The following is a 55,125-nucleotide window of genomic DNA, read 5'->3' as shown; positions in this document are numbered from 1 at the left end:
CTGCACCACCACCGTGCCGACGGTGTCGAACCCCGCGCGCCCGGCCCGACCCGCGATCTGGTGGAACTCACGAGCCTTGAGCAGCCGTACGCGCTGACCATCGTATTTGGACAGTCCCGTGAAAAGGACCGTCCGGATGGGCACGTTGATGCCGACCCCGAGCGTGTCCGTGCCACAGATGACTTTCAGCAGCCCGGCCTGGGCCAGCGTCTCGACCAGCCGCCGATATCTGGGCAGCATGCCGGCGTGGTGCACGCCGATCCCGTGGCGCACCAACCGCGACAGCGTGCGCCCGAACCCGGCCGAGAACCGGAAGTTGCCGATGGCGGCGGCGATCGCGTCCTTCTCGGCCCGGGTGGCCACGTTCACGGACATCAGCGCCTGCGCCCGCTCCAGCGCGGCGACCTGCGTGAAGTGCACGACGTACACGGGTGCCTGCCGGGTGTCCAGCAGTTCCTGCAACGTCTCGTGCATCGGCGTGACCGCGTAGGTGTACATCAGCGGCACCGGCCGGTCGACCGACTTGACCACCGCCGTCGGCCGACCGGTGCGCCGGGTCAGGTCCGTCTCGAACCGCGACACGTCGCCGAGCGTGGCCGACATCAGCAGGAACTGCGTGTGCGGAAGCTCGATCAGCGGCACCTGCCAGGCCCAGCCCCGGTCCGGCTCCGCGTAGAAGTGGAACTCGTCCATCACGACCTGACCGACATCCGCGTACGTGCCGTCGCGCAGCGCGATGTTGGCCAGGATCTCCGCCGTGCAGCAGATGATCGGCGCGGTCTCGTTGACCGCGGCGTCACCGGTCAGCATGCCGACGTTCTCGGCGCCGAAGATCCGGCAGAGGTCGAAGAACTTCTCGGAGACCAGGGCCTTGATGGGGGCGGTGTAGAAGGTGCGTCGCCCGTACGCCAGCGCCGCGAAGTGCGCACCGGTCGCGACCAGGCTCTTTCCCGAGCCCGTCGGGGTGTTCAGGATGACGTTGGCGTCCGAGACGAGCTCGATCAACGCCTCTTCCTGGTGCGGATAGAGGGTGAGGCCGCGCTCGCTCGCCCAGCCCGCGAACGCGTCGAAGAGCGAGTCCGGCGTGACGTCAGCCGGGATCCGGTCGGCGAGGTTCACGCGGCGCGCCGGCGGAAGACCAGGTCGAACACGTCGCGCCCCTGCCGGGCCGCACGCCGTTCGAAGTGCGTGACCGCGCGGTACGCGGGCCGGGGCGCGTACCCGTCGGCGGTGTTCACCAGTTCGGGGTCGGCCGACAGGGTTGACAGCATCGACGCAGCGTACGGGGCCCAGTCGGTGGCGCAGTGCAGCACACCCGTGCCGGGCTGCAGCCGCGAGCGCAGCAGCGCCACGTGCGCGGGCTGGATGATGCGCCGCTTGTGGTGCTTGAGCTTGGGCCACGGGTCAGGGAAGAACACATGCACCGCGTCGAGCCGGTCCGGGGGCAGCATGTGCGTCATGAGCTCGATGGCGTCGCCACGGGCGATCCGCAGGTTGCTCAGCCCACGCGTCTCGATGTGGCTGAGCAGGGAAGCGATGCCCGGGACGTGCACCTCGACGGCCAGGTAGTCGCGGTCCGGGTCGGCCGCCGCCATCGCCGCCGTCGCGTCTCCCATCCCGGAGCCGATCTCCACGACCAGCGGCGCGGACCGGCCGAACAGGGCGGGGGCGTCGAGCGGGTCGGACGAGACGGAGAGCCCGTAAAGCGGCCACAGCCGTTCCAGGGCATCGTGATGCCGGTCACCCATCCGCCCTCCACGGTTATGGAAGGTGCGGATATGCGACACAGCGATAGCACTCACCGACCGATTTTGACAGGTGTCGCGTGGGCGCTCCAAATGCGACAATCGACGCACGGGCGGCAGGGAGGTCGCGATGTCCGGTCGTCGAGTGCTGGCCACGGCCGCGGTTGCGGCCCTGATGATCGTCATGTCGGGTGCGCCGGCGTTCGCCGCGCCCGCGCCGACACCCACCCCGACGGTGGCCGACGTCCCCGACGGCCTGTTCCTCGAGCTCACGCCGAGCACGGTCGAGGCCGGCTACATCGTGGGCATCCGGGCCAGCTGCACCGAGGCCGACGACGACCCGCCGGAGGACAACGACACCGCGACCGTCGAGTCGACCGCGTTCGACGACGTGGTCGTCGAGCCGCAGTTCGGCCACCTGACCGGCGCGGTGACCATCCCGGCCGACACCCGCGCCCGGTCCTACCGGGTCGTGCTCGACTGCCCGGGCTTCCTGGCCGGCAGCGCCGAGGCCACGCTCAACGTGCTCAACGACAGCCGGCCCAGCCGCGGCCCCGCGACCGGCTTCGGCGGCACGGCCGGCGACGACGACAGCACCGTGGTGCTGACCGGTGGCGTGGCCGCGCTGGCGGCCGGCCTGGTTCTGGCCATGGTCACGCTGCGCCGGCGGCGCACCGCCTAGGCGCCTGTCTCGTGGACCATAGCGGCGCTTCGACCGCCCTCGACGTCCGCGCTGCCGTCGCCGAGCGCCTGCCGACCGACGCCGACCTCGAGGGCGCGGCACCCCCGGGCGCCTACGCCGCCCGTACCTCGCGGCACCGCCATCCGCGAGAAAGGCCTTAGCGACATGGCCAAGGGGAAGCTGTCCGGACCGCTGGCAGTGGTGCTGATCGCCGTCGGGGCCATCGCGACGTTCTCCGGCATCGTGCAGAAGGGCGCGTTCGGGCCTGACGACGTGCCGCCGCCGGGGACGTTCCCCGTGCTGGAGCCGAGCCGTCCCGTGGAGCTCCGGATCCCGTCGTTGAAGGTCGACGCGCCGGTGCACGACGTGGGTCTGGCCGACGACGGCTCGATCGAGGTGCCGGCGCTGGAAAAGCACAACCAGGCGGGCTGGTTCGAGAACAGCCCGACGCCGGGACAATACGGCCCCGCGGTGCTGGTCGGGCACGCCGACACCCGCGACGGGCCGTCGATCTTCCACGACCTGTCCAAGGTCAAGCCGGGCGCGCGCATCGAGGTGGAACGGCGCGACGACTCGGTGGCGATCTTCGAGGTCAACTCGGTCGAGAAGTTCAAGAAGTCCGACCAGCCGATCGACCGGATCTACGGCGACTTCACGCGGCCGGCGTTGCGCCTGATCACGTGCGGCGGCGAGTTCAAGGGCGGCAGCATCGGCTACGTCGACAACATCATCGTCTTCGCCTCGCTGGTCGAAGCTAGAAGTCCACGATGATCGGCGCGTGGTCGGACGGGCCTTTGCCCTTGCGCGCCTCCCGGTCGACCACGGCCGACGAGACCCGGTCGGCCACCGCCGGGGTCGCGTACACCAGGTCGATCCGCATGCCCTTGTTCTGGTGGAACATCCCGGCGCGGTAGTCCCAGTAGGTGAAGGGGAACGGTCCCTTCATCGGGGTGGGCACCACGTCGCGCAGGCCGGTGTCCAGCAGAGAGGTCAGCGCCGCCCGTTCCGGCGCGGTCACGTGGGTCGAGTTGACGAAGACCGCCGGGTCCCACACGTCCGCGTCGGTCGGCGCCACGTTGAAGTCGCCGCAGACCGCCAGCTCGGCGTGGCCGGCCAGGTCGGCGGCGACCGCGTCGCGGAGGGCCGCCAGCCAGGTCAGCTTGTACTGGTAGTGCGGGTCGTCCGGAGTGCGCCCGTTCGGGACGTAGATCGACCAGATGCGCAGACCGCCGCAGGTCGCCGAGATCGCCCGGGTTTCCGGGTCCGGGAACCCCGGCTCGCCGGGGAAACCGCGCACCACGTCGTCGAGGCCGACCCGGGACAGGAGAGCGACCCCGTTCCAGCGACCGTCGACGTGCGTGGCGGCGGTGTAACCCAGCTCACCGACCTGCTCGGTGGGGAACAGCTCGGTGGTCGACTTCACCTCCTGGAGACAGACCACGTCGGGCTTCTTCTCGTCGAGCCAGGCCAGCAGCCTGGGCTCACGAGCCTTGACCGAGTTGACGTTCCAGGTGGCGATGCGCATCAGGACCCCGGGTTGTTGTCGCCCGGGCGGGGCTGGGAGGCCAGGAAGCGCTCCAGCTCGGCTCCGAGCTCGTCAGCGGTGGGCAGGGGACCGGTCTGCGGGCCGAGCATGTTGCTGGCCCGGCCGCGGTTGAAGGCGTCGTACTGCTCCTCCAGCGCGTGGACCACGCCGGCGGCGTCGTTGGTCTCCTCCACCTGGCGGTCGATGTCGACCCGGACCGCGTCGGCCGCCGTGCGCAGGCCCTCGGTGGGCAGCAGGAGGCCGGTGGTGCGGGAGACGGAGGAGAGCAGCACTTCCGCCGCTGCCGGGTATTCGGCCTGGGAGACGTAGTGCGGCACGTGTGCGGCGAAGCCGATCGCGTCCTTCCCGGCCTGCCCGAGTCGGAACTCCAGCAGGTGGCCGGCGCTGCCCGGCACCTGGACCCGCTGGAGCCAGGGCTCGTAGCCGCTGATCAGGTCGCGCCGGGTGGCGTGCGCGGTGACGCCGGCCGGCCTGGTGTGCGGCACGGCCATCGGGATCGAGTTGAGGCCGATGGTCACGCTGACCCGGAACCGGTCGATCAGGCTCATCACGGCCTTGGTGAACCGTTCCCAATGCAGATCGGGCTCGTGGCCACCGAGCATGAGATAAGCAGTGCCGGCGTCGTCGCGGAGCATGCGGAGCTCGAGAACCGGGTCGGCGTACTCCTCCCAGTGGTCCTCCATGAAGACCATCGGGGGGCGCCGGGACCGGTAGTCGAGCAGCTGGTCGATGTCGAAGGTCGCGACGACGCGGCTCTCGCTCGTGGCCAGGAGATGTTCGCGGGCGAGCCGGGTGGCGTTGCCGGCGTCGACGAAGCCGGACAGCGTCTGGATCAGCACCGGCTCGCCCATATCGGGCAGGTCGCCGGAAAGCTCGTAGAGCGCATGCGGATCGAGCACCGCGGTCCTACCTCCCTGAGTTGTGGTGGGTTACCGGTATGGGCAACCACGCGTCCATCTTCCTGCATTCCACCGGCGGCTGACGGAAGGCGGGCCTGACCCCCGGTTTGTCGGTCATTTCTATACGCAGAGTAGTCGTGCGACCCCTCAGCGAAGGGTCGCTCGGATACCCCCCAAGGGTGTCTGAGGGCCGATCCGACGGCGTCATCGAATGTCACCGTACGTAGAGTCAAAATAGGGCGGAACCTCGGATGAGTGCTGGTATTTGGCTATTTTCCGAGTTGCCGGTTACGCGAGGCTATGTGCATACCGTGAGCGCCCGATATCGACTGACCGATTAGATATTCGGCTTTTGTGGCAACTGCCACTAAATAACAGTGGGTAATCGGCTGGCCGTCTGCCTAGCCTCGTCCAATGCGTGACGACCACACCCTCGAGCCCGAGAACGGCGCCGCTACCCCCGCGGACCGTTCCCCCGAAACCAACGACTCGATCGAACGGCCGACCGGCGCCCGCCGCCTCCAGGAGCGACTGGTCTTCCGGACCTCGCAGATGAGCAACTCGACCCGGAACCGGTTGAACCGGACGGCCGACTCGATCAAGGCCAACCCGTACGCCGAGCGTGCCGCCGGCATGTGGACCGCTTCTCGCGACCGCGTGACCGCCCTGCCCGCGTACGACAAGATGCGCAGCGTCCTCGGCGAGCGCGGCCCCGCGCGGATCGCGATCGCGGGCGGCATGCTGGCCGCGGTCGGCGTGGCCACCGCCGGTGGCGTGGCCGCTGCCACCCAGAACCACACCGACACCAAGGCCACCACCGCCGCGGTCGCCGCGGTCGAGTCGGCCAAGAAGGCCGAGATCAGCCAGTTCCCGACCGCGCCGCCCACCTCGGGCGGGCACGGCGAGGAGCGCGGCCACAGTGGCGGCGGCAGCAAGGGCGCCGACAAGCCGACCCCGTCGGTCGAGCGTCCGAAGGCCGAGCACAAGGCCGAGAAGCGGGCTGAGCAGAAGGCCACCAAGAAGGCCAACTCCGCCAAGTCCGTGCGGCCGGTGCAGCCGAAGCCGGTCATGGGCCTGAGCCAGACCCAGATGAACAACGCTCTGCAGATCGTCAAGGCCGCCGAGAAGCGTGGCATGGGCGAGCGCGGCGCGGTCATCGCGGTCGCGACGGCCATGCAGGAGAGCCAGCTGCTCAACCTGGCCAGCACCGCGGTGCCGGAGTCGGAGAACTACCACCACGAGGGCAGTGGCTCCGACCACGACTCGGTGGGTCTGTTCCAGCAGCGCTCGACGTCCGGCTGGGGCGCCGTCAAGGACCTGATGACCCCGTCGTACTCGGCGGGTGCCTTCCTCGACGCGCTCGAGCGGGTGCCGAACTGGAAGAACATGCCGCTGACGGCGGCGGCCCAGGCCGTGCAGGTCTCCGCGTTCCCCGACGCGTACGCCCAGCACGAGTACCGCGCCACGGCCGTCGTGGACGCGCTGATGAAGTAAGTCAGCTTGTGGTGGTGAGGGCGATCCGGTCGAAGTCCGGCGCCCAGCCATCCGAGTTGGAGAGCTCGACGGTGTTCGGTCCGGCTGCCAGTGGCAGCCGGACCGTCATTGTCTTCACCGTCTGCCAACTGCCCGTCGACGGGAAGTCGAACCGGCCGACGGACTGACCGTTGACCTCGATCGAGGCCCGGCGGCTGTCGTCGGCCACATAGGAGAGGACCAGGTCGTACTGGCCGCCACGCGGGGCGTTCACCCCGCTGAAGGTCAGCTCGCCGCGGCGGTAGCCGATCCCCGTGACGACCTGGCCGCCGGACGCGGAGTCGAGCCGGCGCGTCCGGGCCCAGCCGTCGAGATCGGCGGCCTCGGCCTCGAGCACCTGCGTCGTCGGCTTCGCGGCGGTGTCCTGCCGCGTCGCAGTCGTCCTGGCCGGCGAGGTCGGGGCGTGCGCCGGCGGCCGGACCGCACCCCGGCTGGCTGGCGGCTTGGTCGGCCGGCTGGTCGGCAGGTCGCTCGGCGTGACGTCCGGCCCGGCCGAAGCGCTCGGGGCGGGCAGCACGAGCTGGTTCGGCGGATCGGGCTGGTCCATGGCCGAGATCAGCAGGGGTACGCCGGCCGCCACCGCGACCGTGGTGACCGATGCCACGACGGCGAGCAGCACGCGCCGGCCGGGCCGGCGAGCGCCGCTGAGCGGCGTCCCACCGTCGTCGCCGATCACGGATCCGCTCCGCGGTTGCGTGGGCACGGCCGGGATCAGCTGGGTGACCTGGTCGTCGTCAGCGTCGGCGGAGAGCTCCGCCGGTGGCAGCCAGCCGCCGATCCGCAGCTCGCCGGGTTCTTCGCCGGCCGTGGACATGCGCGCCCTCACGGTTCTTGATCACGGTCAGTCAGGCGGGCACGCTACCGCACTTCAGGTCAACGGGTGAAGTACGGAACGGGTATCCGACTCTGCCGGCCGCTCCAGTCCGGGCGTGACAGTGGTGCGGCTGGGGTACAAAGAGTGCCTTCCCGAATCCCCCCGGAGGACGCAGTGACCCACCCAGAGACGGGTGCCGACACCCCGCCCCCCATGCCACCGTCCGGATCGGAGGCCACCGAGCCCGCGCCCGAGGCCGTCGCTCCACCGGCAGGCCTGTGGGAGAAGATGAAGGCCGATCCGCAGTACGCGCCGGAGCACCTCGCGCTGGAGGCGGTGCGCCGGCTCGGCCCCGAGGCCCACGAGTGGCAGGAGCGCACCCGCGCGCAGCGGCCGGGCATCCCGCCCGACGCGCTGGCCGACCTCGCCGTGCGCCGGTTCGTCAACCTGGCCCGGCTCTCGGGCGCCGTCTCGGGCGCGACCGGCATCGCGGGTGCCGTGCTGGACGTCGGCGTGCTCGCCTGGAACCAGGCGCGGATGGTGCTGCACGTGGCAGCGGCGTACGGCGTCGACCCGCGCGAGCCCGAGCGGGCCACCGACCTGCTGGTGCTCCAGAAGGTCCACAAGGTCGCCGAGACCGCCCGGCTGGCGCTGGGCGTGGCGGCCGGCCGGGAGAAGGCGGGCGTGCTGCTGCGCGGCGGCGGCACGCCGATGCACCGCGTGCTGGTCAAGCTCGGCGTCAAGCTGGCCCAGATGGCCGGCATCCGGGCGGCCAAGCGCATCTTCGCGAAGATCGTGCCGGGCGCGGCGATCATCCTCGGCACCTGGGCCAACTCGTCGGCCACCACCGACCTGGCCCGCCGGACCACCGAGCTCTACCGGCCGCGCGCCGCGTACTGGTCCAACCCGCCCCAGCTGCCGGGACCCCGCCAGCCCTAGTCCGTCCACGATGGCCGGACCAGGCCGGCCTCGTAGGCGTAGACCACGAGCTGGGCACGGTCGCGGGCCGACAGCTTGACCATCGCCCGGCTGACGTGGGTCTTCGCCGTCGCCGGGCTGACCACCAGACGGGCCGCGATCTCGTCGTTGGACAGCCCGGCGCCGACCAGCGCGACCACCTCGCGCTCCCGGTCGGTCAGCTGGTCAGGCGGAGGCAGCGGCGGCACGGCCCGGCGGTCCCGGGACGCGAACTCGGCGATCAGCCGCCGGGTGACGCCGGGGGAGAGCAGCGCGTCGCCGGCCGCCACCGCCCGCACGCCGCGGATCAGCTCGACGGGCTCGGTGTCTTTGACCAGGAAGCCGGAGGCGCCGACCCGGAGGGCCTCGAACAGGTACTCGTCGAGCTCGAACGTGGTCAGGATGACGATCCGGGTGGCCGTCAGCGCGGGGTCGGTGGTGATCCGCCGGGTCGCCTCCAGCCCGTCGACGCCCGGCATCCGGATGTCCATCAGCACCACGTCGGGCCGGCTGGCCGCCGCCGCCCGCACCGCCGCGAGGCCGTCGCCGGCCTCGGCGACCACGGTGATGTCGGGCTCCGCGTCGAGCAGGGCACGGAAGCCGGCGCGTACGAGCGCCTGGTCGTCCGCCAGCAGCACGCTGATCATCGGTCGGATTCTTCCCTGTCCGGCAGGACCGCCTCGACCCGCCAACCGCCGCCGTCAGGATCCGGGCCGGCCGTGACCGTGCCACCCAGGGCGACCGCCCGCGCGCGCATCCCGGCGATCCCGTTGCCGGCCTCACCGGCACCCGCGGACGCCGCCGACGACCCAGCGCCCGGCGGCGGTCCGTCGTCGACGACGCGCAGCATGACCCGGTCAGGCCCGTAGGAAACCGACACCGTCGCCGAAACCGCCGGACCGGCGTGCCGGCGCACGTTGGTCAGCGCCTCCTGCACGATCCGGAACGCCGCCCGGTCGACCTCGGCCGGCAGCGGCCGGGCGACCCCGGTCACCGTCGTCTCGACCGGGAACCCCGCACCGGAGGTCAGCTCGGCCAGCCGGTCCAGCCCCGGCGCCGGGGTCCGCGGCGCCGCCTCCTCGGCCGGACGCAGCGCGGCGAGCACCGACCGCACCTCCCGCAGCGCCTCCGCGCTCGCCGACTTGATCACCGTGAGCGCCTCCCGCGCCTGCTCTGGCCGCTGGTCTATCAGGTGCAACCCGACCCCGGCCTGCACGTTGATCAGAGAAAGATGGTGGCCGAGCACGTCGTGGAGCTCGCGGGCGATCCGCAGCCGCTCCTCGCTGGCCTGCCGCCTTTCCTGTTCCTCCTGTATGCGCCGCTGTTCGGCCCGCATCCGGGCGAGCGCGGCGCGCTGGGCGCGGTGCCCCCGGCTGAACTCGCCGGCCGCGAGCACCGCGACGAGCCAGGCACCGGCCAGCACGGCCTGCCGGGGGGTCACGGCGGACCCGTCCGGCACACCAACCGCATCCGGGAACCACCAGCCACACGAGAGGTACGCCGTCACGGCCGCCGCCGACAGCACCAGCGACGATGTCCGGCGACCCTGCGCGACGGCGGAGAAGTAGGCGGCGGTGGCGGCCAGGAAGAAGGGGCCGTACGGGTGACCGGAGAAGGCGTAGGCCAGGGTGGCCGTGAGCACGACCGCGAGCACCGGCAGGGGTGCGCGGCGTCGCCAGGCCAGCGCGACCGAGCCGACGAGCAGCAGCGCCGCCCGGGGATAGCCGAGTTCGGTGCCCACGTCGCGGGCCGCCGCCTGGGCGCCGATCACCTGCACCAGAGAGAGCAGCGTGGCCAGGCCCGCGCCGTGCCGCCCGTACCGTCGCGGCTCTCCGGGTCTGACCCAGGGCGCGCGAGGCCAGGCGTCCTCCGGCGCGTGCATGGCACCGACGCTAGGGCACGCCGCACACCCGGGTCATCCGCCGACAGACCCGGCCGGCGTACCGCGTGGGGAGTATTGCCGCCACATGCGCCACATCCGTCTACTCCCTGCGTAGTAGCGGGATAGCCGTCACAGGCCGCAGGCAATCGGTCGCGGAAAGGAGCAGTCTTGTAGAAGGTCGACATGAGCGGAGGGAGCCATGACCACGCCAACAGGCCCGCGGCTACGAGCCTCGGACGCCGAACGCGAACAGATCGCGACCATCCTGCGCGCCGCCATGACCGAGGGGCGGCTCAACCTCGACGAGGGCGAGAAGCGGCTGGCCGCGGCATATGGCGCGACGTACCGCGACGAGCTCGGCCCGCTGACCGCGGACCTGCCCGACGGTGGCCGCGCGGCCCTCGCGCGTACGCCCGAGGCGCAGGAACAGGCGAAGGCCGAGATGAAGATGTTCGTGCGTCGCCGGGCGGGCATCCTCGCCGCCATCGGGGTGCTCTTCGCCGCGTTGTTCATCGCCAACGGCGCGCTGTTCTTCCCCGTCTTCCCGTTGATCGTCCTGCTGTTCTTCCTGCACTGGGCCAGTTGGGGGAGGCGTGCGTACTACGCGCGCTCGAACCGTGGTGACTGGTACTCGCGGGGCGACGTGCAGGGTCGTGGCGACTGGCGGGGGCGGCGCGACTGGTACGGGCACGGCAGATACGGGCATTGACCGGCATCGGGGTCCGGCCGGGTAGGTTGCAACCATGCGCCCGGCCGGACCCCTAGCCCTGCTCGCACTGCTGGCCACCCTGGTGGCCGGCTGCACCCAGGACCCGGCGCCGCCAGAGGTGGCGCCGACCGGCACCGTCTCGCCCGGCACGGGGTTGGCCCCGGTGCCGATCGCCGGCACCGAGCACTCGGTGAACCTGCCCGAGGGCTGGACCGCGTCCGTGTACGCGCGGGTGCCCAAGGCCCGCTTCCTGCTCGCGCTGCCTGACGGCGCGGTGCTCGTCTCCCGCCCCGACGCCGGTCGGGTGATGCGCATCCCGCCGGGTGGTGGCGAGCCGACCACCTTCCTCTCCGGCCTCGACCGCCCGCACGACCTGGTGCTCGCCACCGTCGGCGGGCGGCAGTGGATCTACGTGGCCGCGGTCGACCGGGTGGTCCGTTATCCGCTGGCGGCCACGGCCGGTGCCCCCGAGGTGATCGTCGACGGCCTGCCCGACGAGAGCCTTCCGGAGCTCGGCGGCAAGTACGGGCACGTCCTCAAGAACATCGCGCTGGACGGCGACACCCTCTACGTCTCGATCGCGTCGACCTGCAACGCCTGCGCCTCCGACACGGTCAGCGACCCGATCCGCGGCTCGGTCTACCGCTGGGACGCCGCCGGCCACAACACCGGGAAAGCCTTGGTGGCAAAGGGTTTGCGCAACGCCGAGGGGCTGGCCATCGCGCCCGGCACGCACGACCTCTGGGTCGTGGTCAACAACCGCGACAACATCATCGACCCGGCCACCGGCCGCAAGGACACCGCGTACGTCGACAACCACCCGCCGGAGGAGTTCATCAAGATCAAGCAGGGTGGCTTCTACGGTTGGCCGTTCTGCAACCCGGACCCGTCGGGCGGGCTGCGCGACATGCCCTTCCAACGCGACTACGAGCTCAACCGCGGCGGCGAGGCCGCGGACTGCGGGGCAGCGACCCCGGTCGACGTCGGCATCCAGGCCCACTCGGCGCCGCTCGGGCTGACCTTCGTGCCGTCGTTGGGTGCGGTGATCGCCCTGCACGGTTCCTGGAACCGCAGCCAGCCGACCGGCTACAAGGTGATCAACTTTCCGTGGGTCGACGGCCGCCCGGGCGACCAGCACGACCTGGCCACCGGCTTCCTCGGCGCCGAGTCGCCGTGGGCGCGGCCGGTCGACATCGCCCTCCTCGCCGACGGCTCGCTGCTGGTCAGCGACGACTTCGGTGGCAACGTGTTCCGCTTTACGCCGCCACCGGGTTAGCCGGGTCAGGGACGGGTAGTCGTCCCGTATGACCGGAAACCGTCCCGGAGGTCAGCCGCGCGGCGCGCGGGGCACTGTCGGGCACCCGTACTCGGCGTTGAACCTCCGCTTGGTCCTCGCCGTCTTCGGTCTGGTCGTCTTCGCCGTGCTGACCTGGCTCGCCGCCCGGGCCGACCTGCTGGTGCTCTCCGTGCTCTGCGGCGTGGTCGTGCTGACCGCGGCCGTCGACCTGGTGGTCATCCAGCGCCGCCGCCGGGCGCGCCACCGCGCCGAGCCGGGAGTGCACCACTCGCTCTTCGAATAGGAGACGCCATGCCCATCGCCACGACCAACCCCGCGACCGGCGAGATGCTCAAGACGTTCGAGCCGATGGGTGAGAAGCAGATCGAGCAGATCCTCGCCAACGCCGCGGAGGCGGTCGCGGCGCTGCGGGCCGCCACCTTCGACCAGCGGGCCGCCTGGATGCGCGAAGCCGCGCTGCTGCTGGAGAACGAGCAGATCGAGGTCGCCCGGCTCGTCACCCTCGAGATGGGCAAGCCGGTGCTGGAGGCCAAGGCCGAGGTCGCGAAGTGCGCGTCGGCCTGCCGCTACTACGCCGCCCACGCCGAGGCCATGCTCGCCGACGTGCCCGCCGATGCGCGCGCGGTCGGCGCCTCCCGGGCGTACACCCGTTATGAGCCGCTCGGTCCGGTCCTGGCCGTGATGCCGTGGAACTTCCCGCTCTGGCAGGTGATGCGGTTCGCCGCGCCGGCGCTGATGGCCGGCAACCCCGGGCTGCTCAAGCACGCGTCGAACGTGCCGCAGACCGCGCTCTGGCTGGAGGAGCTGTTCGCCCGGGCGGGTTTCCCGACGGGTGCGTTCCAGACGCTGCTGGTCGGCTCCGACGCGATCGAGAACATCCTGTTGGACCATCGGGTACGCGCCGCGACGCTGACCGGCAGCGCGCCGGCCGGTCGTTCGGTCGCCGCGATCGCCGGGCGGGCGCTCAAGAAGACCGTGCTGGAGCTCGGTGGCAGCGATCCGTTCGTGGTGATGCCGTCGGCCGACCTCGACCGGGCGGTGACCACGGCGGTGAAGGCCCGGTGCCAGAACGGCGGCCAGTCGTGCATCGCGGCGAAGCGGTTCATCGTGCACGGCGACGTCTACGACGCGTTCGCGCGTTCGTTCACGGACCGGATGGCTTCTTTGACGGTCGGCGACCCGCTCGACCACGGCACCGACATCGGCCCGCTCGCGACCGAGCAGGTGCGCGACGACGTGGTCGCGCAGGTTTCCGACGCGGTCGCCCGCGGTGCCACGGTGCTGACCGGCGGGCGGGCGCCGGACCGGCCGGGCTGGTACTACCCGCCGACGGTGGTCACCGATCTGACCGGCGACATGCGGATGTACGAGGAGGAGGTCTTCGGCCCGGTCGCCGGCCTCTACCGGGTCGAGTCCGTGGACGAGGCGTTGGAGCTGGCCAACGGCACGTCGTACGGGTTGGGGAGCAACGCCTGGACCAACGACCCGGCGGAGCAGGAGCGGTGGGTCGCCGGTCTCGACGCGGGTCAGGTCTTCGTCAACGGCATGACCACGTCGCATCCACAACTGCCGTTCGGTGGCGTCCGGGAGTCGGGCTACGGGCGGGAGCTGGCCGACCTGGGCATCCGTGAGTTCTGCAACGCGAAGACGGTGTGGGTGGGCTGACCCGACGCATCGCAGAATTTTGTTTGCAGAATTATCTCTGTAGTTGGTACGGTCCGTCACATGGCGGATCGCATCATCACCGAGGTCGATGAGCTGAAGGCGGTGACGCACCCGTTGCGGGTGCGGATGCTGGGCGCGCTGCGGGCCGACGGACCGGCCACAGCGACCGAGCTGGCCCGGCGCTTCGACACAGACACGGGCACCACCAGCTACCACCTGCGCAAGCTGGCCCGTTACGGGTTCGTCGAGGAGGCCGAGCAGCGCGACGGGCGGGAGCGGCGCTGGCAGGCCAGCCATGCCACCACGTCGTGGGACACCGGTTCACTGGCGAAGACGGCCGAGGGCCGCGCCGCGGTGTCGCTCATGCGCCGGCACCAGCTCGCGGCGCTCGAACGCGCGGTCTCCGCCTACGAGGTGGCAGAGGCCGACCTGCCGCCGGAATGGGTGGCGGCCGCCGGGATGAGCGACCTGCGCGCCCGGCTGTCGGCACGTTCGCTGCACGAGCTGGAGCGACGGATCATCGAGCTGATCGACGAGCACGCGGCGGCCGACGCTTCCGACCCGGACGCGCGGACGGTGCTGCTGCACTTCGGCGGCTTCCCGCGGATCGACCCGGCGGGCTGGGCCGACGTGGCGGACGAGTCATGACCGGCCGCGGCGCCGAACGGCGCTACGCGCTGCTGGTCTTTCTCTTCTGGCTGCCGACGGGCCTCTACCTGGCGACCAAGATCCTGCTCATGCTGGAGCGCGGCCTGGGCGTCGCGGCCATCGGCACGGTCGTGCTCGTCTTCTCGGTGACGACGGCGGCGCTCGAGCTGCCGACGGGCGGGCTGGCCGACGTGATCGGCCGGCGCACCGTGCTGGCCGCGTCGGCGGTGGCCAGCTTCGCTGGCCTGGCCCTGCTGGCGGTGGCCGACGGCTTTTGGCTGTTCGCCGCGTCGGCGGTGCTGCGCGGCATCGCGCGGGCGCTGTCCAGCGGACCCGACGAGGCGTGGTTCGTCGACACGATGCACGCCGTCGAAGGTCCGGACGCGTCGCTGCCCCGGGGCCTGGCCCGGGGCGAGGCCGCGTCGTCCGTCGGTCTGGGCATCGGCACGCTGGTCGGCGGCGCGCTCCCGCTGGCGGTGGGCGCGGTCCTCTGGCTGCCGGCGTTGGCGGTCCCGGTGGCGATCGCGGCGTTGGTCGAGCTGGCCCGCCTGGCGGTCACGGTGTTCGGCATGCCGGAGCCGCCACGGCCCCGGACCACGGTCGGCGCGGTGCTGCGGGGCGTACCGGCGACGGTGGCGGCGGGCCTCCGGCTCGGCCTGCGCGACGGGGTGCTGGCCCGGCTGCTGCTGGCCGGGGCCGGAGTCGGCGTGGCGCTGTCCGCGATCGAGTTGCTGACGCCGGGCTGGCTGGCCGGCCTGGTCGGCGACCCGGAGCGGGGTGCGTCCACCTACGCGGTCGTCGCGGCGGCCGGCTTCGCCGCGAGCGCGGCGGGCAGCCTGCTCGGCCCGTGGGTGCAGCGCCGCCTCGGTTCGGCGGTCAGGGCCGGCGTCGCGGGCCTCGCCCTCGGCGCGGCGGCGCTGGTCGGGGTCGCGTTCGCCGGTCCGGGCCTGCACGAAGCGTCGGTCGGCGTGCCCGTGGTCGCGGCGGCCTACCTGCTGCTGTTCGTCGGCCTCGGCGTGACGGCGGCCCCGCAGGCGACCCTGCTGCACACCCGGGTCCTGCCCACCGAACGAGCGACAGTGATCTCCGTGCAGTCGCTGGCGCTGCAGGCTGCGGGCGCGCTCGGCTCGGTCTGCTTCGGCGCACTCGCGACGGCCCGCGGTGCCGCCTTCGCCTTCGGCACGGCAGGGGTCGCCCTCGCTGCCGCCGCCGTCGTGGTGGCCCGGATCCGCGTCACCGACCCGGCTCCAGCCCCCGTCCCCGAGCCGGCACCGGTGGGGGTCGTGTAGCGACCGGCGTCGGCGGGTAGTTACCGACCGCATGACGGTCTATGGCTGGCACGCCTCCCACGAGCAGGTTCACCCACGCGCGCTTCTCGACGCCGCACGAGCGGCCGAGGAGGCCGGGTTCGGCGCGGCGATGTGCTCCGATCACTTCTCGCCGTGGAGTGCTCGCCAAGGTGAGTCCGGGTTCGCCTGGTCCTGGCTCGGCGCCGCGTTGCAGGCCACCGACCTCACGTTCGGCGTCGTCAACGCGCCGGGGCAGCGCTACCACCCCGCGATCATCGCCCAGGCGATCGGGACGTTGGCGGCGATGTACCCGGGCCGCTTCTGGGCCGCCCTCGGCACCGGCGAGGCCAGCAACGAGCACATCACCGGCGGCGGGTGGCCGCGCAAGGACCTGCGCGCCGCCCGGCTGCGCGAGTGCGTCGACGTCATCAGGGCGCTCCTCGCCGGTGAGGAGGTCAGCCACGACGGGCTCGTCACCGTCGACCGGGCGCGGCTCTGGACCCGGCCGACCGAGCCGCCCGCCCTCGTCGGTGCCGCTGTCAGCGTCGAGACCGCCCGCTGGTGTGCCGACTGGGCCGACGGGCTGATCACGGTCAACGCGCCGCACGACCATCTGCGCAGGATGGTCGCCGCTTACCGGGACGCGGGCGGGCGCGGGCCGGTCTGCCTTCAGGCGCACCTGAGCTGGGCCGGCAGCGACGAGGAGGCGGAGCACATCGCCTACGAGCAGTGGCGCTCCAACGTGTTCCCGCCGCCGGTCTGCTGGGACCTCGAGCTCACCGACCACTTCGACGCCGTCTCGGAGGACGTGCCGATGGCCACGGTCGCCAGGATCGTCGACATCTCCGCCGACCTTGGCTGGCACGCGGCCAGGCTGCGCTCGTACGCGGAGATCGGTTTTGACCGGATCTATCTGCATCACGTGGGTCAGGAGCAGACCGCGTTCATCGAGGCGTTCGGCGCGAAGGTGCTGCCACAGCTGGACTGACTGGTCGCGGCCCGCCGCGCCCACATAGCATTCCGCGCATGGAAGGGCTGAACGAGATCGTCATCCTGCTGGCGGTCGCCGTCTTCGGCGCGGCGCTGGCGCGCAAGATCGGGTTTCTCTCGCCGATCGTCCTGATGATCCTCGGCCTCGCCCTGTCGTTCCTGCCGGGATTCCCGACCTTCCACCTCGAACCCGAGTTCGTGCTGATCGGCGTCCTGCCACCACTGCTGTACGTCGCCGCGCTGCAGACCTCGGTGCCGGCTTTCCGGTTCAACCTGCGGCCGATCCTGCTGCTCGGCGTCGGGCTCGTGATCTTCACGGCCCTGGCGGTCGGCTTCGTGGTGCACCTGATCCTGCCGCAGGCACCGTTCGCGATCTGCGTGGCGCTCGGCGCGGTGGTGGCCCCGCCGGACGCCGTCTCGGCAACGGCCATCGCGCGAAGGATCGGCCTCCCACGACGGGTCGTCACGATCCTCGAGGGCGAGAGCCTGATCAACGACGCCACCGCGCTGGTGCTGCTCCGGGTAGCCACCGCCGCCGCGACCGGTGGTGCCGTCGGCTTCGGCGAGGTCGGCGAGCAGATCCTCATCTCCGCGGGCGGCGGCATCGCGATCGGCATCGCCGGCGCCATGATCTTCGGTTTCCTGCACAAGCGCATCAAGGACCCGCTGCTCGACAACGCGCTCTCGCTGCTCACCCCGTGGGCGGTCGTGCTGCCCTCCGAGGCCATCCACGCCTCCGGCGTCGTCGCGGTGGTGGTCACGGGCCTGGCACTCGGGCACCGCATGCCGACCCTGATGGGTGCGGGCTCGCGGTTGCAGATGGACGCGTTCTGGCGCCTCGTCCGCTTCCTGCTCGAAGGCCTGGTGTTCCTGCTGGTCGGCCTCCAGCTGCGCACGGTCATCGACGACATCAGCACCCCCTGGGGCACCGTGATCGGGGCGACGTTCGCGGTCATCGGCACGCTGATCGTGACCCGCTACGTCTGGGTGCTGCCCGGCGGCTGGATTCCCCGGCTGTCGGCCCGGATCCGCAGCCGCGAAGGCACGTTCACCTGGCAACACCCGGTGATCATCGGCTGGGCCGGCATGCGCGGGGTGGTCACCCTGGCGGCCGCCCTGGCCCTGCCCAGCGTCGGCACCGGCGAGGGCGAGGCCCTCTATCCGCGTGACGTGTTCATCTTCATCGCGTTCGCCGTGATCCTCTTCACGCTCCTGGTGTTCGGCCTGACCCTGCCGACCTTCTCGCGCAAGCTCGGCCTGCCGCCCGAGGACCCGACGAAGGACTTCCTGGCCGAGGCGGCGGTGCAGCAGGCCGCGACCAGGGCCGCCAAGGAGCGGCTGGAGGCCAACTCGGAGGGCGCACCCCAGTCGGTGGTCAAGCGGCTGCGCCAGCAGGTGGTCGACCGCACCAACACCGCGTGGGAACGGCTGGGCGGAGACGGGCGGGAGACCCCGTCGGCGGCGTACGGTCGACTCCGGCAAGAGATGATCGACGCCGAGCGCGAGGTGTTCCGGACGGCCCGTGACGAGGGTCGCATTCCGGAAGAGGTGCTCAACCGCGCCTACCGCGATCTCGACCTCGAGGAATCCCTGCTCACCCGCCGCGAAGAAGACTGATGGGGGACGAATGACCTGCGACGACATCACCTTGGCCGATTCGCCGGATCCGCAGACCACCGAGGGCTGCCAGGACTGCCTGGCCGCGGGCGAACACGACTGGGTGCACCTGCGCCTCTGCGAGACCTGCGGCCACGTGGGCTGCTGCGACTCGTCACCGAACCGCCACGCCACGGCCCACTTCAAGGAGACCTCCCACCCGGTGATCAAGTCGTTCCAGCCGGGCGAGAACTGGAAGTGGTGCTTCGTCCACGAGACGCTTGGCTAAACAGCAAGATCAAGAGCTAGATCATGACTCGGGTCCGCGGTGGTGCGGACCGTTCCTCCCGCGAGGGATCGCTCCGCTTCGCTGCGCTTGCCAGGTCCGTCGTTGGTCGCGCGGACGCACATGGGATGGCATGTGGATACATGCCATCCCATGTTTGCTTCGCTGGTCGTCAGTCCGCTGCGGCCGCCTCGGTTGTGCCTGTGGCTGGGTCGCCGGGATCCGTGGGAAGTGTCGGTAGGTCGTCGAAGAACGGGTCGTACCACGTCGGTAGCGGCGGGATCGTCGGCACCGGCGGGATCGTCGGTAGCGGTGGGTCCGTCGGGATCGGTGGCACCGTCGGGATCGGCGGGACCGTGGGCACCGGCGGCACGGTGGGCGGTGGGGTCCAGGCGGGCTCGCCGTAGGTTTTCGGGCGGGCGTGGTAGAGGTTGCCGTCCTCCGCCACGAAGGCGATGTCGTGGGTCCCTCGCACGAAGGTGCCGCCCTCGACCGAGGCGCCGCCTGACGCCTCGAAGCGGGCCGTTCCGCTCGCCGCCCGGCTGATCGCGTCCTTCATGAAGTCGTCGCCCGACCGCCCCGCGTCCGTCGTGTAGACCCAGAGCCGCTCGTGGTCCTGCACCATCAGCCGCGTGCGGTCGTCCGAGATGCTGGCCGACGAGATGTTGTCGACGCCGCGGCCGAAGCGGCCGATCCGGGTCAGTCTCGCCTCGCCCGAGGTGCCGGACGGCAGGTCGACCCGGTAGACCGGCGTGCCGCTGGTCTTGGCGAACACGTAGAAGTGGCCGTCGAGCCAGAGCAGCGCCTCAGAGTTGTACGTGCGGCACCCCGGCTTCGTGTTGTCCGGGAACCGCAGGGTGTAGGACGCCACCACGTCCAGCGGCCCCGAACCGCCCGGTGCCGGCTCGGCCACCCGGAGCAGCCGCTGCTGGTCCTTGCAGTTGTTGGCACCCAGCTGACCGATCCACAGCGCACCGGCGTCGTCGACGGTCAGGTCCTCCCAGTCGAGGTTCTTCGCGCCTGTGACCGCGTACGACGGGAAAAGCTCGTCGCCCCGCACCGCCTCCGGCATGCCGCCCGCCGAGATCCGCATGCCCCAGATCGCGTCGCGCGGCTTGCCGGGCTTGCTGGAACCGCCGTCGCGCAGCCAGTAGTACATGCCCGGGTAGGTCTTGCTCGCGATCAGCCCGGACGCCTCCGACGCCGGCAGCTTCACCCCGAGGGGCGGCATCCGGCCCGGGAAGATCGGCGCCTCCGTGGCCTTCTCGGGAGCCGGGTCGGCGTTCGCACCCGTGCCGCCGACGGTGACCCCGTACCAGCCCGCCAGCGAGGCCGCCGCCAGGGCCGCGACGCTCCACAGTGATCGTCTGCGCACCTGAGCCTCCTCGTAAGCGAGCCGGTCTCTCCTATTCGTAACATAAAGGACAGTCCGGACGATGAGGACTCTACGGGTTTGACGTCTGTCGATATGGGGAAGGAGGGCCGCCATTCTGCCCCGGGAGGCTTCCATGACCCAGACAGCCGCTGATCGTTTCCGCAGCCGGCACGTGCAGCACGAGGTCAAAGTCCGCGACATGCCCGAAGCGCCACGGTCACACTGGCGGATCATCGGGCCGGGGGTGATCGCCGCCGGCGTCGGGCTGGCCTCGGGCGAGTTCATCCTCTTCCCGTACATCGCCTCGCAGGTGGGTCTGGTCTTCCTGTGGGCGGCGGCCGTCGGCCTGATCACCCAGTGGTTCCTCAACATGGAGATCGAGCGCTACACGCTGGCGACCGGCGAGACGGCGCTGACCGGGTTCTCGCGCACCTGGCGGCACTGGGGTCTGGTCTTCGCGATCCTGACCTACTTCGCCAACCTCTGGCCCGGCTGGGCGACGAGCTCCGCCACGATGCTGACCTACATCTTCGGCGGCGAGCCGCGCTGGGTCGCGGTCGGCATGCTCGCGCTCATCGGCGTGACGCTGACCCTGGCCCCGGTGATCTACACCGTCCTCGAACGGGTCGAGTTCCTCAAGGTCGGCCTGGTCCTCCTCTTCATCGTGATCGCGCTGATCTTCGCGGTGACCAGCGACGCCTGGTCGGCGCTCGGGCACGACGTGGTGCGACCGGAGTTTCCGACCGAGCTCGGTTTCGCGCTGATGCTCTCCGCGCTGGTCTTCGCCGGCGCCGGCGGCGGCCAGAACCTCGTGCAGTCCAACTGGATCCGGGACAAGGGCTTCGGGATGGGCGCGTACGTGCCGCGCCTGGTCAGCCCGATCACCGGCAAGGAGGAGGCCGCACCGGACTCGGCCGGCTTCGTCTTCGAGGACAACGACGCCAACCTGGCCCGCTGGAAGCAGTGGTGGAAGCTGGCCAACAAGGAGCAGCTCTACACCTTCGTGCTGATCACGATCGTGACCATCACGCTGATGTCGCTGCTGTCCTACTCGACCGTCTTCGGCGTGCCCGGCCTGGCCAACAGCGTCAGCTTCCTCGAGGTCGAGGGGGAGCGGCTCAAGGAGCTCGTCGGCGAGTGGTTCGGCGTCCTGTTCTGGGCGATCGGCGCGATCTCCCTGTTCGCCGCCGCGATGGGCATCGTCGACTACACGAGCCGGCTGGCCGCTGACGTGCTCAAGGTCAGCTACCTGCGCCGGGTCTCGGAGAGCCGCATCTACTTCGCGCTGGTCTGGGGCCTGGTCCTGATCGGCGTGCTGGTGCTGGTCGGCGGCTTCGACCAGCCCCTGGTGCTGCTGGTCATCTCCGCCTGCGTCGGCGGCCTGATGATGTTCCTCTACTCGGGCCTGCTCCTGCTGATCAACAAGAAGTTCCTGCCGGAACGCGTACGCCCGCGCGGCATCCGCGTCCTGGCCCTGATCTGGGGCGTCCTCCTCTTCGGCGTCTTCTCCGTGCTGACCATCAAGGAACAGGGAGCCAAGCTGCTCGACTGGCTGGGGTGAACTCCCTACGGGAGCCGCGGGGGATCTTCCCGATGTCCTCTAGGGCGGTGAGCTTGGAAGTCTTCGGTCATGACCACCACGACCAGGCTCACCGCCCTCGCGGCGCCGTTGCTCATGTTGTTCTACGGGATCATGCGGTACGTCGACGGGCTCGACGGTGACCGCGGCAACGGGATCGCCTGGGACGTCGGGCACACCGCGTTCTTCGTCGCCTTCGTGCTCTTCGCCGTGCTCGCGGTCAGCCTCCACCGGGTCGTGCCGGTGCCCGAGCGCTGGCAGCGCCACCTGCGTGACGGAGCGCTGGCCGCCGCACTCGTCGGTGCCGCCGCGTTCCTGTGGGTCACGCTCACCGACCTGGTGCCGGCGATCCCGACCGGGCTGCCGGAGTGGGCCATGGTCGCGCTGCCGGCGCTGTTCCAGGTCGGCATGCTGACGCTGCTCGGTCAGCTCGTGGCCGCGCGGCGGCTGCCGATCTGGAGCCCGCTGGTCATGCTGTTCGGCTTCATGCTGATCGTGGTCAACCTCGACCTGCTGCCGTTCGCCTCGGTCGTGATCCTCGCCGGGCTGTCGCCGCTCGCCCGCAGGGAGCCGGTCAGTTCGGGCTCACCCCGACCAGTTGGTCCTTGACGTGGTCGCGGAAGGCCACGTAGTCCCGCTCGTTCTGGTCCGCGTAGTCCTCCGCGTACGTCACGATCGCCTTGTCGAAGCGGTCCGACCCACCCAGGTAGGCGCCGATCGCGACCGGGTCGCCCGACCGCGCGTGGGCGCGGGCCAGGGTCCAGCCGCACATGCGGGCGTACAGCGCCAGACCCTCCGGGCGCATCCGCTCGATCGGCGCCGAGAACTTCCAGTCGCGCAACTGGCGCACGTAGAAGTCCCGGGTCGCGCCGTCGGGAGCCTGGACCCGGGTCCAGCCCAGGAAGATGTCGCTGAGTGCCTGCATCAGGTGCTGGCCCGCGACCACCCGCTCGCCCTGGTTGCGGTAGCGGCTGGCACCGGCGTACCGCGCGAGCACCGACTTCTGGGCCTCCTTGGCCTGCAGGAACAGCGGCTCGCCCTCGCCGGTCTCGAGCAGCACGATCCACGCGCGCGTGCCGACGCTGCCGACGCCGACCACCTTGCGGGCGACCTGGACCAGCTCGAACTCGCCCAGCAGGTGCCGGCGGTCGGTCGGCAGGCTGCGCTGGTACGACTGGATCACGCTGCCGATCAGCTGGTAGATGACGTCGGCTTCCAGCCCGCTGAACACGTCCTCGATCGGCACGATGGTCGGCGGCTGGCTGATGATCCGCCGGCGGCCGTCGACCACCGTGGTCAGCTTCTCCAGCGCCTGGCGGCTGTCCTTGCCCCGCGCCTTGGCCAACACCGAGGTCGCCTCGCTGTACGCCTTCGGCCGGATCTGGTCGCGGAACCGCCCGATGGTCGACTCGACGTCGAGGTGCGCGTACCAGACCGCCAGGCGGCCCTGTTCGGCGAAGGTGCGGATGTTCTTTCGGTACGCCTCGACGCCGGACCGGACGATCTCCTTGCGCTGCTTGCGTTTGAAGCCGTTGTCCCGGGCCGCGACCGCCAGGCTGGCCGACAGCCGTTTGACGTCCCACTCGAACGGCCCCGGCAGCGTCTCGTCGAAGTCGTTGCAGTCGAAGACCAGCCGCCGCTCGGGTGAGGCGAACGCGCCGAAGTTCGACAGGTGCGCGTCACCGCAGAGCTGCACGTCCAGCCCCGAGCGCGGGCCTTCGGCCAGGTCGGCGGCCATCGGCAGGGCGGCGCCGCGGAAGTAGGTGAACGGGGAGACCGCCATCCGGGCGTGCCGGACCGGCACGAGCTCCGGCACGCGCGACGCGGCCTGGCCCATCAGCAGCCCGATCGGGTCGCGGTGACTCTCGACCCCGGTCGCCGCGTGTGCGTCCAGCGGCACCTCGTTGCGGACCGCCTTGCCGGCGGCGACGCGTTCGGCTCGCCCCCGGTGGGCGTGACCGTTGCCGGCGGCGTTCACGGCGTCGCGATCCACGGCGTGTGCAGGTCGTAGTACCTGGTATCGCGGACCTGCAGCCGCCGCACCTCGGCCATCTCCTCCGCCAGCTTCGGCGGAAGCGGTTTGCGCTCACCCGCGCGGGCCTCTTGCTCGTTGGTGAAGTAGACGGCCATCGTGTACTCGCCCTCGCCGTACGAGCAGCCGATCGTGCCGAGCACCTCGGGCCGGAACTTGGCCCATTCCTCGGAGTCGCCCAGCAACAGGGTCAACGCGCGGTCGCGGTCGCTGCCCTGGCCCTGGACGATCTGCACGAACCCGGCCTTGGTCGGGTCGCCGCGGTGGTCGGCGACGGCGTCGTCGGCGTCGTGGAACTGGACGTCGCCGTCGAAGAGCTTCGACGTGCGCTGCCACCACTCGTCCTGCTCCGGCCGTTCGCTGTTCCGCTGGGCCGAGTTGAGGTCGGTGAAGCACGCGAGGCCGATGAACTCGCCCTCGTCGGTCACCCCACTCGTCGACTTGATCCAGCCCTGGGCGCTGGGCCCGATATCCCGGACCCACTGGTCGAGAGCCGCTTTCACCTGCCCGGGGTCGCGCACGTGACCCTGGATGATCTGGACGAACATCACGAGCCTCCTTGCCGGGACGAGGGGGACACTCACCTTCAAACCTACGTCGGTCCAGGGTGCAATACGGCAAATCGACCGTATGGGGTAAATGTCCCGATTAGTATCACGGCGGTGATGTCCGCACCCCCTGACCGGACCGCCGCGCCCTCCGCGCCGGCCCGGGCCGGCCTGGTGCTGACCGCGCTGATCCTGGTGGCCGCGGTGGCCAACCTCAACCTGTCGGTGGCCAACGTCGCGCTGCCCGACATCGGCCGGGCGTTCGACTCCTCGCAGACGCGGCTCGACCTGATCGCGATCGGCTACTCGCTCGGGCTCGCCGCGTCGGTGCTCTATCTCGGCGCGCTCGGCGACCGGCACGGCCGCAAGATGATGCTGCTGATCGGCGTCGCGCTGGCGATTCCGATCAGCGTGCTGGCCGCCTGGTCGCCGTCGGACATCGTGCTGATCGTCGCCCGGATCCTCGGTGGCGTCTCCGCCGGCATGGCCTACCCGACCACGCTCGCCCTGATCACCGCGCTGTGGTCCGGCCCCGGACGGACGAAGGCGATCGCGCTCTGGTCCGGCGTCGGCGGTGCGATCGCCGCGCTGGGACCGACTATCGCCGGCGCCGTCCTGGAGGCCTTCTGGTGGGGATCCGTCTTCCTGGTCACCCTGCCGCTGGCCGCGGTCGCGCTGGTGCTGGCCTTCCTGCTGGTGCCCGGGCACGTCAACGAGGGCGGCGGGCGGGTCGACAACCTCGGCGGCGTGCTGTCCATCCTGCTGGTCGGTGCGCTGGTGCTGTCGATCAACGACGCCGCGGTGCCGGGGGCGGGGAAGCGGGCGATCGTCCTGGGTGCCATCGCGGTGGCCGCGGCGGTGCTGTTCATCCTGCGTCAGCGCACGGCCGCCAACCCGCTCTACGACCTGCACTACGCCGGGCGGCGCCTGTTCTGGGTCGCGGCCTGCGCCGGGATCATCGTGTTCGGCTCGCTGATGGGCGCGATGTTCGTGGGCCAGCAGTTCCTGCAGAACGTGCTGGACTACTCGACGCTCAAGGCCGGCCTGTCGATCCTGCCGGCCGCCGCGCTGATGGTGCTGGTCGCGCCCCGGTCGGCGGTGCTGGTGCGGCGTAAGGGCTCCCGGCTCACGCTGCTGCTCGGCTATCTGTTCTGCCTGCTCGGCTTCGTCGCGATGCTGCTGCTGTGGAAGGAGGACATCGCGTTCTGGCGGGTGGCGCTGGCGTACGGGCTGATCGGCATCGGGGTCGGGTTGGCCGGCACACCCGCGTCGCACTCACTGACGAGCTCGGTGCCGGTGCGCCGGGCCGGCATGGCCTCGGGCACCGCCGACCTCCAGCGCGACCTCGGTGGCGCGGTGCTCCAGTCGGTGTTCGGCGCGCTGCTCACCGCCGGCTACGCGTCCGCGTTCGCCAACGAGCTCGCCGGCGCCCCGGCCTCCCTGCAGCCGGAGATCGACGCGACCCAGACCGAGCTCGAGAACTCGTTCGCCAGCGCCGTCGACACCGCGCAGCGCTATCCGCAGTACGCGGAGCGGATCATCGCCGCCGCCCGGTCGGCGTTCCTGGACGGAGACCGGTGGACCTACGCCGCGGGCGCCGGCGCCATCGCGATCGGGGCACTGCTGGTGTCCTTCGCCTTCCCGAAGCACGAACGGGAGCAGGAGCTGCTCCGCGAGTACGCGTCAGCCGACCGCTAGCGGCGCCGGTGCCGTGCCGGCCGGCCGGCGCCGGGCGACCAGCAGCGCCGCGGTCACGAGGCCCACCAGCCACATCGGGGCGTACGTGGCGGCCAGCTCGACCCGGCTGGGTTCGCCGGCCTCGTCGTTGACCAGCGCGCCGAACTGGGTGATCAGGCTGATCAGCGGCGGCAGGGTCAGCACCAGGGTGACCAGGCCACACAGGGCGCCGGCCGCGGACGTGCGGCCCAGCGCGGCGGCGAGGGTGAAGGCGGCCAACGGCACACCGAAGCTGGCGAAGGCGATGCCGTCGGTGCGCGACGTGCCGACCAGCAGGGTGAGCAGCGAGACCACGACGAGCCCGGCCGCGTCCCAGGGCACGGTGGGGCGGCGCCGCACCAGCAACACGCCGGCGATGGCGGCGACCACGCCGAGCAGCGGAACGAAGTCGTGCGTCCAGACGATGCCCATGTTGCGGCCGCTGGCCGTGAACAGGGCGCCCGTGGCCCCGGCGCAGGTCAGTGCGAAGCGCGCCGCGTCGGCTCCAGCGACCCGGCCGCTCCAGCCGACCAGCCACCAGGTCATCCCGAGCCAGACGGCGAGCGTACCCAGCGCCAGGAGGACGACCACCGCCGTCGGCGACTGGGCGGCGGCACGGTCGGCGTACTGCATGTGGAAGACGGCACCGACGACGGCGCCCACCAGCGCGATCCCGCTGACCGCGGCGAGACCCGGCGTCCGGCCGCGCTCGGCCGGCCTGATGACGATCGCGGCCGCCGTGGCGAGCACCAGCGCCAGGACGTCGGCCCAGCCCAACTGGCGCAGCTCGGGCAGTCTCGGCAGGAGATCGGGCGCGACCGCGAGGTTCACCAGCAGACCGGCGGTCAACGCCGCGACCGGCCACGGGTCCCCGCCGGCCGGCGAGGTGGGCAGCACTGCCACGGCGACGGCGCCGAGCACTACGCCGCCGACGAGGGCCGCGAGGGGGCGGACCAACGGGTGCAGCTCGCCGAAGGCGGAGTCCACGTCCAGCGGTGCGTACGCGGCCAGCAGGCCCGCGACGAGCAGCCCCGCCGCCACGATCGGCCAGCCGCGGGCCCGGCCGCGGACCCGCGCGGCCGCGGCGACGCCGACGACGAGGAGGACGATGGCGCCGGTGGCGGAGACGACCCTGGTCACGCCCTTGGCGTCACCCGCGACCGGGAAGCTTTCGAGGCCGTACAGCAACACCTCGCCGATCGGCCCGAAGACCACCGCGCCCACCGCGAGGGCCGCCAGTGTCACCAGCACGCGGCGGATCATGGCGTTTCCTCCAGATCGGCGACGATCACCGTGATGTTGTCGGGGCCGCCGGCCCGCCGGGCCAGGTCGATCAGCCGGGCCGCGCAGGCCGCCCGCTCCGGGTGGGTGCGCAGCACGTCCGAGATCGTATCCTCGCGCACCACATTGGACAGGCCGTCGCTGCACAGCAGCCAGCGGTCGCCGGTGCGCGGCGCGAGGGTGGTGAAGGCCGGCTGGACCGGGTCGCCCTGGAGCGCCTGCGTGACCACCGCGCGGCGGGGGTGTACGTGGGCCTCGTCCGGGGTGATCACGCCCTCGTCGACCAGCATCTGCACGAACGTGTCGTCCTTGGTCATCTGCTGGGTGTGGCCGTCGCGGTGCAGGTAGGCCCGCGAGTCGCCGACGTGGGCCAGCGCCACGGCGCTGTTGTCGGGCGTGAACAGCAGTGCGGTCAGGGTCGTGCCCATGCCGTCGCGGGTCGGGTCCTCGGCCACCGCGGCCCGGATCCGGTCGCCGGCCGCGTCGATCACCTCGCGCATCGCGTCGACGAGCTCCGACGCGGGATGGTCGGCGTCGGCGGCCACGACCGCCTCGATGGTGATGGCGCTCGCGAGGTCGCCGGCGGCCATGCCACCCATCCCGTCCGCGACGGCGAGCAACCGGGCGCCCGCGTACACCGCGTCCTGGTTGGCTCGCCGGACCAGGCCGCGGTCGGTGAGCGCGACGGACCGCAGCAGAAGCGTCATGGCAGGCAGGATGCCAGGATGTGCGCCGGTTGTCTCTAGTAGATCACCTTCTCGGCCATCCGGTTCGCGCCGACCGGCCATCCGGAGGTACCGCGAAGAGTCCAAGATCAGATAGTGCGGGCCGCGAAAGGCCGGAAGAATGACGCGATGGCATTCGACGGAGGGCGGCTCGCGCCCGGCGCGGCGCGCGACTGGTGCGGCACGATGCCGGTGCACCGCCGGCTGTTGGACAGCGACCCGGGCTATGCCCGAGCTCGCGAGGAGATCGAGACCTACACCTTCGGGTCCGCCCGCGAGGAGCCGCCGCCGCTGGGCCTGGTGACCATCCCGACCATCGTGCACGTGGTCTGGTCGCAGGCCGCCCAGAACGTCGGCGACGACCAGGTGGCCAGCCAGCTGGAGGCGCTCAACCGCGACTTCCGCAAGCGCAACGCCGACCTGTCGGTGCTGCCGCCGGTCTGGGTGCCGCTGGCGGCCGACGCCGACATCGAGTTCGTGCTGGCCGACGTGACCCGCACGCGCACCGACCGGGCGACCTTCGACACCGACGACGGCGTCAAGTCGACGCGCACCGGCGGCGTCGACGCCGTGTCCACCGACACCCATCTCAACCTGTGGGTGTGCCAGCTCGGCGGCGGCCTGCTCGGCTACGCGCAGTTCCCGGGCGGCCCGACGGAGACCGACGGGGTCGTGGTCACCCACACGGCGTTCGGCTTGTCAGGCACCGCGACGGCGCCGTTCGACCTCGGCCGCACCCTGACCCACGAGGTCGGCCACTGGCTCAACCTGCGCCACATCTGGGGCGACGACGGAGACGGCTGCGGCGGCGACGACTTCGTGGCCGACACCCCCAACCAGGCGGGTCCCAACTACGGCCGGCCCACCTATCCGAAGGTGTCCTGCGACAACGCGCCGCACGGCGACATGTTCGTCAACTACATGGACTACACCGACGACGCCGCCATGGTCATGTTCACGCTGGGCCAGGCGGCCCGGATGGCGGCCGCGCTGCGCGGCCCACGCTCGGGCCTGCTGGCGGCGGCGGCCACGTCGTGACGCCACCGCCCGCGGCCCTGTTCCGGCGGTGGGTGCACGTGCGGGAGGAAGACGCGGCCGGCGTACGCGTCTACCGCCCGGCCGACCGCCCACTGCCCCCGGCCCGCGGCCGTTCCGGCATCGAGTTCCGCTCCGACGGCACGTTCGCCGACCTGCGCCCCGGCCCGACCGACGCACCCGTGGCATCGGTCGGCCGCTGGACCTTGCCCGCCGCCGGCCGGATCGCCCTGGCCTACCCACCGGGCGCCCGATCGGCCGGCGCACCTACGGGCTACGAGATCGTCGAGGTCACCCCAGACCTCCTCCGCCTGCGCCCGATCTAGGCACGGCGGTTGCGGACGGCGCTGGCTACGACCGCGATCGCCAGGACGCCGATGATGGCCGTCAGGGACGGGCCGACGCCGATTTCGGGGGCGGCCACGTGTGAGCCGCGGAGGGCTTCGAAGACCAGCTTCACGCCGATGAAGCCCAGGATCACCGCGAGCGCTACCGGGAGGTAGACGACGCGTTCCAGCAGGCCGCCCACCACGTAGTAGAGCTGGCGCAGGCCGAGCATCGCGAACGCGTTGGCCGTGACGATCACGAAGGCGCTCTGGGTCAGGCCGAACGCGGCCGGCAGCGAGTCCAGCGCGAACACCAGGTTGGCCAGGCCGATCGCGGCGATCACAAGGGGGATCGGGGTGAGCACCCGGCGGGCGTCGACCGTCGTGGTGAAGCGGCGGCCCGCGTACACGTCGGTGGCCGGGATCAGGCGCGACAGCAGCGCGATGCCCGGCGGCTTCTCCTCCTCGCCGTCCTTGTCGCGCAGCGAGCCGAGCAGCCGCACCGCCGTGTAGACCAGGAACGCGCCGAACAGGTAGAAGAGCCAGTTGAAGGCGTGCACCGCGGCGCTGCCGGCGGCGATGAACACGATGCGCAGCGCCAGTGAGATCAGGATGCCGACCGTCAGGACCTCTTCGACCGCCCCGGGCGGCACCGCGAACCGGCCGATGATCAGCATGAAGACGAAGAGGTTGTCGGCGCTGAGGCTGTACTCGGTCACGTAGGTGGCGACGAACTGCTCGGCCGTCTCCCGGCCCAGCCAGAAACCGATGACGACGGCGGCGACCAGCGCCAGGCCCACGTAGAGCCCGATCCAGCGGGCGGCGCCGGCCGGTGTGATGGCGTCCTTGCGGCGGGACACCGCGAGCAGGTCGACCGCGAGCAGGGCGACCAGGACGACCGTGGTCAGCACCCAGCCCAGCACCGACACACCCACCACGCGCCTCCCCAGGCCGGAATCCGGCCCTGACCCTAACCCTCAGGGTTGGTCGAAGCGGCAGCAGGCGATCACGGCCGCCGACTCCGGTGGCAGGTCGACGCTGGTGTTCGTGATGCTCACGCCCGACCGGGTGGTGAACAACACGGACTTGGGCACGCCGTGCAGACCGACCCGGGCCGGCGCCACGCCGATGTTCGCCGCCACCACCAGCGCGCCGCGCCGCATGGTGATCACCTCGGCGCCGCGGCGGATCGGGCGGGTCGGCTCCGGACGGGCGGCGGCCAGGTCCGGGTGCGCCCGGCGCAGCGCAGTGAGCTCCCGCAGCGTGGCCGGCGGCAGGTCGTCGGACCGTGACAGCAGCGGGGTCAGCGGCGCCGTGAGCAACAGGGTCGCCGCGACGTCGCGCAGCCCGGTCAGCGTGGCCACCGCACCAGGTGGTGGCGGCGCGAGCGGCAGCACGGGGTCGGGTTCGCCGGTGCGCCACAGCCAGGCGCTGACGCCCTCGAGGGTGCCGAGCACTCCGCCCTCGGCGGGCACGAGGAACCGGTTGGACTCGGCCAGCGTCAGCGGCCGGCCGAGGTGGTCGGAGAGCGCACCGACGGCGGCCGCGAACTCCCCGAGCGGCACGGGCGCGGGCGGGCCGTCCAGGCGCACGCCGTCGAGGGCGAAGCCGGCCAGCCACTGCACCACGTGGTCGACCACGGCGGGGCCGAGGATGCGGTCGCTGGCCAGCCGCAGCGTGACGCCGAGCCCGCGCGCCCGGGCGGCCGTGACGAAGCGGCGCAGCAGGTCGTCGTCCTCCGGCGGCTCGATCTCGACGGTGTCGACGCCGAGGTCGGCCAGCGCGGTCACGGCGGACAGGTCGTCCAGCGCGAAGACGACCCGGCCGGACACCTCACACTTCCCGGTCGAAGACGAGCAGGCTGCGCTCCGCGACGGTGGTCCGGGCGCCGGCGGCGACGGTCAGCGGCGGCTCGTTGGTCTCCGTCGCCGTCCACGCGGCGGTGTCGAAGACGACCTGCCACTTCTCGCCGTACTCGGCCGGCGGGAGGGCGAACGGGAGCGGTTCGTGGTGGCCGTTGAAGCAGAGCAGGAACGAGTCGTCGACCTGGCGCTGCCCGTACCGGCCGCGCTCCTTGATGCCCTCGCCGTTGACGAAGAGGGTGAGCGCGTTGACCTCGCTGTCCCAGTCCGACATCGGGGTGCCGCCCGGGGCGAACCAGGCCATGTCGGCGACCGGCGTGGTCACGTCCCGGCCGGCGACCGGCGCGCCGGTGAAGAAGCGGCGGCGGCGGAAGATCCGGTGTCGCGCCCGGAAGGCGGCCAGCCGGCGGACGAAGGCCAGCAGGGCGTCGTCCACCTCGGCCCAGTCGACCCAGGTGAGCTCGTTGTCCTGGCAGTAGCCGTTGTTGTTGCCGCGCTGCGTGCGCCCGAGCTCGTCGCCGTGGCCGAGCATGGGCACGCCCTGGGAGAGGAACAGGGTGGCGAGGAAGTTGCGCCGCTGCCTGGCCCGCAGCGCGAGCACGCTCTCGTCCGAGGTCGGGCCTTCCACGCCGCAGTTCCACGACCGGTTGTCGGACGAGCCGTCCTGGTCGTCCTCGCCGTTGGCCGCGTTGTGCTTGGCGTTGTAGGACACCAGGTCGGCCAGCGTGAAGCCGTCGTGGCAGGTGACGAAGTTGATGCTGGCGACCGGCCGGCGCCCGTCGTCCTGGTAGAGGTCGGCCGAGCCGCTGATCCGGGTGGCGAACTCGGCCAGCGTGTCCGGTTCGCCGCGCCAGAAGTCGCGCACGGTGTCCCGGAACTTGCCGTTCCACTCCGTCCACAGTGGCGGGAAGTTGCCGACCTGGTAGCCACCGGGCCCGACGTCCCACGGCTCGGCGATCAGCTTGACCGTGCTGACCACCGGGTCCTGCTGCACGACCTCGAAGAACGTGGAGAGCCGGTCGACCTCGTAGAACTCCCGGGCCAGGGTGGCCGCCAGGTCGAAGCGGAACCCGTCGACGTGCATCTCCTGTACCCAGTACCGCAGCGAGTCCATGATCAGTTGCAGCGAGATCGGGCTGCGCACGTTGAGCGAGTTGCCGGTGCCGGTGTAGTCCACGTAGTGGCGCGGGTCCTCGTCGGACAGCCGGTAGTAGCCGAGGTTGTCGAGCCCCTTGAAGCACAGCGTCGGCCCGAGGTGGTTGCCCTCGCCGGTGTGGTTGTAGACGACGTCCAGGATCACCTCGATGCCGGCGGCGTGCAGCGCCCGCACCATGCCCCGGAACTCCTGGACCTGCTGGCCGTGCCGACCCATCGCCGAATACCCGTGGTAAGGGGCGAAGTAGCCGATCGTGTTGTAGCCCCAGTAGTTGCGCAGTCCCCGGTCGGTGAGGTGCTGGTCGTGCACGAACTGCTGCACGGGCATGAGCTCGACGGCGGTGACCCCGAGCGTGGTCAGGTGCTCGATCGACGCCGGATTGGCCAGCCCCGCGTACGTGCCGCGCAGCTCCTCCGGAACGCCGCGGTGCCGGGCGGTCAGCCCCTTGACGTGCGTCTCGTAGATCACGGTGTCGTGGTACGGCGTCCGCGGCGCGCGGTCGTTGCCCCAGTCGAAGTAGGGGTTCACCACGACGGACTTGGGCAGGTACGGCGCGGAGTCGGTGGTCGACATCGCGTCGGGATCGGCCAGGTCGTGCCCGTACACGGCCGGATGCCAGTGGATGTCACCGTCGACGGCTTTGGCGTAGGGGTCGAGCAGCAGCTTGTGCGGGTTGCACCGCAGCCCCTTGGCGGGGTCCCACGGCCCGTAGACGCGGAAGCCGTAGCGCTGGCCCGGCTGGACGCCGGTCAGGAACACGTGCCACACGTACGCGTCGACCTCGGTCAGATCGATCCGCTGCTCGTCACCGGCGGCGTCGAACAGGCACAGCTCGACCGCCTCGGCCACCGCCGAGTACACCGCGAAGTTCGTGCCGACCCCGTCGTACGTAGCACCGAGCGGGTAGCGCCGGCCGGGCCATACCAGCATTACCGCAGACTAGCGGCTTTTAGTCCATTTTGAACCAAAATGGAGCTGGTACGGCCCGGCGCGAGATCAGGTGGATCAGACCGAGTCGCCGAGGTGGCCGCGGAGCTTGGTCAGGGCTCGGGCGAGCAGGCGGGAGACGTGCATCTGGGAGACGCCGATCTGGTCCGCGATCTGCGACTGGGTCAGGTTGCCGTAGAAGCGCAGCGTCAGGATCTTCTGCTCGCGCTCGTCGAGGGTCGCCAGGGCCGGTCCGAGGGCGACGCGCAGCTCGGCCAGCTCGAACGACGTGTCCTCCGAGCCGAGCAGGTCACCCAGCTCGGTGCCGCGCTCGCTGTCACCGGTGGGAGTGGACAGCGACACCGCGTTGTACGCCCGCGCCCCCTCCAGGCCCTCCAGCACCTCTTCTTCGGAGATCTTGAGGTGGGCGGCGATGTCGGTCACCGTCGGCGAGCGGCCCAGCGACTGCAGCAGCGTGCTGTTGGCCTCGGAGATGGCGAGGCGCAGTTCCTGCAACCGGCGCGGCACCCGGATGTCCCAGGTGCGGTCCCGGAAGTGGCGCTTGAGCTCGCCGATGATGGTCGGGATCGCGTAGCCGGCGAAGTCCACGCCGCGTGACGGGTCGAACTTGTCGACCGCCTTGATCAGGCCGACCGCCGCGGTCTGCAGCAGGTCGTCGGTCGGCTCGCCGCGACCGCCGTAGCGGTGCGCCAGGTGGTTGGCCAGCGGGAGCCAGGCCTCGATGGTGCGGTCGCGCAACGCGGCCCGGGACGGATGGTTGGCCGGCAGCGCGGCCAGGGCGGTGAGCAGCTCCGTCGCGCTGTCGTTGAGCGTGCCGGTACGCGTGTCGCCGACCTTCTCCGCGGTCTGCACGGTCATTGGGGGGACCTCCGTTATGTGCAGTGTGCTGATGTTTGCCGTCAGGCATGTACTAACCGTTCGGCACTCACCGTAGCCTGATCGGCCGGCGAAAAGCTAGCCGAAAGGCCGATGTATATAACACGCGAAAGGGGCATATCAGGGTGTAACGTCCAGGCTTTTCCCTCGTACGTCTAAGGTCACATGGCATGACTGCCGGGCTCGTACTCGCCGCCGGAGCCGGCCGGCGCTACGGCGGACCCAAGGCGCTCATCCGCCGCGACGGCCTCCTGCTGGTGGAGCGCGCCGTCGAGAGCGCCCGAAAAGGTGGGCTCGACCCGGTCTACGTCGTCGTCGGCGCGGCCGCCGACCGGGTCCGTGCGGAGGCCGACCTCGGCGACGCGGTGCTGGTCGACAATCCCGACTGGGAGACGGGGATGGGCTCGTCGCTGCGCGCCGGCCTGGCCGCCCTGGCCGGCACCGACGCCGAAGCCGCCGCCGTCCTGCTGGTCGACATGCCCGGCGTGACACCGGCCGCGATCGTGCGGGTCACCGCCGCCGCCGGCCCGGGCACCCTGGCCATGGGCGGCTACGCCGATCGGCGCGGCCATCCGGTCGTGCTGGGCCGTGCGCATTGGGCCGGGGTCGCCGAAACCGCCGCCGGCGACGCGGGCGCCCGCGCCTACCTGCGCGCGCACGGCGCCGAGGTCGCCGTCGTGCCCTGCGGCGACGTCGCCGACGACACCGACCTGGATACGCCGGAGAACCCTTGATCGGGGGCGCCGGCTGGAGTAGTCATTCCGTATCCGTCTTTAAAGGGGGACGTCATCGCCGACGTCGACCGGTTCAACCAACTCACGCCCGCGCAGGCCGAGCGTGAGCTGTTCGCCTGCTGTGCGGTGCCGAGCTGGGCGGAGGCGGTCGCGGCCGGTCGCCCGTACCCCGATCGGGCCGCCCTGCTCGCCGCCGCCGACGCCGCCCTGCGCCGGCTCACCTGGTCCGACGTCTCGCTGGCGATCTCCGCACACCCGCGGATCGGTGAGCGGCCGACGGGCGGCGACCGGGAGTCCAGCTGGTCGCGGCAGGAGCAGTCCGGCGTGGCCTCCGACGCCGACACCCGCACCGCGCTCAAGCGGGCCAACCTCGACTACGAGCGCCGGTTCGACCACGTCTTCCTGATCTTCGCGACAGGCAAGTCGCAGGCCGAGATCCTCGACGCGGTGCGCCACCGGCTCGGCAACGACGACGAGACCGAGCATCGCGTGGTCCAGGAGGAGCTGCGCAAGATCGCGTTGCTGCGGCTGGAGCGGCTGGTCACCGACGCGACCGCGCCCCTGTCCACCCACGTGCTCGACCTCGGTCGCGGCAAGCCCGCCGCGGGCGTCGCGGTCAGGCTCGAGCGGGGCGCGCAAACGCTGGCCAAGGGGCGCACCGACGACGACGGCCGGCTCCGGGAATGGGTGCCGGCCGAGGGCTGGGCCGCCGGCGACTACCGGCTGGTCTTCGACGTCGCCGGCTACCTCGACGACCCGACGTTCTTCCCCGAGGTCGTCATCGGCTTCCGGGTCAGCGAGCCCGGCGAGCACCACCACGTGCCGCTGCTGCTCAACCGGCACGGCTACACGACCTACCGGGGGAGCTGAGCCGATGGCGATCACCCTGGGCGACAACCGGTACGGCAAGGCCGAGGTCCGCCTCGTCCGGGTGGTCCGCGACGGCCCGCGGCACGACCTGCGGGACCTGACCGTCAGCGTGGCGCTGGCCGGCGACCTGGCCGCCGCGCACAGCGGCGACAACAGCGGCGTCCTGCCCACCGACACCCAGAAGAACACGGTGTACGCGTTCGCGAAGCGCTACGGGGTCGGCGAGCCCGAGGCGTTCGGCCTGCTGCTGGCCCGGCACTTCGTCGACACCCAGCCGAGCATCCACCGGGCGCGGGTCGACCTGGTCGAGCACCCGTGGTCGCGCCTCGGCCCGCACTCGTTCTCCCGCGACGGCGGCGAGACCCGGCTGGCGAGCGTCACCGTGACCGCCGACGCGTCCCACGTGGTCAGCGGGCTGTCCGGCCTCGTCCTGCTGAACACCACCGACTCCGAGTTCCACGGGTACGTGCGCGACGGCTACACCACGTTGCCGGAGACCACGGACCGGATCCTGGCGACCGAGGTGGCCGCCCGGTGGCGCTGGGCCTCGATCGGCGACGGTCCGTCGTGGGGTGCCTCGTTCGACGGCGTACGCGAGGCGCTGGTCGCCGCGTTCGTCGACACCTACAGCTACTCGTTGCAACAGACCCTCTACGCGATGGGCAGCCGCGCGCTCGAGCGGCAGCCGGAGATCGCCGAGCTCCGGCTGACCCTGCCGAACAGGCACCATTTCCTGGTCGACCTGGCGCCGTTCGGGCTCGACAACGACAACGAGGTGTACGTCGCCACCGACCGCCCGTACGGGCTGATCGAGGGCACCGTGCTGCGCGACGACGCGCCGCCGGCGCCGGAAGCGTGGTGAGCATGGAGTTCCTGCGACCGTCCGACTGGGCCGAGGCCCTGGCCGTCAAGACGGCCCACCCCGACGCGGTGCCGATCGCCGGCGGCACCGACGTGATGGTCGACCTCAACTTCGACCGGTCCCGCCCGACCGCGCTGCTCGACCTGACCCGGGTCGGCGCGCTGACCGAGTGGGGCACCGACGGCGACCTGCTGCGGATCGGTGCCGGCGTCACGTACCGGCGGCTGATCGACGAGCTGGCCGGGCGCGTGCCGGGTCTGGCGCTGGCGTCCCGGACGGTCGGGTCGCCGCAGATCCGCAACCGGGCCACGGTCGGCGGCAACCTGGGCTCCGCCTCGCCGGCCGGCGACGCGCACCCCGCGCTGCTGGCGGCCGGCGCGCTGGTCGAGCTGGCGAGCACCCGGGGCACCCGCCGGGTGCCGGTCACGGAGTTCTTCGTCGGTCCGAAGCGCTCGGTGAAGACGCCGGACGAGCTGATCGCGGCCTTCCTGGTGCCGGCCCGGCCCGGCGCGGAGCAGTTCGCGAAGGTCGGCACCCGCAACGCCATGGTGATCGCGGTCTGCTCGTTCGCGCTGTCCCTGGACCCGCGGACCCGCACGGTCGGCACCGGGATCGGCTCGGCCGGCCCGACCCCGCTGCGGGCGACCGAGGCGGCCGAGCTCCTCGCCGCCGAGCTTCCGTGGGAGACCCGCGGCCCGGTGCCGGCGTCGGTGGCGATGCGGTTCGGCGACCTGGTCGGCGCCGCCGCGCGGCCGATCGACGACGTGCGCGGCAGCGCGGACTACCGACGGCACGCGCTGGCCGTGCTGGCCCGCCGGACGCTGGCCTGGGCCTGGACCGATCTGGGAGGTGCGGCATGAGGGTGACCTGCGTGGTCAACGGCGAGACCCGCCAGGCCGACGACGTGTGGCCGGGGGAGAGCCTGCTCTACGTGCTCCGCGAGCGGCTCGGCCTGCCCGGCGCGAAGAACGCCTGCGAGCAGGGCGAGTGCGGCTCCTGCACGGTCTACCTCGACGGGTTGCCGGTCTGCGCCTGCCTGGTGGCCGCCGGCCAGGCCGACGGTCGCACGGTCACCACGGTCGAGGGCCTCGGGAGTGGCGAGGAGCAGCTCGACCGCGTGCAGCAGGCCTTCCTCGCCACGGGCGCGGTCCAGTGCGGCTTCTGCACCCCGGGCCTGATCGTGGCGGTGCACGACCTGCTGGCCCGTGATCCCGCGCCGACCGACCCGGACATCCGCGAGGCGCTGGCCGGCAACCTCTGCCGGTGCACGGGCTACGAGAAGATCATGGAAGCCGTCCGGCTGGCGGCCGCGTCATGATCCTCATCGAGAACTGCGCGATCGCGACCGTCGACGCCGCCGGCACCGAATATTCCGACGGGCACGTGGTGATCGGCGACGACGGGCGGATCGCCGAGGTCGGCGACGGGCACGCCGGCCGGTTCGAGTCGATCCGCCGCGTCGACGGCACCGGCTGCCTGCTCACCCCCGGCCTCGTCAACACGCACCACCACCTCTACCAGTGGGCGACCCGCGGGCTGGCCCAGGACGGCACGCTCTTCGAGTGGCTGACCACGCTCTACCCGATCTGGGCCGGGATCGACGAGGAGATCGTCTCGGCGACCACCGCGGCCGGGCTCGGCTGGCTCGCCCTGTCCGGCTGCACGACCAGCACCGACCACCACTACGTCTACCCCGGCGGTGCCGGTGACCTCATGGCCGCCCAGGTCGCCGCCGCGCGCGAGGTCGGCCTGCGGTTCCACCCCACCCGCGGCTCGATGGACCTCGGTCGCTCGGCCGGTGGGCTGCCGCCGGACGAGGTGGTGGAGAAGACCGACGAGGCGCTGGCCGCCACCGAAGAGGCGATCACCCGCTACCACGACCCGGCGCCCGACTCGATGCTGCGGATCGCGGTCGCGCCCTGCTCGCCGTTCTCGGTCACCGGCCGGCTGATGGAGGAGGCGGCCGCGCTGGCCCGGCGGCACGGCGTGCGGCTGCACACCCACCTGGCCGAGACCGCTGACGAGACCGACTTCTGCCGTGAGCAGTTCGGCTGCACCCCGACGGAGTACGCGGAACGGCTCGGCTGGCTCGGTGAAGACGTCTGGTTGGCCCACGCGGTGCACCTCGACGACCCGGCGATCGCCAAGCTGGCCGCGACCGGCACCGCCGTAGCGCACTGCCCGAGCTCCAACGCGCGGCTCGGCGCCGGCATGGCCCGGGTGCGCGAGCTGCTCGACGCCGGCGTGCCGGTCGGGCTCGGGGTCGACGGCGCGGCCTCGCAGGAGGCCAACCAGCTCGGCGCCGAGCTGCGCCAGGCGCTCTACACGGCCCGGCTGCGGGGCGGACCGACCGGGCTGACCGCGCGCGAGGCGCTGCGGCTGGGCACCATGGGCGGGGCGCGCTGCCTCGGTCGCGAGGGCGAGCTCGGCTCCGTCGAGCCGGGCAAGCTGGCGGACCTCGCGCTGTGGCGGCTCGACGACCTCGGGCACGCCGGCATCGACGACCCGGTCACCGCGCTGGTCTTCGGCCCACCGGCCACGTTGGAGCTGCTCACGGTCGGCGGCCGGACCATCGTGGAGTACGGCGAGCTGCGTACCGCCGACGACCGTGACCTGACCCGGCGCACCCGCCGCGCCCACCGCTCGCTGATGCGGAGGGCCTCATGACCACACTGACGCGCGAGCCCACCACCGTCGCGGGCGGCGTCGGCACCAACGCCCCGCGCCCGGACGGCATCCTCAAGGTCTCCGGCGAGTTCGCCTACTCGTCCGACCTGTGGGCCGACGAGATGCTGTGGGGAGCGACGGTCCGCTCGCCGCACCCGAGCGCCGAGATCCGCGCCGTCGACATCACCGGGGCGCTGGCGGTGCCCGGCGTCTACGCCGTGCTGACCGCCGCCGACGTGCCCGGCGCCAAGCACTACGGGCTCGAGGTCGTCGACCAACCGGTGCTGGCCGCGGGCGAGGTGCGCTACGAGGGCGAGCCGGTGGCGCTCGTGGCCGCCGACCACCCGGAGACGGCCCGCCGCGCCGCCGCCCGGATCAAGGTGGAATACGCGGTGCGCGCTCCGGTCACCGACCCCGAGGAGGCGCTGTCCCGCGGCGACCTGGTGCGGCACGTGCCGGTGCACCGGTTCGCGGCGGCGGGCGGCGAGGCGCTGACCGCGGACGTGGTGGTCACCGGCACGTACGAGGTCGGCATGCAGGACCAGGCGTTCCTCGGTCCTGAGTCCGGGCTCGCGGTGCCCGCCGAGGACGGCGGCATCGACCTGTTCGTCGCCACCCAGTGGCTGCACGTCGACCAGAAGCAGGTGGCCGCATGTCTGGGGCTTGCGCCGGAGCAGGTGCGGCTGCGGCTGGCCGGCGTCGGCGGTGCCTTCGGCGCCCGCGAGGACCTCTCCATGCAGGTGCACGCCAGCCTGCTCGCGCTGCACACCGGCAAGCCGGTCAAGATGGTGTACGGCCGCGAGGAGTCGTTCTTCGGCCACGTGCACCGCCATCCGGCGCGACTGGAATACGAGCACGGTGCCGACCGGTCCGGCAAGCTCGTCTACGTCAAGGCGCGGATCGTGCTCGACGGCGGCGCGTACACGTCGTCGACCCCGGCGGTCGTGGCGAACGCGGCCACCCTCGGCGTCGGACCCTACGACGTGCCGACCGTCGTGGTCGACGCGTACGGCGTCTACACGAACAACCCGCCCTGCGGTGCGATGCGCGGTTTCGGAGCGGTGCAGGCGTGCTTCGCGTACGAGTCGCAGATGGACAAGCTGGCCGCCGCCGTGGGCCTTCACCCGGTGGAGCTGCGCCGCCGAAACGCGATGACGACCGGCTCGGTGATGCCGACCGGCCAGATCGTGTCCGGCCCGGCGCCGGTCGACGAGCTGCTGGCGCTGGTGCGCGACCGGCCGTTGCCGGCGCCGGCCGCCGGTGACCCGCGCGAGCGCCCCGGTGGCGTGGCCAACACCACCCGCGGTGAGGGCGTGGTGCGCGGCGTCGGCTACGCGATCGGCATCAAGAACGTCTGCTTCTCCGAGGGCTTCGACGACTTCTCGACCGCCCGGGTGCGGCTGTCCGTGCTCGGCGGGGAGCCGGCGGTGCTCGTGCACACCGCCGCCGCCGAGGTCGGCCAGGGGCTGGTGACCGTCCAGGCGCAGATCGCCCGCACGGAGCTCGGCGTCAGCCAGGTCACGGTGGCCACCGCCGACACCTCGGTCGGCAGCGCCGGCTCGTCGTCCGCGTCGCGGCAGACGTACATGACGGGTGGTGCCGTGCGGGCGGCCTGCCAGGCCGTGCGCGCCACCGTGCTCGCCCGGACCGGCCGGTCCGATGCCCTGTCGCTGGTCGACGGCAAGGTGGTCGCGTCCGACGGCTCGGTGGTGACGTCGCTGGTCGAGCTGCTCCGCGAGGGCGACGTCGAGGAGACCGTGCAGTGGCGGCACAAGCCGACCATGCCGCTGGACCCGGTCACCGGCCAGGGCGACGCGCACGTGCAGTACGCCTTCGCGGCCCACCGCGCGGTCGTCGACGTCGACACCGAGCTGGGGCTGGTCCGGGTCGTCGAGATCGCCACCGCGCAGGACGTCGGCAAGGCGGTCAACCCGCAGGCGGTGGTCGGCCAGATCCAGGGCGGCACGGCGCAGGGCCTCGGGCTCGCGGTGATGGAGGAGATCCAGGTGGTCGACGGGGTGATCCGGAATCCGTCCTTCACCGACTACCTGATCCCGACCATCCTCGACATGCCGCCGATGGAGGTCGACGTGCTGGAGCGCGGCGACCCGGACGCGCCGTACGGCCTCCGCGGGGTCGGCGAGCCACCGACGATCTCCTCGACGCCGGCGGTGGTCGCGGCCATCCGGGCGGCCACCGGGCTGGCCCTGACCCGCGTGCCCGTGCGGCCGGACCACATCGCGTTGGCCCCATGAGCGGACGGCTGCCGGACTCGGTCTACCGAGAGCTGGACCAGCACCTCGCGCCGGTCGACGCGGTGCTGCGGGCGCGGCCACGGGCCGCGGTGACCGGGCGGCAGCCGGTGCACACGGTCTACGTACCCGCCGACAGGTTCGGGCCTTCCGTGGTCGCGGCGTGGGGCTCCGAGGCGTTGGCCGCCCTGGACGCGTCCCCGGCGCTGCCGTTCCCCGAGGAGCTGCGCGACCGCGTCGTCGCCAAGCTGAACCGCGAGCCGGTCGAGGACCTGCGGATCGACTTCGAGGACGGCTACGGCGACCGCGGTGACGACGTCGAGGACGCCGCGGCGGCCGCCGCCGGTGCGGCTCTGCTGTCCCTCTCACCGGCACCGCCGTTCGTCGGCGTGCGGATCAAGTCGCTGGAGGAGGGCACGCGCCGGCGCGGCGTACGCACGCTGGACCTGTTCCTGTCCGCGGTGGACGGTGCGCTGCCGCGCGGCTTCGTGGTGACCGTGCCCAAGGTGAGCGCGCCGGCCCAGGTGGCGGCGATGGCCCGGCTCTGCGCCCAGCTCGAGCTGGCCTACGGGCTGCCGCCGCGCTCGCTGCTGTTCGAGGCCCAGGTGGAGACGCCGCTGGCGGTGCTCGGCCCGGACGGCACCGCGACGGTGTCCCGGTTGGCCGGCGCCGCCGAGGGCCGGCTGGTCGGGCTGCACTACGGCACCTACGACTACAGCGCCGCGCTCGGCGTCGCGGCAGCCGAGCAGAGCCTGGCTCACCCCGTCGCCGACCACGCCAAGGCGGTGATGCAGGTGGCGGTGGCCGGCACCGGCGTGCGGCTGTCCGACGGGTCGTGCAACGTCCTGCCGGTCGGCCCCGGCCGTCAGGCCGCCTGGCAACTCCACCACCGGCTCGTGCTGCGCTCCCTGGCCCGCGGCTTCTACCAGGGCTGGGACCTGCACCCCGCGCAGCTGCCGACCCGGTTCGCGGCCACCTACGCGTTCTTCCGCGGTGGCTCGGCCGCCGCGATCGAGCGGCTCGGTGCCTATCTCGAACGCCGCTCCGGTGGGATCCTCGACGAACCGGCGACGGCCCGGGCTCTGGCCGGTTTCCTGTTGCGCGGCCTGGACTGCGGCGCTCTCGACCCGACCGAGGTGCCGTTCACCCGACCGGGACTGGAGGCGCTGTGGGCTTCGTGATCCGCTCGACCCGGGTGGTGCTGCCCGACGGCTCCGTGGACCCCGCGGGCGTCGAGGTGCGGGACGGGCGGATCGCCGCCGTCCTGCCCGGCCGGCCCCGCGCCGACGTCGACCTCGGCGACCTGGTGCTGATGCCGGGCCTCGTCGACACCCACGTGCACGTCAACGAGCCGGGCCGCACCGAGTGGGAGGGCTTCGCGACCGCCACCCGGGCCGCGCTGGCCGGCGGCGTGACCACGATCATCGACATGCCGCTCAACTCGCTGCCGCCGACCGTCTCGGCGGAGGCGCTGGCCGCGAAGCAGGCGGCCGCCGCCGGCCAGTGCCACGTCGACGTGGGCTTCTGGGGCGGCGCGATCCCGGGCAACGCCGGCGACCTGGCCGCCCTGCACGCGGCCGGGGTGTTCGGCTTCAAGGCGTTCCTGGCCGACTCCGGCGTGCCGGAGTTCCCGCCGGTGACCGCGGCCGAGCTACGCGACGCGATGGCCGCCGTGGACGCGCTGTTCCTGGTGCACGCGGAGGACCCGGGCCTGCTGGCTTCGTTCCCGGCGTCACGGGCATACGCGGACTTCGAGCGCTCCCGCCCCGGCGCGGCCGAGTGCTCGGCGGTCGCCGCGGCGCTGGACGCCGCCGAGGGCACCGGGTCGCGGGTGCACATCCTGCACGTCTCCGACGCCGACGCGGCCGCGGTGGTCGAGGCCGGCCGGGCGCGCGGCGTGCGGGTGACGGCGGAGACCTGCCCGCACTACCTGACCCTGGACGCGGCCGAGGTGGCCGACGGCGCCACCGAGTTCAAGTGCTGCCCGCCGATCCGTGGCGCGGCCAACCGCGACCGGCTCTGGGCGGCGCTGGCGGCCGGCGAGCTCGACATCGTCGTCTCGGACCACTCGCCCTCGACCCTGGCGCTCAAGCAGCCCGACACCGGCGACTTCGCCGCCGCCTGGGGCGGCATCGCCTCCCTCCAGCTCGGGCTGCCGCTCGTCTGGACCAGCGCCGCCGCCCGCGGGCACGACCTCGCCGACGTGGTGCGCTGGATGTCCAGTGGCCCGGCCGATCTGGTGGGCCTGCACCACAAGGGACGGATCGCGCCGGGCGCCGACGCCGACCTGGTGGCCTTCGACCCCGACGCCACGTTCACCGTGCGGCCGGACGGGCTGCACCACCGGCATCCGGTCACGCCGTACGCCGGCCGGCGGTTGACCGGTGTGGTCCGCCGGGTCTGGCTCGGGGGCGCCAAGGTGACCCCCGGCGACCCGCCGCGCGGCCGCCTCCTGACGCGCTCCGCCGACCTGCTGGAGCCGGCCCGATGACGGCGTGGCTGGCCCTTCCCGACCTCGCCTCACGGCGCCTCGGCGGCGGCGTGTCCGGCACCAACGACGAGCTGTTCGCCGCCGCCGACAACCTGGTCACCCCGGAACCGCCGGGGTTCACGCCGCGCACGTTCGGCCCCAAGGGCCAGGTGTACGACGGTTGGGAGACCCGCCGCCGGCGGTCACCCGGCGAGGACTGGGCGATCGTCCGGCTGGGAACGCCCGGCCGGGTGCGCGGGGTCGTGGTCGACACGTCGCACTTCACGGGCAACTTCCCGCCCGAGGCGTCGGTGTTCGGCTGCCGGCTCGACGGCCACCCTGGGCTGGAGGAACTGCTGGCGGCCGACTGGGTGCCGCTGCTGCCCCGGTCGCCGCTGGCGGGCGACACCGCCAACCCGTTCGACGTCTCGGTCGACGACCTCGTGACCCACGTGAAGCTGGTGATCCACCCCGACGGGGGAGTGGCCCGGCTGCGGGTGCACGGCGAGGTCGTGCCGGACCCGGTGCGCTTCCCCGACGGCTGGCTCGACCTGGCCGCGGTAGACAACGGTGGTCGGGTCGTCGGCTGCAGCGACCTGTTCTACGGTGCGCCCAGCCAGCTCATCGAGCCCGGGCTGGCGCGCACGATGGGCGAGGGCTGGGAGACCCGGCGGCGCCGCGACGCCGGCAACGACTGGGTCGTCGTGCGGCTCGCGGCGCCCGGCCGGATCCGCCTCGCGGAGCTCGACACCTCGCACTTCAAGGGCAACGCGCCGGGAGCCGCCGCGCTGCGCGGCGTCGACGACCGCAAGGCCGACCCGGCCGACGAGAGCGCCTGGCGCGACCTCCTGCCGCGCACGCCGCTGCGCCCGGACACCCGGCACCGGTTCGAGGTCCGCACCGATCCGGTCACGCACGTGCGCCTCGACATCTATCCCGACGGCGGCATGGCCCGGCTGCGGCTGCACGGCCACCTCGACGACGGCGTGCTCGACACGCTGCGGGCGGCGTGGCAGCCGCGGGGCGGTGGGGGAAACTGAGGCAATGTTCAAGACCCTCCGGCCGCGCAGCTACAGCGACGTCATCCACGTCGGACACCTCTTCTGCCACGACGTGACCGTCGTGATGGACCTGACGGACCTGGCCGACGCCGACCCGACGCCGCTGGTCGACTTCGCCGCCGGCCTGATCGTCGCCCGGGACGGTGCGATGGAGAAGCTCGCGCCCAACGTCTTCATGCTCAAACCGCGCTCCAGCCTGCCGCCGGCCCCTCGGTCGGAGTGAGCCGGGCCGTCCTCGACCCTCACGGTCCGGTTGCCCGGGCAGGGTTCGTGCCGTAACCTCGCTGGGAGCGCTTCCACTGACGGTCCTCTATTGCCTCATGCCAAGGAGAACCGCCATGCACCGCAGATCCGTCGTCGGCGCGGCGTTCGCCGGCGCGGCCGCCGTCGCCGTCGCCCTGACCGCGCTGGTCGCACCCGGCCGCGCCGCCGCGGTCGACTCCGTCTTCTACGTCGACCCGGAAACCAATGCCGCGCAGTGGGTCGCCGCGAACCCGTCCGACAGCCGGGCCGCGGTGATCAGGTCCCGCATCGCCGAGGTGCCGCAGGCCCGTTGGTTCACCACGACCAACACCTCCACCGTGCGGGGGCAGGTCAGCGCCTACGTCGGCGCCGCGGCGGCGGCAGGCAAGATCCCGATCATGGTCGTGTACGACATCCCGAACCGCGACTGCGGCGGGGCGAGCTCAGGTGGTGCGCCGTCGCACGCGGCGTACCGGGCCTGGATCGACGAGGTCGCGGCCGGGCTCGCGGGCCGGCCGGCCACGATCGTGCTCGAGCCCGACGTGCTGCCACTGATGACCAACTGCCAGAGCTCCGCGCAGCAGGCCGAGACCCGGGCCTCCATGGCGTACGCGGGCAAGAAGCTCAAGGCCGGCTCGGCGCAGGCCAAGGTCTACTTCGACGTCGGGCACTCGGCCTGGCTGTCGGCCTCCGAGGCGGCGTCCCGGGCGGTCGCGGCCGACATCGTCAACAGCGCCGACGGCATCTCGGTCAACGTCTCCAACTACCGGGCCAACAGCGAGGCCGTGCCGTACGCGAAGGCGGTCCTGGCCGCGATCGGGTCGTCTGCGCTGAAGGCCGTCATCGACACGAGCCGCAACGGCAACGGCCCGCTCGGCTCCGAGTGGTGCGACCCGTCCGGTCGGGCGATCGGCGTGCCGAGCACGACGCAGACCAACGACTCCGCGATCGCCGCGTTCCTCTGGGTCAAGCTGCCCGGCGAGGCCGACGGCTGCATCGCCGCGGCGGGCCAGTTCGTGCCACAGCGGGCGTACGACCTGGCCATCGCGGCCGGGCCGTGGAACCCCACCGATCCTCCGACGACGGTGCCGCCGACGACCACGCCGCCCACGACCAACCCCACCACCCCTCCCGCTTCGGGGAGCTGCACCGTCCGGCAGCGGTTCAACGTGTGGACGGGCGGGTTCACGGCCGAGCTGACGATCACCAACGGCGGCGCGGCGGTGAGCGGTTGGACGCTGAGCACGACCCTGGGCGGCGATGCCCGGCTGACGCAAGGCTGGAGCGCCACCTGGACCCAGTCCGGCAGCGCGTTGACCGCCCGGCCGCTGTCCTGGAACAACAACCTGCCGGCCGGCGGGTCGATCTCGGTCGGTTTCCAGGGAACGTACAGCGGGACGTTCGCACAGCCGACGCAATGGCGGTTGGGTGACAGGGTCTGTTCAGTCATTTGACAGCGCGGTGGCGGTTATCCGGTCGAAGATCGGGGAAGTGGTACGCGACCGAGGAGGAACAATGACCACACCTTCGACGCCGGCCGGCAACATCCCGCCCGGGCCTGGCGGCGTACCAGCGGCACCCGCCGGCTCCGGCGCACCGGTGCCGGGCGCCGGCCTCGGTGGCGGCATGTTCGGTGGGGCCCCGGTCGTCGACCAGGGTCCGAGCCGACCGACGGTGACCGTCGCGACCTACACCGACTACGCGGCGGCCCAGCGGGCCGTCGACTACCTGTCGGACAACCAGTTCCCGGTGGAGACCACGGCCATCGTCGGCAGTGGCCTGCGCCTCGTCGAGAACGTGCTCGGCCGGCTGACCACCGGCCGGGCCGCGCTCGCCGGGGCCGCCAGCGGTGCCTGGTTCGGTCTGTTCATCGGCCTGCTGTTCGGCATCTTCACCGACGCCAACTGGTTCGCCGTGGTGTTCTCCGCGCTCGCGATCGGCGCCTTCTGGGGCGCGCTGTTCGGAGCGATCGGCCACGGCATGACCCGCGGGCAGCGCGACTTCACCTCGCGTAGCTCGTTGCAGGCCACCGAGTACGCGATCATGGTCGACGCCGAGCACTCGGAAGCGGCCCGCCAGCTCCTGACCCGGATGAACTGGCAGGCCAGCGGGGCCGGCTGAGCAGTCGTCCAGGGCGCCGTCCCGCTCAGGGGCGGCGCCCTATCGCCCACCATTCCCGGCGCGGCCGGGGCAGGGCCGGCGGCGGATCGCTGCCGTCGAACGCCGCCTCGGTGCCGTCGGCGACCAGCTCGACGAGATCCGGACCGTAGGCGCCCGGCTGCCGGATCTTCAGTACCAGACAGAACGGGGAGCTGTCCCCGTACTTGCGCTGAAGCTCGCGATGATGTGCGGCCAGATAGCGGGCGGCCGCGAGGTTGCTCAGTGCGGTCTGCCCGACGAGCAGGAAGACCGGGTGCGCGGTGGGCAAGGCGCGGGCGAGCAGCACGTGCGCCTCCTCGTGCGGCAGGCGGTCGTAGCGCTCACCACCGACGAAGATCGGCACGGTCTCGTCGGTCTCCTGGAAGGTCGTCACCCGGACGCCGGGCATCAGCGCGGTGAGGTGGGCGCCGGTGCGGGGGTTGCTCTCCGGGCCGCCGATGCAGAACTCGGTCACCTTCCCGAGCTCCTTGGGCGCCTCCGCGGCGGGCACGAGATCGGCCCGCGCGCCGCACTCCTTGACGATCGCGCCGAGCTCGACGATGGCACCCATGTCGTTGCGGTGCACACTGGACACCTTGGGCGAGGACCAGTGCCGACCGGCGATCAGCAGACTCGGCGCACCCTCGCGGAGCCCGAAGAACGCCCGCATCCGGGCCAACCGCCGATAGGACACGGCCCGCTGCACCATCCAGGCCGCCACGGCGGCGAGGGCGCTCGCCACAAGGTTGATCGCCAGGTCAGTCACGGCGACACAGTAGACGGTCTATGACGGGTAGTTCAGCTCTCCGGCCTCGATCGGCGGCGTCAGGCGGTTCTCGTCCGGGGCCAGGGGGCAGGCCCAGCGGTCGTCGTACGCGCATGACGGGTTGTAGGCGTAGTTGAAGTCCAGACGGACCCGGTCCGGGCCGAGCAGGGTCACGCCGCGGCCGAAGGTGCCCTTGACCGTGTCCGTCAGGTAGCGGCCCGCGCCGTACGTGCGTGGCCCCGCCGTGCCGTCGCGGAACGGCAGGAACAGGCCGCCGCCGTACGCCTCGATCCAGAACAGCGTCAGCGGTCCCCACGGGGTGTCCGCGATGCCGACCCGCCGGTACGACACGACGCCGTCCGGGCCGCCCGTGTCGATCGTCAGACCGCCGGACGCCGGCCGGACCGGTGCCTCGGCGATCGCGTCCGGGTTCGCCGGGAAGTGGGGGAGCCCGCGGAACGCCGGCCGTTCGTCCGGTGGGATCGGCGACTGCGGGTGCTCGGCGAACAGCGCGTCGCGGCCGGCGCGGAAGCCCGCCAGGTCGACGTCGGAGAGGTAGAGGCGAGCCACCCGCTCGCGCCAGTCCGCCAGCTCAAGGTCATCCACGTCACCCAGGCTAGCCGGGAACAACGCGGGCGGGGCGGAAGTTGTTTAAATTTGAAATACCAGGTACGTTCGGAGGCGTGATGAGAGACGAGAAGCTGAGGCCGGACGAGCTGGCCGCCTGGCGGGCGGTCGTCGAGTCCAGTCAGCGGCTGCTCATCACGATCGAGGACGACCTGCGGAAGGCGAGCGACCTGACGCTCGCCGACTACAACGTGTTGGTGCAGCTCTCCGAAGCGCCCGGGCGGCGACTTCGGATGGGTGACCTGGCCACCAAGCTGATCTTCGCGCCGAGCCGGCTGACATACCAGATCGGCACGATGGAGAAGCGCGGCCTCGTCACCCGCGAGCCCTGCCCGGACGACCGGCGCGGCAGCGAGGCCGTGCTCACCGAGGCCGGGTTGGCGGCGTTGCGCGCCGCCGCACCCGGGCACCTCGGCTCCGTCCGGAGGCATTTCATCGAAGACCTCGACGCCGCCGACCTCGCCGCGCTCACCAAGATCTTCACCCGCATCGACGAGCGGCTGAGCGCCGCCCGCACCGAGCCCCGCTAGGAACCGAGCCCGCTAGGAGAAGTCCGATGCCAGCCATCACCGTCGACGACGTTCTCGTCCTGCCCCGCCTGCCCCGCCTCGACCCCGCCACCACCACGATCCGCCCGGTCAAGTCGCTGACCACCGCACCGAGCGGCTTCGAGGGGGAGGGCTTCCCGGTGCGTCGCGCCTTCGCGGGCGTGGCGCTGACCGACCTCGACCCGTTCATCCACCTCGACCAGATGGGCGAGGTCGACTACGCGCCGGGCGAGCCGAAGGGCACTCCCTGGCACCCCCACCGCGGCTTCGAGACCGTCACGTACATCATCGACGGGATCTTCGACCACCAGGACTCCAACGGCGGCGGCGGCACCATCACCAACGGCGACACCCAGTGGATGACGGCGGGCAGCGGCCTGCTCCACATCGAGGCGCCGCCGGAGCACCTGGTGATGAGCGGCGGCCTGTTCCACGGGCTCCAGCTCTGGGTCAACCTGCCCCGGGCCAACAAGATGGACCCGCCGCGCTACCAGGACATCCGTGGCAAGGAGTCGGGGCTGCTGACCACTCCGGACGGCGGCGCGCTCATCCGGGTCATCGCCGGTGAGATCGCCGGCCAGACCGGCCCGGGCACCACGTTCACGCCGATCACCATCGCGCACCTGACGGTCCAGCCCGGCGCCGAGGTCGACCTGCCGTGGAACCCGGAGTTCAACGCCCTGGTCTACGTGCTGGGTGGCAAGGGCACGGTCGGCGTCGACAAGCGCCCGATGCACACGGGCCAGCTCGCCGTACACGGCGCCGGCGACGCGCTGCGGATCACCGCCGACCTCCAGCAGGACGCGCACACGCCGGCCCTCGACCTCTACATCATGGGCGGCCAGCCGATCCGCGAGCCGGTCGCGCACTACGGCCCGTTCGTCATGAACACGCGCGCGGAACTGGTCAAGGCCTTCGAGGACTACCAGGCGGGTCGCCTGGGCGTCATCCCGGCGTCGCGCGTGCCGCACTCGTCCGGCGAGGGCGACCGCCCGTAACGGCGGCCTAGGCGGTCACCAGGAAGATGGCGATCACGCCCAGGATGACCATTATCAGGATGGCGACGAGGAGCCCCTGTTCGGAGTTGGACTCCCGCGCACGGCTTTCCGACTCCGGGATGATCTCGCTGCTCATCGGGGCCTCCTTACCTGCCGTCCTTCGACAATGACGGTAGGCGCGCCGTTACGGAGAGAAATCACGGTTTCGCGCCACGGCGGCGGGTTCTGTGTCAACGTGTCGGCCACACCTGGGCAAGGTGTGGCCGACGGGCGTTCTGGGAAATGCCCCACGGATGCGGATAGAGGACTGGTTTCTCAGCAGGGCGGAGCGCGGCAATCCCGCCTCAGACCTGCCCACCTGGAGCGAAGGCAACCGCTGCGAGCCGCTGGTGCACGGCGCCAGCTACTTCGCCGACCTCGTCCGCGCCGTCGACGGCCTGGTCAAGGGCGACCACCTGCTGTTCACCGACTGGCGGGGCGACCCGGACGAGCGGCTCCTGCCGGACGGCCCGACCGTCGCCGAGCTCTTCGCCCGTGCGGCCGAGCGCGGCGTCGTGGTCAAGGGCCTGGTGTGGCGCTCGCATCTGGACCAGCTCCAGTACAGCGAGGAGGAGAACCGGCACCTCGGCGAGCTCGTCGAGGCGGCCGGCGGTGAGGTGCTGCTGGACCAGCGGGTCCGCCGGGGCGGCTCGCACCACCAGAAGATGGTCGTGCTCCGCCGTCCCGGGGACCCGACCGGCGACGTCGCGTACGCCGGCGGCATCGACCTGTGCCACAGCCGCCGGGACGACGGCACGCACCTCGGTGACCCACAACCCGTGACCATGGCCGGCGCGTACGGGAAACGGCCGCCCTGGCACGACGTCCAGCTCAAGCTGCGCGGCCCGGTCGTCGACGTGCTGGACCAGGTGTTCCGCGAGCGCTGGCAGGACCCGATGCCGCTGGACATCGAGAACCCGCTGGCCTACCTGCGCGACCGGCTCCGGCACGCCGACCTGACCGCGGACCCCCTGCCGGACCGTCCGCCGGCCCCGCCGCGCGCGGGTCCGCACGCCGTGCAGGTGTTGCGCACCTACCCGGCGGTGCGCCCGAGCTACCCGTTCGCCCCGGACGGCGAGCGCACCGTGGCGCGGGGCTACCTCAAGGCGGTCCGCCGCGCCCGCCGGCTGATCTACCTGGAGGACCAGTACCTCTGGTCGAGGGAGGTCGCCGCGCTGTTCGCCGACGCGCTGCGCGCGAACCCCGACCTGCACCTGGTCGCCGTCGTCCCGCGCCATCCCGACATCGACGGCCGGCTGGCCCTGCCACCCAACCAGGTCGGCCGCGAGCTCGCGCTGCGGGTCTGCCGGGAGGCGGCGCACGACCGGGTGCACGTCTTCGACGTCGAGAACCACGAAGGCACTCCCGTGTACGTGCACGCGAAGGTCTGTGTCGTCGACGACGTCTGGGCCAGCGTGGGCTCGGACAACTTCAACCGTCGCTCGTGGACGCACGACAGCGAGCTCTCCTGCGCCGTGCTCGACGAGACCCTGGACCCGCGCGCGCCGCGGGACCCCGGCGGTCTCGGTGACGGCGCCCGGGTCTACGCCCGCGACCTGCGGCTGCGCCTGATGGGCGAGCACCTCGACCGCGACGACACCGACGAGTTGGTCGACCCGGCCGCGGCGGTGGCCGCGATGACCGAGTCGGCCGCGGCGTTGGAGGCGTGGCACCGGGCCGGTCGCACCGGCCCGCGCCCGCCCGGCCGGCTGCGCCCGCACGCGCCGGAACGGCTGTCGCGCCGCACCCGCCTGTGGGCCATGCCGCTCTACCGGCTGGTCTACGACCCAGACGGCCGCCCCCTCAAGCACCGCCTGCGCGGCACCTTCTAGGGCCTCCACTCCCGCGGCACGTAGATCGGGGCCTCCGGGTCGCCGGCCAGGACCATCGCCGCCCGCCACTGCTGGATGGCCGGCATGCCCTCGTCGACCCAGCGGTCCACGAGGATCCCCGCGTCGGTGGCGTACTCCTGCGCGTGCGGACCCGCCGCGACGATCGCGCCGTCCGCCCGGATCGCCGCGCCGCCCGTGCGCGTCTCGTCGAGCAGCACGCAGCCCGTGCCGCCGTCGAACGGGGCGCCGGTCGCGCGGCGGTCCCAGGCTCCGACCGCGAACCACAGGTCGTGGTAGCGCAGGCCGTTCAGCGCCGCACCCCAGCGGGCCGGCAGCCGCAGCGACGGCACGAGGTCCGCCGGGCCGCGCAGCGGTGCCGGGTGCGCCCACGGGTACCCCGCGCCGAGCGGGCCGGCCGCCGCCATGAAGCCCGCGCCGCAGACGCCGCCAGCCCAGATGTCGTCCTGCGCCGGCCAGCCGGGTGCCGCCCGCCCGTCGGCCGGCCGGCTCCAGATCCGCAGCACCGGGTTGTTGCCGGCGTGCGCGACCGGCGCGACCATCAGCCCGCCCGGCACGAGCTGCGCCAGCCAGTGCGGCGAGACGCCGGTGACGCCGACGGTGACCATGACCCGGTCGTACGGCGCACCGGCCGGCTCGCCGAGGTAGCCGTCGCCGACCCGCACCCGGGCGCCGCCGACGCCCGCCGCGGCCAGGGCGGCGGCCGCCCGCGCGGCCACGTCGGGCTGCACGTCGACACTGGTCACGTCGGCGCCGACGGCGGCCATCAGCGCCGCGTTGTAGCCGGTGCCCGCGCCGATCTCCAGCACCCGCATGCCGGCCGTGACGCCCAGCTCCTCGATCATCAGCGCCATCAGGGACGGCTGGCTGGACGAGCTGACCGGGCGTCCGTTGTCGAGCTTGGTCACCAGCGCGTCGTTGCGGTACGCGGCCGCGAGGAAGCCGTCGTCGCCCGGCCGCAACAGGCCCGCGTCACCGTCGTGGAAGCCCTCGGCGAGGAACACCTCGCGGGGCACGGTCGCGAACGCCTGGGCCAGGTCGTCGCGGGTGAGCCCACCGTCCTCGCGCAGCACGTCGACCAGACGGGCGCGCAGCGCGGTGGCGTCGGTCATGCACCTACGGTAGGCCGCTGGGCGGCTCGTAGACACCGGGGCACGTCGGCGACGTGGTACGGATGTTCGGCGGGCTCGATGTTCGCCAGGAAATGCGCGTACACCGCGGCCGACCGCACCTCGGCCACCGGCCGCAGCACCGCGATCGCCGTCTCGGGGTCGCAGCCCGGCACGGCCGACCGCCAGCGCGCCGCCCACGCCGCCCGCAGGCCGGCTGCCGCGTCGTCGTCGACGGTCTCGCTCAGCCGCAGGATGTCGAACACCGGGCTGCCGACGAACGAGTCGCCCCAGTCGATCACCACGGGGTCGGCGGATCCGGAAACCCGGGTGTTGCCGGGGTGCAGGTCGCCGTGCACCAGCGTGTCCGGGAGGCCGCAGGCCAGGGCGGCGGTGAGTCGCTCGTCGAGGTCGGGGAGCACCTCGTCGACGCTGGGCTGGTGCGGCGCCAGCGTGGACCGGATCCACCGCGCCAGCCGCGCGCCGCGCCGGTCGGGCACGCCGGCGGCGACGAGGCTGTCGACATCGGACGTCGCGGCGAGCTGGAGGTGGTGCGCCGTCACGCCGATCCGGTGCCGGCCGGCGAGGTCGGCCTCGTACCAGTCATCGCCCGGCACGTGGTCGAGCAGGAGCCGGCCGTCGCTGCCCTCGGCGAGCAGGTGCGGAGCCCGACCCGGTGCGGCGCCGGCCAACCAGCGCAGCGCGGCGGCCTCGTGGCCGAAGAACGGCGGCACCTGCTTGAGCCACGCCCGCCGCCCGCCGTCGGCCTCGAACCGCCAGATCGCCGAAAGGTTCCAGGTGCGGTGCTGGTGCGCGGTGACGCCGCTCCAGCCCCGCTCGGCCAGCCGCTCGCGCACCCAGGCGATGCTCCGCGCGGGGCCGCCGGGCTCGGCGTAGGGCGCCCGGCGGGGCTGCGGATCCGTCACCAGCGCGGGGTCGACGCCGGCCTCGGCCAGGGACACCGCCACGGCCGGGGCGGCCGCGCACTCCGCCAGGTAGGTGACGGTGCCGCCGGGCATCGCGGGCCGGTCGGCGAAGAGCAGCCGCAGGATCGTCACGTCGAGGCCGAAGTGCACCCGGGCGCCGTCGACGACGTCGGCCGACTCCTGCCACCAGGGCACCGGCACCGGATACGGCGGCAGCACACCGAGCGGCGTTCCATGGGCGTCGACGAGCACCAGGCGGGCGAGGCGGGTCACGGCCGGGACGCTAGCCCCCACGACGGCCGCCCGCGACCGACTTTCGTCAGCCGGGCCTGGCCACCCGCGGGCCGATGGGCACGACCTGGCTGGCGGTCGGCTCGGCGGGCGCCGGCTCGACCGGCTCGGTGAGGCCGAGCAGCTCCTGGCGGGCGTTGAGCAGCACCATGATCAGTTCGTCGAGACGGGCCGGCGTCAGGGCGAAGCGGCCGATCGGCTGGGCCGACAGCACGGTCGGCGGGGTTCCCGCGTCGATCGCCTGTCCGACGGTCAGCACGACCTGGTCAGGCGTGCCGCTGGCGTGGTCGAGCTGGGCGAGGAACTGGTTGGCCAGCTCGACCCGGGGCATGCCGTCGGCCACCCAGTGCACGGGCGCCTCGGGCCGGGCATAGTCGTTCGCGCTCACCCATTGACCATGACACATGTAAGGCCCGCCCGCACCGCGACGAGCGCTAACGTACGAAGGATGCTGGTCGTCATCATGTCCGACACCCACCTGCCCAAGCGGGCCCGAGACCTCCCCGCTCCACTGTGGATGATGGTGGACGAGGCCGACGTGGTCGTGCACGCCGGTGACTGGGTCGACGTCGACCTGCTGGACCGCCTCGAAGCGCGGTCGCGCCGGCTCGTCGCGGTCTACGGCAACAACGACGGCCCGGCACTGCGGGAGCGGCTGCCCGAGGTGGCCCATGCC

General features: G+C 72.3%; 57 protein-coding genes (2 of these 57 cut by a window edge). 35 read left to right on the top strand and 22 right to left on the bottom strand.

What is annotated here, in order from left to right:
* Together AB0J88_RS16865 and trmB are read right to left on the bottom strand one after the other, a co-directional pair.
* A protein-coding gene (locus AB0J88_RS16865) for a DUF3516 domain-containing protein (RefSeq protein ID WP_364343741.1) crosses the window boundary here: on the bottom strand, positions 1-1,119 show its beginning. The gene continues 1,398 nt to the left of window position 1, outside the view; only the first 1,119 of its 2,517 coding nucleotides appear in the window; the start codon lies at positions 1,117-1,119; its stop codon lies beyond the left edge, outside the window.
* Positions 1,116-1,748, bottom strand: coding sequence for a tRNA (guanosine(46)-N7)-methyltransferase TrmB (gene trmB / locus AB0J88_RS16860; protein ID WP_364343744.1), 633 nt, complete (start codon positions 1,746-1,748; stop codon positions 1,116-1,118). The genes AB0J88_RS16865 and trmB overlap by 4 nt, the downstream gene beginning before the upstream one ends.
* A 127-nt stretch (positions 1,749-1,875) precedes the next feature.
* Between trmB and AB0J88_RS16855 the strand changes: the two genes are divergently transcribed.
* Together AB0J88_RS16855 and AB0J88_RS16850 are read left to right on the top strand one after the other, a co-directional pair.
* On the top strand, positions 1,876-2,427 hold the full coding sequence (locus AB0J88_RS16855) for a hypothetical protein (protein WP_364343746.1): 552 nt from the start codon (positions 1,876-1,878) through the stop codon (positions 2,425-2,427).
* Positions 2,428-2,592: 165 nt separating this feature from the next.
* A complete protein-coding gene (locus AB0J88_RS16850) occupies positions 2,593-3,198 on the top strand; it encodes a class F sortase (RefSeq protein WP_364343749.1) in 606 nt (201 codons plus the stop codon).
* On the opposite strand, the gene AB0J88_RS16845 is transcribed toward AB0J88_RS16850, so the two are convergent.
* Together AB0J88_RS16845 and AB0J88_RS16840 are read right to left on the bottom strand one after the other, a co-directional pair.
* Positions 3,182-3,952 (bottom strand): exodeoxyribonuclease III, encoded by a 771-nt coding sequence (locus AB0J88_RS16845; protein WP_364343752.1) that lies wholly within the window; start codon positions 3,950-3,952, stop codon positions 3,182-3,184. The genes AB0J88_RS16850 and AB0J88_RS16845 overlap by 17 nt on opposite strands.
* Entirely contained in the window at positions 3,952-4,872 is a 921-nt protein-coding gene (locus AB0J88_RS16840; protein WP_364343755.1) for a PAC2 family protein, read from the bottom strand. Before AB0J88_RS16840 ends, AB0J88_RS16845 begins: the two co-directional genes overlap by 1 nt.
* Before the next feature lie 414 nt (positions 4,873-5,286).
* On the opposite strand from AB0J88_RS16840, the gene AB0J88_RS16835 reads away from it, so the two are divergent.
* Positions 5,287-6,366, top strand: a complete 1,080-nt coding sequence (locus tag AB0J88_RS16835) for a hypothetical protein (RefSeq protein ID WP_364343758.1) — start codon at positions 5,287-5,289, stop codon at positions 6,364-6,366.
* Position 6,367: 1 nt separating this feature from the next.
* On the opposite strand, the gene AB0J88_RS16830 is transcribed toward AB0J88_RS16835, so the two are convergent.
* Positions 6,368-7,219: a carbohydrate-binding protein gene (locus tag AB0J88_RS16830; RefSeq protein WP_364343761.1), complete on the bottom strand. Its 852-nt coding sequence runs from the start codon at positions 7,217-7,219 to the stop codon at positions 6,368-6,370.
* Positions 7,220-7,432: 213 nt separating this feature from the next.
* On the opposite strand from AB0J88_RS16830, the gene AB0J88_RS16825 reads away from it, so the two are divergent.
* Positions 7,433-8,158, top strand: coding sequence for an EcsC family protein (locus AB0J88_RS16825; protein ID WP_364344579.1), 726 nt, complete (start codon positions 7,433-7,435; stop codon positions 8,156-8,158).
* Here the strand turns inward: AB0J88_RS16825 and AB0J88_RS16820 are convergent.
* Positions 8,155-8,823: a response regulator transcription factor gene (locus AB0J88_RS16820; RefSeq protein ID WP_364343764.1), complete on the bottom strand. Its 669-nt coding sequence runs from the start codon at positions 8,821-8,823 to the stop codon at positions 8,155-8,157. The genes AB0J88_RS16825 and AB0J88_RS16820 overlap by 4 nt on opposite strands.
* Complete coding sequence (locus AB0J88_RS16815; protein WP_364343767.1) at positions 8,820-10,058, bottom strand: histidine kinase; 1,239 nt, start codon at positions 10,056-10,058, stop codon at positions 8,820-8,822. The genes AB0J88_RS16820 and AB0J88_RS16815 overlap by 4 nt, the downstream gene beginning before the upstream one ends.
* A gap of 199 nt (positions 10,059-10,257) precedes the next feature.
* On the opposite strand from AB0J88_RS16815, the gene AB0J88_RS16810 reads away from it, so the two are divergent.
* Genes AB0J88_RS16810 through AB0J88_RS16770 form a run of 9 tightly spaced genes read left to right on the top strand, consistent with a single transcriptional unit; the run spans position 10,258 to position 18,541 of the window.
* A complete protein-coding gene (locus tag AB0J88_RS16810; RefSeq protein WP_364343770.1) occupies positions 10,258-10,767 on the top strand; it encodes a DUF1707 domain-containing protein in 510 nt (169 codons plus the stop codon).
* Positions 10,768-10,801: 34 nt separating this feature from the next.
* Positions 10,802-12,043 carry a gluconolaconase gene (locus AB0J88_RS16805; RefSeq protein WP_364343773.1) on the top strand — a complete coding sequence of 414 codons (1,242 nt, stop codon included), beginning with the start codon at positions 10,802-10,804 and terminating at the stop codon, positions 12,041-12,043.
* A 28-nt stretch (positions 12,044-12,071) separates the two neighbouring features.
* Positions 12,072-12,347 (top strand): DUF6343 family protein, encoded by a 276-nt coding sequence (locus AB0J88_RS16800; RefSeq protein ID WP_364343776.1) that lies wholly within the window; start codon positions 12,072-12,074, stop codon positions 12,345-12,347.
* A gap of 8 nt (positions 12,348-12,355) precedes the next feature.
* Positions 12,356-13,729: an NADP-dependent succinic semialdehyde dehydrogenase gene (locus AB0J88_RS16795; RefSeq protein ID WP_364343779.1), complete on the top strand. Its 1,374-nt coding sequence runs from the start codon at positions 12,356-12,358 to the stop codon at positions 13,727-13,729.
* A 60-nt stretch (positions 13,730-13,789) separates the two neighbouring features.
* Entirely contained in the window at positions 13,790-14,377 is a 588-nt protein-coding gene (locus AB0J88_RS16790) for a helix-turn-helix domain-containing protein (RefSeq protein ID WP_364343781.1), read from the top strand.
* Entirely contained in the window at positions 14,374-15,666 is a 1,293-nt protein-coding gene (locus tag AB0J88_RS16785) for an MFS transporter (protein WP_364343784.1), read from the top strand. Before AB0J88_RS16790 ends, AB0J88_RS16785 begins: the two co-directional genes overlap by 4 nt.
* Positions 15,667-15,697: 31 nt before the next feature.
* Positions 15,698-16,654 carry a TIGR03885 family FMN-dependent LLM class oxidoreductase gene (locus tag AB0J88_RS16780; protein WP_364343787.1) on the top strand — a complete coding sequence of 319 codons (957 nt, stop codon included), beginning with the start codon at positions 15,698-15,700 and terminating at the stop codon, positions 16,652-16,654.
* A gap of 38 nt (positions 16,655-16,692) precedes the next feature.
* On the top strand, positions 16,693-18,273 hold the full coding sequence (locus AB0J88_RS16775; RefSeq protein ID WP_364343790.1) for a Na+/H+ antiporter: 1,581 nt from the start codon (positions 16,693-16,695) through the stop codon (positions 18,271-18,273).
* A 10-nt stretch (positions 18,274-18,283) separates the two neighbouring features.
* Positions 18,284-18,541: a UBP-type zinc finger domain-containing protein gene (locus AB0J88_RS16770; RefSeq protein WP_364343793.1), complete on the top strand. Its 258-nt coding sequence runs from the start codon at positions 18,284-18,286 to the stop codon at positions 18,539-18,541.
* A 169-nt stretch (positions 18,542-18,710) separates the two neighbouring features.
* Here the strand turns inward: AB0J88_RS16770 and AB0J88_RS16765 are convergent, their stop codons facing one another.
* A complete protein-coding gene (locus AB0J88_RS16765) occupies positions 18,711-19,913 on the bottom strand; it encodes a hypothetical protein (RefSeq protein ID WP_364343796.1) in 1,203 nt (400 codons plus the stop codon).
* A 133-nt stretch (positions 19,914-20,046) separates the two neighbouring features.
* Here AB0J88_RS16765 and AB0J88_RS16760 point away from each other — a divergent pair, with 133 nt between their 5' ends.
* Together AB0J88_RS16760 and AB0J88_RS16755 are read left to right on the top strand one after the other, a co-directional pair.
* Complete coding sequence (locus AB0J88_RS16760; RefSeq protein WP_364343799.1) at positions 20,047-21,474, top strand: Nramp family divalent metal transporter; 1,428 nt, start codon at positions 20,047-20,049, stop codon at positions 21,472-21,474.
* Positions 21,475-21,543: 69 nt separating this feature from the next.
* Complete coding sequence (locus AB0J88_RS16755) at positions 21,544-22,101, top strand: hypothetical protein (RefSeq protein WP_364343802.1); 558 nt, start codon at positions 21,544-21,546, stop codon at positions 22,099-22,101.
* Here the strand turns inward: AB0J88_RS16755 and AB0J88_RS16750 are convergent.
* A complete protein-coding gene (locus AB0J88_RS16750; protein WP_364343805.1) occupies positions 22,067-23,485 on the bottom strand; it encodes a DUF2252 domain-containing protein in 1,419 nt (472 codons plus the stop codon). The genes AB0J88_RS16755 and AB0J88_RS16750 overlap by 35 nt on opposite strands.
* A complete protein-coding gene (locus tag AB0J88_RS16745; RefSeq protein WP_364343808.1) occupies positions 23,467-24,072 on the bottom strand; it encodes a hypothetical protein in 606 nt (201 codons plus the stop codon). The genes AB0J88_RS16750 and AB0J88_RS16745 overlap by 19 nt, the downstream gene beginning before the upstream one ends.
* A gap of 117 nt (positions 24,073-24,189) precedes the next feature.
* Here AB0J88_RS16745 and AB0J88_RS16740 point away from each other — a divergent pair, with 117 nt between their 5' ends.
* A complete protein-coding gene (locus AB0J88_RS16740) occupies positions 24,190-25,770 on the top strand; it encodes an MFS transporter (protein ID WP_364343811.1) in 1,581 nt (526 codons plus the stop codon).
* Here AB0J88_RS16740 and AB0J88_RS16735 read toward each other — a convergent pair.
* Both AB0J88_RS16735 and AB0J88_RS16730 read right to left on the bottom strand, forming a co-directional pair.
* The gene (locus AB0J88_RS16735; protein ID WP_364343814.1) at positions 25,756-27,051 is read right to left on the bottom strand and encodes a hypothetical protein; all 1,296 of its coding nucleotides are present in this window, start codon (positions 27,049-27,051) and stop codon (positions 25,756-25,758) included. The two genes, AB0J88_RS16740 and AB0J88_RS16735, sit on opposite strands and share 15 nt — an antisense overlap.
* Positions 27,048-27,776: a protein phosphatase 2C domain-containing protein gene (locus AB0J88_RS16730; RefSeq protein ID WP_364343817.1), complete on the bottom strand. Its 729-nt coding sequence runs from the start codon at positions 27,774-27,776 to the stop codon at positions 27,048-27,050. The genes AB0J88_RS16735 and AB0J88_RS16730 overlap by 4 nt, the downstream gene beginning before the upstream one ends.
* A gap of 147 nt (positions 27,777-27,923) precedes the next feature.
* On the opposite strand from AB0J88_RS16730, the gene AB0J88_RS16725 reads away from it, so the two are divergent.
* Positions 27,924-28,832 carry a zinc metalloprotease gene (locus tag AB0J88_RS16725; RefSeq protein ID WP_364343820.1) on the top strand — a complete coding sequence of 303 codons (909 nt, stop codon included), beginning with the start codon at positions 27,924-27,926 and terminating at the stop codon, positions 28,830-28,832.
* Positions 28,829-29,155, top strand: coding sequence for a hypothetical protein (locus AB0J88_RS16720; protein WP_364343823.1), 327 nt, complete (start codon positions 28,829-28,831; stop codon positions 29,153-29,155). The genes AB0J88_RS16725 and AB0J88_RS16720 overlap by 4 nt, the downstream gene beginning before the upstream one ends.
* Here the strand turns inward: AB0J88_RS16720 and AB0J88_RS16715 are convergent.
* The 4 genes from AB0J88_RS16715 to AB0J88_RS16700 all read right to left on the bottom strand — a co-directional run bounded on the left by AB0J88_RS16715 (position 29,152) and on the right by AB0J88_RS16700 (position 33,979).
* Positions 29,152-30,090: a TerC/Alx family metal homeostasis membrane protein gene (locus tag AB0J88_RS16715; protein ID WP_364343826.1), complete on the bottom strand. Its 939-nt coding sequence runs from the start codon at positions 30,088-30,090 to the stop codon at positions 29,152-29,154. The two genes, AB0J88_RS16720 and AB0J88_RS16715, sit on opposite strands and share 4 nt — an antisense overlap.
* A gap of 42 nt (positions 30,091-30,132) precedes the next feature.
* Positions 30,133-30,987 (bottom strand): DUF3459 domain-containing protein, encoded by an 855-nt coding sequence (locus tag AB0J88_RS16710; RefSeq protein WP_364343829.1) that lies wholly within the window; start codon positions 30,985-30,987, stop codon positions 30,133-30,135.
* Position 30,988: 1 nt separating this feature from the next.
* Positions 30,989-33,103, bottom strand: coding sequence for a glycogen debranching protein GlgX (glgX, locus tag AB0J88_RS16705; protein WP_364343832.1), 2,115 nt, complete (start codon positions 33,101-33,103; stop codon positions 30,989-30,991).
* A 75-nt stretch (positions 33,104-33,178) separates the two neighbouring features.
* Positions 33,179-33,979 carry a SigB/SigF/SigG family RNA polymerase sigma factor gene (locus AB0J88_RS16700; protein WP_364343835.1) on the bottom strand — a complete coding sequence of 267 codons (801 nt, stop codon included), beginning with the start codon at positions 33,977-33,979 and terminating at the stop codon, positions 33,179-33,181.
* A 188-nt stretch (positions 33,980-34,167) separates the two neighbouring features.
* On the opposite strand from AB0J88_RS16700, the gene AB0J88_RS16695 reads away from it, so the two are divergent.
* The 13 genes from AB0J88_RS16695 to AB0J88_RS16635 all read left to right on the top strand — a co-directional run bounded on the left by AB0J88_RS16695 (position 34,168) and on the right by AB0J88_RS16635 (position 47,277).
* Positions 34,168-34,731 carry a nucleotidyltransferase family protein gene (locus tag AB0J88_RS16695; protein WP_364343838.1) on the top strand — a complete coding sequence of 188 codons (564 nt, stop codon included), beginning with the start codon at positions 34,168-34,170 and terminating at the stop codon, positions 34,729-34,731.
* 24 nt (positions 34,732-34,755) lie between these two features.
* The gene (gene uraD / locus AB0J88_RS16690) at positions 34,756-35,601 is read left to right on the top strand and encodes a 2-oxo-4-hydroxy-4-carboxy-5-ureidoimidazoline decarboxylase (RefSeq protein WP_364737932.1); all 846 of its coding nucleotides are present in this window, start codon (positions 34,756-34,758) and stop codon (positions 35,599-35,601) included.
* A 4-nt stretch (positions 35,602-35,605) separates the two neighbouring features.
* Positions 35,606-36,463, top strand: a complete 858-nt coding sequence (pucL, locus tag AB0J88_RS16685; protein ID WP_364343841.1) for a factor-independent urate hydroxylase — start codon at positions 35,606-35,608, stop codon at positions 36,461-36,463.
* 2 nt (positions 36,464-36,465) lie between these two features.
* Positions 36,466-37,323: an FAD binding domain-containing protein gene (locus AB0J88_RS16680; protein WP_364343844.1), complete on the top strand. Its 858-nt coding sequence runs from the start codon at positions 36,466-36,468 to the stop codon at positions 37,321-37,323.
* Positions 37,320-37,781: a (2Fe-2S)-binding protein gene (locus AB0J88_RS16675; protein ID WP_364343847.1), complete on the top strand. Its 462-nt coding sequence runs from the start codon at positions 37,320-37,322 to the stop codon at positions 37,779-37,781. The genes AB0J88_RS16680 and AB0J88_RS16675 overlap by 4 nt, the downstream gene beginning before the upstream one ends.
* Positions 37,778-39,130, top strand: a complete 1,353-nt coding sequence (locus AB0J88_RS16670; RefSeq protein ID WP_364343850.1) for an 8-oxoguanine deaminase — start codon at positions 37,778-37,780, stop codon at positions 39,128-39,130. Before AB0J88_RS16675 ends, AB0J88_RS16670 begins: the two co-directional genes overlap by 4 nt.
* Positions 39,127-41,385, top strand: a complete 2,259-nt coding sequence (gene pucD, locus AB0J88_RS16665) for a xanthine dehydrogenase subunit D (RefSeq protein ID WP_364343853.1) — start codon at positions 39,127-39,129, stop codon at positions 41,383-41,385. The genes AB0J88_RS16670 and pucD overlap by 4 nt, the downstream gene beginning before the upstream one ends.
* Complete coding sequence (locus AB0J88_RS16660) at positions 41,382-42,563, top strand: hypothetical protein (RefSeq protein WP_364343856.1); 1,182 nt, start codon at positions 41,382-41,384, stop codon at positions 42,561-42,563. Before pucD ends, AB0J88_RS16660 begins: the two co-directional genes overlap by 4 nt.
* The gene (gene allB / locus AB0J88_RS16655; protein ID WP_364343859.1) at positions 42,551-43,873 is read left to right on the top strand and encodes an allantoinase AllB; all 1,323 of its coding nucleotides are present in this window, start codon (positions 42,551-42,553) and stop codon (positions 43,871-43,873) included. Before AB0J88_RS16660 ends, allB begins: the two co-directional genes overlap by 13 nt.
* Entirely contained in the window at positions 43,870-44,892 is a 1,023-nt protein-coding gene (gene alc, locus AB0J88_RS16650; protein ID WP_364343862.1) for an allantoicase, read from the top strand. Before allB ends, alc begins: the two co-directional genes overlap by 4 nt.
* A gap of 4 nt (positions 44,893-44,896) precedes the next feature.
* Complete coding sequence (locus AB0J88_RS16645) at positions 44,897-45,136, top strand: cell division protein SepF (RefSeq protein WP_364343864.1); 240 nt, start codon at positions 44,897-44,899, stop codon at positions 45,134-45,136.
* A gap of 115 nt (positions 45,137-45,251) precedes the next feature.
* A complete protein-coding gene (locus tag AB0J88_RS16640) occupies positions 45,252-46,610 on the top strand; it encodes a glycoside hydrolase family 6 protein (RefSeq protein WP_364343866.1) in 1,359 nt (452 codons plus the stop codon).
* 61 nt (positions 46,611-46,671) lie between these two features.
* Positions 46,672-47,277 carry a general stress protein gene (locus tag AB0J88_RS16635; protein WP_364343868.1) on the top strand — a complete coding sequence of 202 codons (606 nt, stop codon included), beginning with the start codon at positions 46,672-46,674 and terminating at the stop codon, positions 47,275-47,277.
* Between the two features lie 25 nt (positions 47,278-47,302).
* Here AB0J88_RS16635 and AB0J88_RS16630 read toward each other — a convergent pair whose 3' ends face one another.
* On the bottom strand, positions 47,303-48,061 hold the full coding sequence (locus AB0J88_RS16630; RefSeq protein WP_364343870.1) for a hypothetical protein: 759 nt from the start codon (positions 48,059-48,061) through the stop codon (positions 47,303-47,305).
* 18 nt (positions 48,062-48,079) lie between these two features.
* Positions 48,080-48,667 carry a DUF1684 domain-containing protein gene (locus AB0J88_RS16625; RefSeq protein WP_364343872.1) on the bottom strand — a complete coding sequence of 196 codons (588 nt, stop codon included), beginning with the start codon at positions 48,665-48,667 and terminating at the stop codon, positions 48,080-48,082.
* 80 nt (positions 48,668-48,747) lie between these two features.
* Here AB0J88_RS16625 and AB0J88_RS16620 point away from each other — a divergent pair, with 80 nt between their 5' ends.
* Both AB0J88_RS16620 and AB0J88_RS16615 read left to right on the top strand, forming a co-directional pair.
* Complete coding sequence (locus tag AB0J88_RS16620) at positions 48,748-49,218, top strand: MarR family transcriptional regulator (protein ID WP_364344585.1); 471 nt, start codon at positions 48,748-48,750, stop codon at positions 49,216-49,218.
* Positions 49,219-49,244: 26 nt separating this feature from the next.
* On the top strand, positions 49,245-50,234 hold the full coding sequence (locus AB0J88_RS16615; RefSeq protein WP_364343874.1) for a pirin family protein: 990 nt from the start codon (positions 49,245-49,247) through the stop codon (positions 50,232-50,234).
* 7 nt (positions 50,235-50,241) lie between these two features.
* Here AB0J88_RS16615 and AB0J88_RS16610 read toward each other — a convergent pair whose 3' ends face one another.
* The gene (locus AB0J88_RS16610) at positions 50,242-50,370 is read right to left on the bottom strand and encodes a hypothetical protein (RefSeq protein WP_364343877.1); all 129 of its coding nucleotides are present in this window, start codon (positions 50,368-50,370) and stop codon (positions 50,242-50,244) included.
* A gap of 157 nt (positions 50,371-50,527) precedes the next feature.
* Between AB0J88_RS16610 and AB0J88_RS16605 the strand changes: the two genes are divergently transcribed.
* Entirely contained in the window at positions 50,528-52,105 is a 1,578-nt protein-coding gene (locus AB0J88_RS16605) for a phospholipase D-like domain-containing protein (protein WP_364343880.1), read from the top strand.
* On the opposite strand, the gene AB0J88_RS16600 is transcribed toward AB0J88_RS16605, so the two are convergent.
* From AB0J88_RS16600 to AB0J88_RS16590, 3 genes are read right to left on the bottom strand one after another with little or no spacing between them, the layout of a single operon-like run.
* Positions 52,102-53,235 carry a methyltransferase domain-containing protein gene (locus AB0J88_RS16600; protein WP_364343883.1) on the bottom strand — a complete coding sequence of 378 codons (1,134 nt, stop codon included), beginning with the start codon at positions 53,233-53,235 and terminating at the stop codon, positions 52,102-52,104. The two genes, AB0J88_RS16605 and AB0J88_RS16600, sit on opposite strands and share 4 nt — an antisense overlap.
* Positions 53,232-54,431: an aminoglycoside phosphotransferase family protein gene (locus AB0J88_RS16595; protein ID WP_364343886.1), complete on the bottom strand. Its 1,200-nt coding sequence runs from the start codon at positions 54,429-54,431 to the stop codon at positions 53,232-53,234. Before AB0J88_RS16595 ends, AB0J88_RS16600 begins: the two co-directional genes overlap by 4 nt.
* 46 nt (positions 54,432-54,477) lie before the next feature.
* On the bottom strand, positions 54,478-54,837 hold the full coding sequence (locus AB0J88_RS16590; protein ID WP_364343889.1) for a hypothetical protein: 360 nt from the start codon (positions 54,835-54,837) through the stop codon (positions 54,478-54,480).
* A gap of 60 nt (positions 54,838-54,897) precedes the next feature.
* Here AB0J88_RS16590 and AB0J88_RS16585 point away from each other — a divergent pair, with 60 nt between their 5' ends.
* Positions 54,898-55,125, top strand: the beginning of a protein-coding gene (locus tag AB0J88_RS16585) for a metallophosphoesterase (RefSeq protein ID WP_364343892.1). The gene runs 264 nt beyond the window's last position; 228 of the gene's 492 nt are visible here — the first part of the coding sequence; it begins with the start codon at positions 54,898-54,900; its stop codon lies off the right edge, out of view.

The organism is Asanoa sp. NPDC049475, assembly GCF_040676915.1.
Taxonomy (GTDB): domain Bacteria; phylum Actinomycetota; class Actinomycetes; order Mycobacteriales; family Micromonosporaceae; genus Asanoa.
Note: the sequence above shows the minus strand (reverse complement) of the source record. Positions and strands in the feature narration are given on the sequence as shown.

Coding starts and splice junctions, on each gene's coding strand:
- AB0J88_RS16730 (WP_364343817.1), bottom strand. CDS start 27,776: ATGACGCTTCTGCTGCGGTCCGTCGCGCTCACCGACCGCGGCCTGGTC.
- AB0J88_RS16785 (WP_364343784.1), top strand. CDS start 14,374: ATGACCGGCCGCGGCGCCGAACGGCGCTACGCGCTGCTGGTCTTTCTC.
- AB0J88_RS16735 (WP_364343814.1), bottom strand. CDS start 27,051: ATGATCCGCCGCGTGCTGGTGACACTGGCGGCCCTCGCGGTGGGCGCG.
- alc (WP_364343862.1), top strand. CDS start 43,870: ATGACGGCGTGGCTGGCCCTTCCCGACCTCGCCTCACGGCGCCTCGGC.
- glgX (WP_364343832.1), bottom strand. CDS start 33,103: ATGCTGGTATGGCCCGGCCGGCGCTACCCGCTCGGTGCTACGTACGAC.
- AB0J88_RS16815 (WP_364343767.1), bottom strand. CDS start 10,058: ATGCACGCGCCGGAGGACGCCTGGCCTCGCGCGCCCTGGGTCAGACCC.
- AB0J88_RS16695 (WP_364343838.1), top strand. CDS start 34,168: ATGACTGCCGGGCTCGTACTCGCCGCCGGAGCCGGCCGGCGCTACGGC.
- AB0J88_RS16635 (WP_364343868.1), top strand. CDS start 46,672: ATGACCACACCTTCGACGCCGGCCGGCAACATCCCGCCCGGGCCTGGC.
- AB0J88_RS16835 (WP_364343758.1), top strand. CDS start 5,287: ATGCGTGACGACCACACCCTCGAGCCCGAGAACGGCGCCGCTACCCCC.
- trmB (WP_364343744.1), bottom strand. CDS start 1,748: ATGGGTGACCGGCATCACGATGCCCTGGAACGGCTGTGGCCGCTTTAC.
- AB0J88_RS16700 (WP_364343835.1), bottom strand. CDS start 33,979: ATGACCGTGCAGACCGCGGAGAAGGTCGGCGACACGCGTACCGGCACG.
- AB0J88_RS16675 (WP_364343847.1), top strand. CDS start 37,320: ATGAGGGTGACCTGCGTGGTCAACGGCGAGACCCGCCAGGCCGACGAC.
- AB0J88_RS16800 (WP_364343776.1), top strand. CDS start 12,072: ATGACCGGAAACCGTCCCGGAGGTCAGCCGCGCGGCGCGCGGGGCACT.
- AB0J88_RS16660 (WP_364343856.1), top strand. CDS start 41,382: ATGAGCGGACGGCTGCCGGACTCGGTCTACCGAGAGCTGGACCAGCAC.
- AB0J88_RS16615 (WP_364343874.1), top strand. CDS start 49,245: ATGCCAGCCATCACCGTCGACGACGTTCTCGTCCTGCCCCGCCTGCCC.
- AB0J88_RS16610 (WP_364343877.1), bottom strand. CDS start 50,370: ATGAGCAGCGAGATCATCCCGGAGTCGGAAAGCCGTGCGCGGGAGTCC.
- AB0J88_RS16805 (WP_364343773.1), top strand. CDS start 10,802: ATGCGCCCGGCCGGACCCCTAGCCCTGCTCGCACTGCTGGCCACCCTG.
- AB0J88_RS16780 (WP_364343787.1), top strand. CDS start 15,698: ATGACGGTCTATGGCTGGCACGCCTCCCACGAGCAGGTTCACCCACGC.
- AB0J88_RS16795 (WP_364343779.1), top strand. CDS start 12,356: ATGCCCATCGCCACGACCAACCCCGCGACCGGCGAGATGCTCAAGACG.
- AB0J88_RS16670 (WP_364343850.1), top strand. CDS start 37,778: ATGATCCTCATCGAGAACTGCGCGATCGCGACCGTCGACGCCGCCGGC.
- AB0J88_RS16830 (WP_364343761.1), bottom strand. CDS start 7,219: ATGTCCACGGCCGGCGAAGAACCCGGCGAGCTGCGGATCGGCGGCTGG.
- AB0J88_RS16775 (WP_364343790.1), top strand. CDS start 16,693: ATGGAAGGGCTGAACGAGATCGTCATCCTGCTGGCGGTCGCCGTCTTC.
- AB0J88_RS16755 (WP_364343802.1), top strand. CDS start 21,544: ATGACCACCACGACCAGGCTCACCGCCCTCGCGGCGCCGTTGCTCATG.
- AB0J88_RS16760 (WP_364343799.1), top strand. CDS start 20,047: ATGACCCAGACAGCCGCTGATCGTTTCCGCAGCCGGCACGTGCAGCAC.
- AB0J88_RS16605 (WP_364343880.1), top strand. CDS start 50,528: ATGCGGATAGAGGACTGGTTTCTCAGCAGGGCGGAGCGCGGCAATCCC.
- AB0J88_RS16620 (WP_364344585.1), top strand. CDS start 48,748: ATGAGAGACGAGAAGCTGAGGCCGGACGAGCTGGCCGCCTGGCGGGCG.
- AB0J88_RS16745 (WP_364343808.1), bottom strand. CDS start 24,072: ATGTTCGTCCAGATCATCCAGGGTCACGTGCGCGACCCCGGGCAGGTG.
- AB0J88_RS16810 (WP_364343770.1), top strand. CDS start 10,258: ATGACCACGCCAACAGGCCCGCGGCTACGAGCCTCGGACGCCGAACGC.
- AB0J88_RS16725 (WP_364343820.1), top strand. CDS start 27,924: ATGGCATTCGACGGAGGGCGGCTCGCGCCCGGCGCGGCGCGCGACTGG.
- AB0J88_RS16820 (WP_364343764.1), bottom strand. CDS start 8,823: ATGATCAGCGTGCTGCTGGCGGACGACCAGGCGCTCGTACGCGCCGGC.
- pucL (WP_364343841.1), top strand. CDS start 35,606: ATGGCGATCACCCTGGGCGACAACCGGTACGGCAAGGCCGAGGTCCGC.
- AB0J88_RS16850 (WP_364343749.1), top strand. CDS start 2,593: ATGGCCAAGGGGAAGCTGTCCGGACCGCTGGCAGTGGTGCTGATCGCC.
- AB0J88_RS16640 (WP_364343866.1), top strand. CDS start 45,252: ATGCACCGCAGATCCGTCGTCGGCGCGGCGTTCGCCGGCGCGGCCGCC.
- AB0J88_RS16770 (WP_364343793.1), top strand. CDS start 18,284: ATGACCTGCGACGACATCACCTTGGCCGATTCGCCGGATCCGCAGACC.
- AB0J88_RS16600 (WP_364343883.1), bottom strand. CDS start 53,235: ATGACCGACGCCACCGCGCTGCGCGCCCGTCTGGTCGACGTGCTGCGC.
- AB0J88_RS16680 (WP_364343844.1), top strand. CDS start 36,466: ATGGAGTTCCTGCGACCGTCCGACTGGGCCGAGGCCCTGGCCGTCAAG.
- pucD (WP_364343853.1), top strand. CDS start 39,127: ATGACCACACTGACGCGCGAGCCCACCACCGTCGCGGGCGGCGTCGGC.
- AB0J88_RS16855 (WP_364343746.1), top strand. CDS start 1,876: ATGTCCGGTCGTCGAGTGCTGGCCACGGCCGCGGTTGCGGCCCTGATG.
- AB0J88_RS16790 (WP_364343781.1), top strand. CDS start 13,790: ATGGCGGATCGCATCATCACCGAGGTCGATGAGCTGAAGGCGGTGACG.
- AB0J88_RS16645 (WP_364343864.1), top strand. CDS start 44,897: ATGTTCAAGACCCTCCGGCCGCGCAGCTACAGCGACGTCATCCACGTC.
- AB0J88_RS16845 (WP_364343752.1), bottom strand. CDS start 3,952: ATGCGCATCGCCACCTGGAACGTCAACTCGGTCAAGGCTCGTGAGCCC.
- AB0J88_RS16740 (WP_364343811.1), top strand. CDS start 24,190: ATGTCCGCACCCCCTGACCGGACCGCCGCGCCCTCCGCGCCGGCCCGG.
- AB0J88_RS16825 (WP_364344579.1), top strand. CDS start 7,433: ATGCCACCGTCCGGATCGGAGGCCACCGAGCCCGCGCCCGAGGCCGTC.